Here is a 57,671-nt window from a genome sequence, read left to right as displayed (position 1 = left end):
CTCTGTTTTTATTAGGGCTGGAACAGGCGCTATTTCCATTGGGTCGCTTAATGGCTGATCAGCTTACAAATCCATCTTTTATATATGGTGAGCTGGCAAATGTTCAACATGCCATACATTGGGCGGATTATTATTGGGTTTATATATTTGCATTTGCGATTGGTTTTAGTACAACCATTGCTGAGCCGTCATTAATTGCTGTGGCCATAAAAGCCAATGAAGTTTCCGCCGGAGCAATAGGTGTGCAGGGGTTACGTATATCCGTGGCTATAGGTGTTGCAGTTGGAATTTCATTAGGCAGTTATCGTATTGTTACCGGATATCCAATTCATTATTTTATAATCACAGGGTATATAATTGTAGTTATACAGACCTTTTTTGCGCCAAAAATGATTGTACCCCTGGCTTATGATTCAGGCGGTGTAACAACATCAACAGTTACGGTTCCACTGGTTGCCGCGTTAGGTTTAGGTTTGGCAGAAACAGTACCCGGTAGAAATGTATTAATCGATGGTTTTGGCTTGATTGCTTTTGCCAGTTTATTTCCAATTATGTCGGTTATGGCTTATGCACAGATCTCTGAGTATATTGCTAATCGTTCGGATTAATTTTTAAGAGGGATAGTTATGCACTTTAAATTAATTATTGCATTTGTTGAAGACTCGAAAACAGATAAGGTAATGGATGCGGCTCGTAGTGCCGGTGCTACTGGTGCGACTATTATTAGTAATGCCAGAGGTGAAGGTCTGAAGCAGACGAAAACATTTTTAGGCCTCTCATTTGAAACTCAGCGTGATGTATTGCTGTTTCTGGTAGAAGAGCATTTATGTCGTCATATATTAGAAGAAATTTCTGAAGTGGGTGAATTTGATACGGGGCCGGGTAGCGGTATAGCTATTCAGATTGATGTTGAGGATGCGGTGGGTGTGGCGCATCAAATTGAAAGTTTAGTGCACGTTGTAGAGGAAGAACTGTAATGAGTAAAAAAATCATAACTGTAAGAGATGTCATGAAAACAGACTTCGATATTGTCGATGGAAAAATGACAGTAATGGAAGCACTTGAAAAAATGAAACATATCGGTACAAAATCATTTATCGTACAGAAACGAAATGATGAGGATGAGTATGGAATTGTTCTTTTATCGGATATAGCTAAATATGTATTAGCGAAAGATCGTTCACCTAACCGGGTTAATATTTTTGAAATCATGTCAAAACCGGTTATTAATGTTGATCCACATATGGATATTCGATATTGCGCCAGATTATTTGATCGATTTGGCCTGGCCAGAGCGCCGGTGGTTGAAAATAGAAATATAATTGGACTGGTTAGTTTTACGGATATGGTAATGAAAGGACTGGTTGAGTTTGATTGACGACATAGTCGTAAGTCGTTTGTTATTAGTTTTAAGTTAAAGCTGTCATACTGAATGAAAGCGAAGGATCTGTTGTGGTAATAAACCAGATAGAACATGGTGCTAAATTCTTTGCTAACCCCAGAATAAAAAATCTAATATTGTAGACTAAAGACTTTACTTCGTATCCTGTATTTCAAAATCGGGTACATACTGGCTAACTTTGCTGCCCGATAAAATCCCAAAAACAATATGTCTCGTTTTATACCAGTAAGTACCAAAAAATATCACGAACATACCTAGTGCCATTAATACATATATCATTACATTCTGTGAACCAATAAAGTCACTTTGTAATAACTGGGTAAGTGCGTATATGGCATATAGTTGAGTTGATACCAGCATGGCTCTACGATCGACAAACAGCGCGATAAGAAAAAAACAGGCAAAAAAGATTATCATTAAAATGTCATTACTAAATGATTGCACCCACACCTGTTCGCTGGAGATCATAGATAACATTGCACCATGAACAATGAGAGGTGCGGCTAGCAGGTGTAACCAGAAAGCACTGTCACTAAGGTGTGATTGCCTTTTGGTATCTCGTGAATCAAACCACATGGCAATGCTAAAAGTAATTAAACCTAGCAGCATAAATATGACTGGATTTTTTAATGCATCCATCCCTATTTGAATAATTGTCATACTTACCAGGCTGCCTGCAAGGGGCAGTAGACTGAAAGGCATTTTGTATCGTAAATAGAACAACAGGCTGCTTAGGCTTATTACACTCAGGCCAAGAACGGTTGCATTTTCGTTGTCGAATGAAAAAGCCTTGTTTATGAAAAATAAAATGGAAAGTAATATAACCATGCCGGGCAGAGCAAGACGACGAACACGCACCAGCCATTCAGCTATAACAATAAAACCGGCAGCCGGTAACAGATAATAATAACCGGATAGTGATGTCATGTTAATAGATACAACTAATAATATAATGCCGAGAGCGATAAATACATCGCCAAAACTACGAATAAATTTTAATGGCTCTTCTTTGTTTTCAGAATAATCTTTAGATTGTTCGTTTACAATGAACTGGTAGAGTGGTTCTATCTGGTCTTTGTTAATAATGTTTTTATCAGAGGCTTTCTGAAGTGTGCTTTTTGAAATCATATAAATTATTTTCTAATGTGTGATTTTTTAATTAATGTAACTGAAAGTAAGGAGTGAAGGTTTAGTTAGCCATTTAATAAATAACCTTCAATATGCTCTAAATCCTCAGGTGTGCCAAATAAAACCAGCACATCCCCCTGCTTTAATTCTTTATCAGAGTTTGGCGGAACAACAGTAGAGTCATCTTTACGGTTTTTATGTAATGTAATGCCTTTTGACTGAAGCTGTAAATCATGTATTGTTTTACCAATGGCAAATGCACCCTGTTCGAGGGTGTAACTACTTAATCGTTTGCGTACATCATTCGGTAGTTCCAGACTGTCCACTTCATCACTATGAAAAAATTCACGCATAGTTGCATATTTATTATTACGCATTTCCTGAACACGACGAACAATTTTAGAAACCGGAATGCCGAGTATTGATAATACATGAGAAGCCATCATTAAGCTGGACTCCAGACTTTCCGGTATGACTTCAGTTGCACCCGCTTCGTTTAATTTTTCGTAATAAGTATCATCTTTTGTTCTGACTAATATTGGAACTTCATCATTGATTGCTTTTGCCTGCCTTAATGTTTTTTCTGCAGAGCCAACATTATCATGACAAATTACTAGAATAGCGGCACGTTCAATTCCTGCAGCTTTTAGAATCTCACGGTGAGTTGAGTCACCAAAAGACACTTTGTAACCAGCTTTTGCCGCATGCGTAATCAGTTCGACATTGTAATCAAGTGCAAAATACTTAAAACCTTCGGCATCGAGTATTTTTGCTATGTTTTGTCCTATTCGACCAAAACCACAAATAATGACATGTTTGTCCATATTACTCGTGTCTGAGGATATGGCATTTTTTAATTCTTCTCGGCTTTGTATATAACTACCGGTAAATTTTTTCGCAATTAAACCATTATATTTTACTAAAAATGGAGTGGCAATCATGGTAAGTATGATAGACGTTAACAATATCTGTGATTCTGTTTCGGGTAATAAATTAAAACTCACGGCCAGAGCCATGATAGCGAAACCAAATTCACCACATTGACTGAGTACGACACCGGTTCTCAGAGCTACTCCCGTAGAAGTGCCGACGATACGTTTACTTAACACTACAATAAGCAGTGTTTTACCAACGATAATGGCAATCGCAACCAGTATGGCCCAGTGAATAATTTCCATCAGGCTATTTAAATCTAACATCATGCCGACAGTGATGAAAAACAGACCGAGAAAAATATCACGGAAGGGGCGTATATCATTTTCTATTTGATGTTTGAATTCAGTTTCACTTAACATCATGCCCGCAAGAAATGCTCCCAGTGCCATAGATAAGCCAGCAAGTTCGGTAGCCCACGCAGAAAGTAAAGCAATCAGTAAAACAGTCAGGGTGAATAATTCAGCCGAATGTGCAGAGGCAACTTCGTGAAATAATGGGCGTAGTAACCAGCGACCGATTGCAAGCATAACAATCGTTACGCCAACACCTGTGGCAAAACTATAAAAAAGCTCAACCAGGAATGGAGTTTCATGTTCGCCGGCAATGGCTGGGATGATAACGAGCATCGGAACGACAGCAATATCCTGAAATAATAATATGGAAATTGAAGTGACGCCATGGCGTGAATCAGTTTCTAATTGTTCGCCGAGTTGTTTGATAACAATTGCAGTAGAGGAGAGGGCGATGACGCAGCCAATCACAAAAGCGGTCTCTCTGCTTGAACCCAGTAACCAGGCACTTAAACCGGCGATAAGTAAGGTAAGGGTTACCTGAGCGCTGCCAAGCCCGGCGACGGAGCGGCGATTGGCTATCAGTTTATTTAATGAAAATTCAAGCCCAAGGCTGAATAGCAGAAAAGCAATTCCTACTTCAGCGAGAAAATGCAGGGTATCAGAGCTTTGTACAAGGTTAGCTGCGTGTGGCCCCAGACAGATGCCTACGGTTAGATAAGCTAGAATAGCAGGGAGTTTTATACGCCTGAAGAAGGCAACGGCAACAACAGAAATAGCCAGTAATATTATTGTATCGCTGAGGGCGTCATGCATAAGTATTTAAAGAGAACGGCTTGGTTATTTTATTGTTATAAAGTGTAGCATACCCATCGCCAGCTGAAGTTAACCCCTATAAATGGTAGAAATTTGCTTTAGTTGGTGATCAGAAGTGCTAAAAATACAAATTGGTGTGAAGCCTGGTAAAATTAGCTATCAAGGTTATCAGCAGCATCCAGCGTATTGAGTAATAATACTGCAACAGTCATTGGCCCCACCCCACCGGGTACCGGGGTAATCCATGCGGCATGTTTTGATGCTGTATCAAAGTCAACATCACCACAAAGTGTGTTGTCTTCTTTACGGTTAATACCGACATCAATGACGGTAGCACCATCTTTAATCCATTCGCCTTTAACCAGACCCGGTTTACCTACTGCAACAATAACAATATCAGCGCGCCGAACATGGTCTTCTAAGTCGGCGGTGAAACGGTGTGTAATAGTGACCGTAGCACCGGCAAGTAACATCTCAAGCATAGCCGGACGGCCAACATGGTTTGAGGCGCCCACAATAACAGCATTACGGCCTTTATAAATCTCGCCTGCTGAATCCAGTAAAAGTTTTACACCGTAGGGAGTGCAGGGTCGTAAGCCCGGGTCACGTTGTGCCAGTTGACCCAGATTAAAGGGGTGAAAACCATCAACGTCTTTTTTAACGTTTATGCGTTCAATAACCGCTGCTTCATTCAGGCCTTCTGGTAATGGAAACTGAACGAGGATGCCGTGGATATCATCATCGACATTGAGTTTATCGATCAGATCATCCAGTTCTTGCTGAGTGGTGGTAGCAGGTAAATCATAAGCACGGGATATAATGCCGGCTTTTTCGCAGGCAAGGCGTTTATTGCGTACATAAACCTGAGAAGCCGGATCTTCACCAATCAATACAACAGCCAGCCCCGGTGCCTTTTTACCTGCACTTAAACGTTTATCAACGCGTTGCTTAATCATTGCATGTAGATCGGCAGCAACCTGTTTTCCATCTATTATTTGTGCAGACATGCTTATAAAATATCCAGTAAATGGTTTGAGAAAAATTGTGAGGCGGATTTTCTCATGCAATGCCTATCCCCTACAAGCGGTGTTGACATAAAAAAGATAAGTATTTTAATAAATTACAGTATGTAGGAGTTGACCTGAATCGAGTAAATGCGTAACATCCGCATCCTCGTTTGTTGCTACTTGTATGTAACATTCGAATACGGGTAATAGCTTAATTGCAACTCGGTACACAGGAGTGTTGAAAAGTTCGGGGTATAGCGCAGTCAAGCGAAGCCTGCTTCTTAATTTATTAAGTGCAGGTGCTTACAGCATATCGCCAAACAGGGATTAAGTTGAAAAATATCGGGGTATAGCGCAGTCTGGTAGCGCGCCTGCTTTGGGAGCAGGATGTCGGGAGTTCGAATCTCTCTACCCCGACCAAATTAAAAGTGTGAGGTTTTATCGGCTATTCGATATTGCTTTGCATGGTCCAGTAGAGAGATTTGAACGATAAGAGTTCGATAAAATCGCCTGGAGCGATTTTAAACATGCGAAGCATGGCCCTGAAAGGGCAAAACACAGGACGTGTTTTGTAATCTCTCTACCCCGACCAAATTAAAAGTGTGAAGTTTTATCGGCTATTTGATATTGCTTTACATGGTTGAAGTAGAATTAATAATCGTTCAACCAAAGTCCTGCTAGAATCGGACAGATCTGTTTATGCGCCTGTAGCTCATCTGGATAGAGCATCGGCCTTCTAAGCCGAGGGTAACAGGTTCGAGTCCTGTCAGGCGTACCATTTTATGGTGGGTGTAGCTCAGTTGGTAGAGCCCCGGATTGTGATTCCGGATGTCGTGGGTTCGAGTCCCATCATTCACCCCATATAAATCAAGCACTTACAGAAATGTAGGTGCTTTTTTTTGCCTGTAATTCGTGATTAGGTCACTCTATGGGTCACTTTGGGGTGCTGGTAGTAATACCTGTTGATAGAATCACAGTCAGTGAAACAACCGGTCATGAATATCAGGCTTTTCTGACGGGTTAGTTTTAATAAACGTATTTTTAGATTATCCATTTATTATTAATAATTAATGCATAGGCTAAAAAGAGCTTAATACGCGCCATTTATTATTTGATATGTGCTAAATGACACATATATAGACAGTAGTATCTCTTTATTTGCTATTGATTTATTTCAGATTTGTACCACTATATAACTATTAGAAATGTTGTTTGAGGGCTTAAGAGTTGTTACGAAAGCTGTTTAGTTATTTTGTTGTATTAAGTGTGCTGGTGAGCATGCAGCTTTCAAGCGCTGTTAATTCTTATCATTATGTTGGCGCTTATGAAATAGCTTTGCATGAAGCATTCCTGTATATAGAAAATGATAGCTCTGATACGCAATATGAAGATTTCTCGCTGGAATATGAGCTTGATGCTTATAACGATCAGTACGATGAAAAGAGCAAAATATTTCAGCTCGCAATATTAGTTGATTTTTCAATACAGGCTATCCAGTCTGCCCCTTATCAGATTAAATCTGTTCCTTTCATATCAAAACCGGATGAATTGCACCCGCCTGAACCTTCACCTGCATAGAGCAATCCCCTTTTTAAATTATTATTTTTAATCAAGTGCTGTTTAGTGCGCTTAAATAAAAGGGTTAATATGCAAAACAAATTCGTAAGCATTCAAGATGAGCAGCCTGAGAATAATCAGTCTGTTATAGCGTATAAGCTAAAAGTGGTTTTAGGTGAGCCGATATTTACAAACCAGAACTGTGTACAGACTTTTTATATTGATGGTGATTTCTTCTGTGGATTTAAGCCAACGCACTGGGCTGAAATGCCAGCGTTAAAAATTGAATAGATCTTATTTGGTTATAAATAGAGGGTATTTTATGTCCGATTTTAACTGATAAAATGATATGTCATACCATATTGCCAGGTTTGGACATAATACCGGTGTTTCATCATGTGGCTTACTCATTGAAGGTATAGCGAAAGCTATTATTTTTAGCGTGTGATATTTTAAAAAAGTGTAAAGTTAACTTAAATCTAGAGTGGTAATTCGATGTTCGAGTTAACAGGGATGCAAGCTTAATGGAGGTGCATCATTTTGGAGTGCTTTCTGATGGTGAGCATATCTATATTGGGTCGAAAGAAGTCCGTACTTTTATTATCACATAGATACAGTATGAAAATTGTTAGTATTGTGTCTTCTGGTTCTGGCCATACCAAATTATGTTGAGGGTTATATTATTCAGCTGGACTCTTGGAGCAGATGGTAGTTCTGGTGGTGATATGTAATGATTTTGGTACTACTCTGATTTTAGTCTATTGTGGTTTCAGACTGATTCAGAAATAGTTAGAGAATAAAAAAGGGCCGGTTAACTGAGTTAACCGGCCCTTTTTAGAATTTGGCTCCCCGACCTGGACTCGAACCAGGGACAAACGGATTAACAGTCCGTTGCTCTACCAACTGAGCTATCAGGGAATGGTAAAGATTTTGCAATGTTATTGCTGTTCAAAACATGTCGTTTCGAGGGGCGCTATATTACTGACTCACCCCTTGTCGGTCAACACTAATTTACTGATTATCCAACAAATTTCTTAATTCTTTCAAGGGCTTTCTCTAAACTGCCCATATCAGTAGCAAAAGAGATGCGCATATGCCCCGGGCTTCCAAATGCAGAACCAGGAACGAGAGCGACTTCAGCTTCTGCAAGTATTCTTTCAGCCAGCTTTACATCGTCTTCTATGCCCATTTTTTCTATGACTTTGCTGAAGTCAGGAAATATATAAAAAGTGCCATCACTGGCGATGCTTTCAACACCGTCTATTTTATTGAGTTCACCCAGAACAAAGTCATGACGCTCTTTAAATGCGGTATTCATTTCAGTTAAACGCGACTGGTCGCCTTCAAGTGCGGCCTGAGCGGCTACCTGAGAGATTGATGTCGGGTTTGATGTGCTCTGTGACTGAATCTTCTTCATGTTCTTGATCAGGTCAGCAGGGCCTGCTGCGTAACCTATACGCCAGCCAGTCATAGCATAAGCCTTAGACACGCCATTTAGTACGACAGTACGGTCATAGAGCTCAGGGCAGGCATTCACGATGTTGCAGAAAGCTTCATCTGTCCAGAGGATCTTTTCATACATATCATCGGTTGCAATGATGATGTCTGGATGTTGCAGTAATACGCCGCCTAGTGCTTTTAACTCATCCATTGAATATGACTTACCGGATGGGTTAGAGGGGCTATTGATTACAAACAGGCGTGTTTTATCTGTGATAGCTGCTTTTAGTTGTTCAGGGGTGATTTTAAATCCCTGAGACTGGTCACCCTGTACGATGATGGGTTCGGCATCTGCCAGTAAAACCATATCAGGGTATGAAACCCAGTAGGGTGCGGGAATAATAACTTCATCGCCCGGGTTTAACAGAGCCTGAGCCATATTGAAGAAACTTTGTTTACCACCACAGGACACCAGTACCTGATCTGCTTTGTAGTTTAAACCGTTATCTTCTGAAAATTTGTTTATAATGGCCTGCTTGAGGCTGGGCATGCCATCAACTGCCGTATATTTGGTCTGGTTGTTGTTAATGGCTTCTATTGCGGCCTGTTTTACATGATCAGGTGTAGAGAAATCAGGTTCACCTGCAGCAAGGCCAATAACATCTTTGCCTTCTGCTCGTAATTGTTGAGCCAGTGCTGTTACGGCTAGAGTAGGTGAAGGTTTAACTTTTTGTATTCGGTTGGATGCTTGTGCCAAAGCGGGTTACCCTGTTTGATTGGTTATTTTTATTAATAACAGGAGTATAAACAATGTTGCTTGTGTTTGTCCTATCCCAAAGGGTAGGAATACGCATTTTTTTTAGTTTTTTTTAGTTTTTTTTAAGTTTTTTATCATGTCAAAAGAATTTCAATTAGAAACAGACAAAATACCTGCTGGAGATCAGCCAACCGCGATTAAAAAGTTGTTGTCTGGTCTGGATGATGGATTGTTAAATCAAACCCTTTTAGGGGTGACGGGTTCAGGTAAAACGTTCACCATCGCGAATGTTATTCAGCAGTCTCAACGTCCCGCGATGATTCTCGCCCCTAATAAAACATTAGCGGCCCAATTATATGGAGAGATGAAAGAGCTGTTTCCCCATAATTCGGTGGAATATTTTGTTTCTTATTATGATTACTATCAGCCTGAAGCTTATGTGGTTGCCAGTGATACGTTCATTGAAAAAGATGCATCGATAAACGAGCATATTGAACAAATGCGTCTTTCAGCAACTAAGGCTTTGCTGGAACGTCAGGACACAATTATTATCGCCTCGGTATCATCTATTTATGGCCTGGGAGATCCGGAATCTTACCTGTCGATGATGTTGCACCTTGTGAAAGGTGACATGATTAATCAGCGGGATATTTTGCGTCGTCTGGCGGAAATGCAATATACCCGTAATGATATGGAACTGGGGCGTGCTAATTACAGGGTGCGAGGTGAGGTCATTGATATTCATCCGGCTGAATCCGAGTATGAAGCGGTGCGTATTGAAATGTTCGATGATGAAGTTGAACAACTGAGTTTCTTTGATCCGTTAACCGGTGAAGTGTTACGTAAAGTTTCACGATTAACGATATACCCTAAATCTCACTATGTAACTCCCAAGCATGTTATTCATGAAGCGATTGATCATATTAAAGTCGAGTTAAAAGAGCGCCTTGAGCAGCTTCGAGATAATAATAAACTGGTGGAAGCCCAGCGCCTTGAGCAGCGCACTATGTTTGATCTGGAAATGATGCGGGAGCTGGGTTATTGCAATGGTATAGAAAACTACTCACGTTATTTGTCCGGGCGAAATCCGGGACAGGCTCCCCCGTGTTTATATGATTATTTGCAGGATAACGCTTTATTGATTGTGGATGAAAGCCATGTGACCATCCCACAGTTAGGTGCAATGTATAAAGGTGATAGATCGCGTAAGGAGAACCTGGTTAATTTTGGTTTTCGTTTACCCTCGGCGTTAGATAATCGCCCTATGAAATTTGAAGAGTTTGAGGCGATTCGTCCACAGACTGTTTATGTTTCAGCTACTCCTGGCCCTTATGAAACAGAGCATTCAGATCAGGTGGCGGAGCAGGTGGTAAGACCTACCGGCCTGCTTGATCCCAAAGTTGAAATTCGACCGGTTGCAACGCAGGTTGATGATGTGTTGTCTGAAATTAATATTCGTGCGCCTAAAAATGAAAGAGTTTTAATTACAACATTAACTAAACGCATGTCAGAAGACTTAACTGATTATCTGACTGAACATGGCGTAAGGGTAAGGTACCTGCATTCTGATGTAGACACGGTTGAACGTATGGAAATTATTCGTGATTTACGGTTAGGTGAGTTTGATGTTTTAGTGGGTATTAACCTGTTACGAGAAGGCCTGGATATACCGGAAGTTTCACTGGTAGCAATACTTGATGCGGATAAGGAAGGTTTTCTACGTTCGGATAGATCATTAATTCAAACCATGGGGCGTGCGGCCAGAAATTTGAATGGTCGGGCGATTTTATATGCGGACAGAATTACCGGCTCAATGGAAAGGGCGATAGGTGAAACAGAGCGTCGTCGGGTAAAACAGAAAGCGCATAATAAAAAACATGGTATTACGCCTACGGGTATTAAAAAGACAATCCTCGATGTGATGGGTGTTGGTTATGATCAGCGTCACCAGAAGGAAATGTTAAAAGTGGCGGAGCAGCAGGAAAATTATGCGCATATGTCGATGAAAGATATTAGTAAAGAAATGGACAGTCTGGAAAAGCAGATGTTCAAACATGCGCAGGATCTGGAGTTTGAAGAGGCCGCCGCTGTGAGAGATAAAATAAACCAGTTGAAGGTATTATCACTTGAAGCTTAATGAGTTAAGTAAAAGCTAAAAGGGGACGGAGGGATTAAAAAATAATCCCTCCGTCCCCTTTTAGCTAGAAAGTTAGATGTTATTGGAATAAGAGTAATCCCATTTAAAACCAGTGTCTTTCTCTAAAATATTTAAAAGTTGATCGGTTGGCACAGCCTCGTGAGGGTAAATATTGTTCACCTCAAATCCACAACGTCCAAATGCACATTCATGTTTCCAGTTGAGTTCAGCATAAGGCGTGCTGGTTTGGCACTTATCACAAATGCAGTTTTTTTCAGGTATTTGCCAGCTTGATGTTTTCCAGTCAGCAATACGTTTTTTACAATCAGGGCATTTAGGATTAACCGTGTTGGTGTAACCAAAACAATTCACCTCGGTTGTTATTTCATATAAAGAAATTGAGCAATGTTTTTCACCTTCATCAGGGTGCAAGTTGATGTTGGGTGAGCAGCCTAAAAATGTAAGCAAGCTTAAAAAATTTTCACCGGGTAAAAAATGATTGTCTGAATAGGCAGTATCATGAACGAATTCTGATTTAATTAATGCAGATAGTAATATTTCAGTGCTTATTATTTGATTAGCGTTGGCAGGGAAAAAGATTAATCTGGGTGTGCACATTGGTGTAACAGTTTATTTAAATAAAGCGTATCATAGCATATACCAGCCCCCAGAAATTAGCACTATGAATCTATTCGACTTTTCGATTGCCCGTTTGCCTCGCATTATTTTCTCCAGAGGTTCAGTTAATCAACTACCTGAACTGTGTTCTCAATATGGTAAACATATTTTATTAGTTACAGGTGCACGATCATTTAAATCAAGTCTGGCTTATTCTCGATTGCTCGATGACTGTAAAAAACGATCATTACAAATATCAGAATGCTCAATACCTGGAGAACCATCCCCTCAAATGGTTGATGACATTGTGAATGAATTTAGAGCTTCATCAATTGATGTAGTGTTAGGCATTGGTGGTGGTAGTGTACTGGATGCGGCTAAAGCAATTGCCGGATTATTAAAGTTATCTGATTCAGTGCTGGATTACCTTGAGGGTGTTGGACATGAGTTGACTTATAAGGGCCCCGCTATACCTTTTATTGCTGCGCCAACCACTGCGGGTACGGGATCTGAAGCAACTAAAAACGCGGTTCTTAGTGTGCAGGGTGAAAATGGTTTTAAAAAATCATTCAGAGATGACAAGCTGGTTGCAGAGTATGCGGTGATAGACCCAGAGTTACTCTCGACCTGTCCAAAAGATATTATTGCCGCTAATGGTATGGATGCTTTAACTCAGTTAATAGAGTCTTATGTTTCAACGCGCTCTAATAATATGACGGATGCGCTGGCTTTAAGTGGTATTCGCTCTGTTAGAGATAGCATTCTGGCTTTGTATGGTCATGAAGTGAATGACGATGCTCAGGATAAAATGGCTTATGCTTCATTAATGTCGGGTATCTGCCTGGCACAAACAGGATTAGGTTCTGTGCATGGACTGGCTTCGCCACTAGGGGCTTTTTATCCTATGCCGCATGGCGTTGTATGTGGAACCCTGGTTGCAGAAGCAGCGGATATGAATATTCATATTATGTTGCAAAGAGAGCCAAGAAATCCGGCATTAGACAAATATGCAGTATTAGGTGACATACTTACTCAGGAGCGTTATAAAAATAAACATTTATCATGGGAAGCGTTATGTGGAACGCTTCTGGGCTGGACTAAAGTAATGCAATTACCCAGACTGAGCAAGTTTGGTGTGACCGAAGACGGGCTGGATAAAGTTGTTGCTCATAGTCGTGGTAGTAGCATGCAAACCAATCCGGTTGTAATGACAGATGCTGAGATTAGGGAGCTATTATTAAGACGTTTGTGATGTCTGGGTATTTGGGGTCGGAGTCAAATTAAATCTGTTATAAATAAGCCTAATCTTTAGGTCATGAGTTTAATTTAATTTCGACCCTGAAAATTTACGAGCCTGTAAATTATTGTTACATTACAGAAGGCATAATAGAAAATGCATCATGACCTGCACCTTTCTCTTCTTCCTCATCCTGAGGGGCAAACTGGTATTGAAGCAGGTCATAATAACGACGAATATTGGTTACATATTTAACCGGTTCCCAGCCTCTGGCATATCCATATTTGGTTTTTTTATACCATTTCTTTCTGGCTAATAAAGGCAGGGTGGTTTGCAGGTCTACCCATTTATTCGGATCTTTGCCCTGTTGTTTTGCTATTATCTGAGCATCAATTACATGGTAGTAACCTACGTTATAAGCAGCCATGGCATACCAGGTTCTATCTGGTTCTTTCAATTCATCCGGGAATCGTCGACGGATTTGATCCAGATATTTAGCGCCTCCAAAAATACTGCTTTTAGGGTCCAGCCTGTTTTTTACACCCAGTAAACCAGCGGTGTGTTGAGTTAACATCATAATGCCTCTAACACCAGTGGGTGATACTGCTTTCGGGTTCCAGTGAGATTCCTGATAACCCATGGCAGCTAATAATTTCCAGTCCAGATTATATTTATCTGCTGACTCATGATACATATCCAGATATTTACTTAACCGGGTTGCAATATGGCGTGTAAAAATTCGGTTGCCTACATAGTCAAATTTGGTTACATGGCCATAATGTTTTTCAATTAAATGTGTAATTTCACCATCATTTAAATTGCGCCAGAAAAAACTCATCGCTTTATCATACAAAGTGGTGTCTTTTGCTTTAGGAAAAGCCCAGGCTAATTTTTTGGGTTCAGAAATATCAAATGCAACACGTAGCTCAAGTAAAAAACGCTGGTTCAGAGAAACTTCATTCGAGTCTGCTACGGTGTAATCAATTAACTGGTTCTCAACCAGATAAAGTAACTGTTCGCTATCAATGTCTGAATGAGTGTTCCAGCTTAGTTCAGGATTTTTTGTTTTTAGTTCATTTAAACTTTCTACATGGCTGGAACCATCAATAACTTCTAGTATGCCGTTTTCAAGATCAGGGACTTTTCTGGGTCGATAAGACTGGTTGTTATAAATAAGTTGTTCAGTTATATCCATATAACTGGCTGCAAAACGAACAAATTCCTTACGTGAATCGGTAATAGTTAAACCGGCAGCTGCAAAATGAGCCTTACCCGTGTTCAGCATATCAAAAATTTCATGCAGGTTATCGCTGGTAATAACTTTAAGTGTTACACCAAGTGAATCTGCAAAACGTTTGGCTAATTCATACTCAAATCCGGTTTTGCCGTTTGGTCCCTCATAGTAAGTAGTTGAGCTATTGCGAGTGACAATGATCAGTTCGCCGGATTCCAGTACCTGATTAAGTGTATTGGGTTTAAAAAGCAGCGGCACAACTTTAAACATCATAAGAATCACACTGATTAAAAGAATCAGTGAGAGTCCCAGTAGTCTGCAGCGTGAGCTTTGTAGAGGGTTAGCCATTAATAATTGTTACTATCGTGTTTTATAATTATATTTGTTAACTATATTTATAGTTCAAATTGAGCCCAGATGGGGCAATGATCTGATGGTTTTAACATGCCTCGAACTTCGTAGTCTATACCTGCATCGATACACTGATCACTCAGCTTTTTAGTAGCCAGTATTAGATCAATCCGTAAACCACGTCTGGGTTCCTTATCAAACCCTTTACTACGGTAGTCAAACCAGCTAAAGCGATCATTTACCTGTGGGTGTAATTGACGATAAGTGTCACTCAGTCCCCAGTCATATAAGGTTTGTATCCATTCTCTTTCTTCAGGTAAAAAACTGCATTTACCTGTTTTTAACCAGCGTTTGGCATTGTCTTCACCAATGCCTATGTCCAGATCAAGTGGCGCGATATTCATATCGCCCATCACGATTAGGTTGTCATCTGTTGAATATCCTGTTTTTATTAAACTGGTCAGATCTTCATAAAACTTCTTCTTGGCAGGAAATTTAGTGTGATGTTTATTGCTGTCACCCTGAGGAAAATAACCGTTCATAACAGTGACTGTTTTACCATTTATTTCAAATTTAGCGGTAATAAAGCGACGTTGAGAGTCTTCTGAGTCACTCGTAAACCCTTTCGTAATTTCCACAGGTGTCTGTTTAAATAGTAGAGCTACACCATAATGGGTTTTTTGACCATGAAAAGCAGACTGATAACCTAATGACTCAATCATTTCGACAGGAAAATCACAATCTTGTGCTTTGGTCTCCTGTATGCCGATGACATCTGGGTTATGAGTCTCTATTAGTTTCTCCAGCTGATGCTGGCGCATGCGAATACTATTGGTGTTAAAAGAAATGACTTTCATTATGTGGCTTTTTATTTAAGGCTAAAATGAGTAGCATACACTATCATTATTTGCCGTTGAGAAACATATGTTAAATATCACACTAATCCATGCATTATCTGATAATTATATCTGGGTTTTGCAACGTGATAACGCCCCTATGGTCGTGATAGTTGACCCCGGGGAAGCTGACCCGGTTATTGAATATATTGAAGATAATAACTTACAGCTTGTTACTATTTTGATTACGCATCAACATTATGATCATACGGGGGGGGTGGCAGACTTATTAAAGAGGTATCCGGAAACACGATTAATCGGGCCAGATAGAACGCCATCAGATATCCCGCTAGCTATCGACCTGCCCGTTACAGACCTGTTTACAACTACAGTCAAAGAAGATTCAGAAGTGAAAATACCCGAACTTGATATCTGTTTTAAGGTAAAGCAGATACCAGGTCATACACTGGATCACCTTGCTTATATTGGAGAAGGTGTCGTGTTTTGTGGTGATACATTATTCGCAGCAGGTTGTGGCCGAATCTTTAGCGGCACACCTAAAATGTTTGCAGATTCGCTGGCCGTTTTAATGGGTTTGCCAGAAGAGACTAAAATGTACTGTGCACATGAATATACAGTGGATAATCTGGGTTTTGCAAAATGGGTAGAACCTGAGAGTGACGTAATTAATCAACGGGATGATGTGGAGATGGCCAAACAGGAAGAGGGCATAGCAACGGTTCCAACTACGGTTGGTCTTGAGCTAAAAACAAATCCATTTGTGCGTTTGCAACAACCCATAGTTAAACAGGCAGCGGAAAAATTTGCCGGTCGTGAGCTATTAGAAGATTGGGAAGTTTTTGCTGCATTACGTGAGTGGAAGGATACTAAGTACGATTAGTAAAAAGCACTAACTTCTACAAGGTATGACAAGAAATATGAATAATTAACCAGAAAGAATTGCCAGAGCCGAAATGCTCTTTATTTATTTTATGGGTGGGTTTGCATTATTTTTCTGTTTGAGCGAATTTATTTTTTAATGTTTTCATTATAGGATAATTCATTTAGTTAAGATAATTTATATCCGAAATTTTCAGAATTCCCTTGTGTATCTGGTTCAAAATAAGAAATTGCAATGAGTTTAACCTATTGATTGAAGGTACTCTTTTCTGGTTTTTTTATCTTCACTTATTAAGTCTTTAACCTCGGATAGCATACTTTCAATGTTAAATTTACCAGTATGTTCGAATAGTTTATTGCTAGAGCTAAATGTAGGGTTGCTTATTTTATTGTTATCCTGAGTTAATTTAGAAAATATAGACTGCACGCGAGATTCCAGTACTATAAAATCATAATCGTCAGAGTTTATACCCAGGAAACAAAATTCATCTCCATCTAATCGTGCGATTATATCTTCCTCACGAATCGATTGTGATAATGCATCTGAAAATAATTTTATTAATAAGTCTCCAGTTTCATTGTCATAGGTATTATTGATTGTTTTTAAGTTATTAATATCAAAATACATAAGAGCGAGTGAGAGCTTATGTCGTTGAGCCAGGTTAATTAAACCTTTAGATTCTTCAAAAAAACCCTGAATGTTATTAATGCCCGTTAATTTATCAATCATGCTTTGTTTTTTTAGTTTAGCCATAAATTGTCCCCTGTAAATTTTATTCATCACCTTTAATAACGGTAAGTCCTAGTGATTGCCATGCCTGCATACCACCTCGATAATAATATATCTTGTCTGCGGGATAACCTAACGCTAGCATTCCTCTTATTGCTCGAGGTGATTGCCCGCACCACATGCCATTACACCAGAGTAATACTTTTTTAGCTCGGCTAAAATCCCATTTATTACTTGTTTCAGGGGTATCATCTTTCATAAGTCCCATCATCTGATCAATAAGGGATTCACTGTTATCTGTTTGATCAGATTTTACAGTAACACCTAATTTGGCCAATGCTGATGCTTTTACAAGATCGCTACTGTCTTTATCAAATGTATTGAATGGAATGTTGATGGAGCCAGGTATGGTCGCTTTTTCAAACCAGCTTTTAGTTCTGGCATCAATAAGAACACCCGTTCCTTTATTTACTATGTTTTTTATAAAATTTAATACCTCCAGTTCAGCAACTGTTTTTACGTTTGCTGCAACATTGATTGGTTGAATGCAAAAAGGAGGGCACTGTCTGGATGTTTTCGTGTAACCACCTGTGAGTACATTTTTCTGATCCTGATTTCTTTGGATTCTAATTACCTTGCCATTATGTGCCGTATTTATTCCGGAAAGTGTTTTTGTAATATTGACATCAAGTGCAAATGCCGGTGTCGTTAGCATGCATAAACTGAAAATAAAGGTGTAAATTGAATGTTGTTTATAGTGCATTTTAGATATACCTAAATAAGATTAATGAAACTATTTAAAGATTTATTTAACTTTAAAATATAAATTGAATAAAGCACGTGTGGCAACAGGCATATTTTGATTACTATCAAAATAAGTTGTAATAACAACCTGTTTGTTATCTTCTGAAAGCATTCTATAAGTTTTAAAAGATGCGGGTAATTCTTTTGATAAGCGAGATTCAAATTCTATTTTTTGCTTGTTCTTAGTGATTTTTTCTAGTTCAAATTTTTTATTTACCTGTTTAGTGCTTTGAATGTCATTACTGGATTCAGCCTCTGCTTCTAGTGCATCAAGGTAAGCATCATCTGAAGCTATGGCAATATTGACCCATGCTATGGAGATGAGAATAATTATTGACTTCAGGTTAATAAAATTGTGTTTTGTAAAAAGCATTTTTCAGTACCGTATATATTTATGACCCCATTATAGTAGATGTATGGAGGATATTTTTAATGTTGGTAATAAAACTCGTGTCAAAGATTAAGGCCATTATCTAAAAAATAGATGAGAACTTCCTGATTCGGGAAAGCCTTGATGTTTATAATTTTAATTTGTGAGAGGAGAATAGCACACAAAAATTGTCTTACAAGGAAATGCATGGGATATTTCTATGTATTTGTTTTTTCTATAATATAGTTTAATTAAGGTGTTTTATTCTCTGTAAATAAATTGTGATCAAATTCATGGTTTTCTTTATTGCTGTCAAAATGTCATGATGTAAATATTGTGATTTCTGGGAAATGGCATTAATTTAATCAAAAAAAAGCCCTGAAAATCAGGGCTTTTTTAAAAACAAATAAAGGTATTATTTATTTGTTTTTATCAAGTTCCTGATAGTAACTAATCAGAATATCGGCCACTTCAGGGCGTGAGAACTCTTTAGGTGGAGCGATGCCCTGACCTAACATTTCACGTACTTTAGTACCTGATAATAATACAAAATCATCTTTTTCATGATCTGGTGCTTCACACATCATAACAACTTTATCTAATTTCTTAGAGTATGCAGTATGGTCAGCTTCGAAGATTTCAATTTCTAAAGCACCTTCTGGCACTTCATTTTTGAAGATAGTCTGTGCATCGAATGCACCGTAGTGATCGCCAACACCCGCGTGGTCACGACCGATGATGAAGTGAGTCGCACCCATGTTCTGACGGAATAGAGCGTGTAATACACCTTCACGAGGACCAGCATAAAGCATATCGAAACCGTAACCGGTTACCATAGCGCTGTTTGCTGGGAAGTAAAGATCAACCATTTTACGAATAGCCGCATCACGAACAGGAGCAGGGATATCGCCAGGCTTAAGTTTACCTAGAAGCATGTGAATTACTAAACCGTCACAACCTAAACGATCCATTGCCATGTGGCAAAGTTCTTCGTGAGCAAGGTGCATTGGGTTACGAGTCTGGAATGCTACAACTTTTTTCCAGCCACGTTCTTTTATTTCGTTACGAATTTCAACTGCAGTACGGAACGTATCTGGGAATTCTGTCTGGAAGTAAGAGAAGTTTAATACTTTAATCGGGCCTGAAATACATACTTTGCCCTGTGCATTGAAAGCTTCAACACCCGGGTGAGCTTCGCCATCTGCAGGAGCGTATACTTTCTGGCTCATCATCGCCATGTCTTCGTCTGAGAATTCTTCAACTGCTTCAACATCCATAACAGCTAGAACAGGGTTGCCGTCTACATTGGGATCTTTAAGTGCGATACGGTCGCCAGCTTTAATGCTACCTGCATCTTCAACAAGGTTTAAAACAGGAGTAGGGAAGAAAAGACCTGAAGCTGTTTTCATTTCTTTAGCAACGGATAAAGCATCAGCTTTAGTCATGTAACCTTTTAACGGGTTGAAGTAACCAGCGCCCATCATTACAGCATTAGCAGCAGAAGCAGAGCTAACCAGGATTGAAGCCAGGCCTTCAGCTTCTTTTTGTAAGGCTTCGTTTTCAGCCGTGTCATAGACAAATAGTGGGTTCAATTCGATAGAACCATGTGGCTTGATCATCATTATATTCTCCTCAACTTGGCCTTATTCAGACGCAAGGGTTATAAGATCGGTTTTAATCTGGCCGCAGATTAACGGGTTTTTATATGTAAATGATTGATATTCATCATGTTTCATTTAAACAACCGCGAATCAAACAGCTCAACTAAGAAAATTGGTTTGAACATGATAAAGGGGAATAGGAGATTAGCTAATTCATATCACTTTGGGAAGGATGAGTTTTACTTATTATTAACTTAATTTGAGTGGGGTTGAGTGAAATTCTACTATGTTGTAGAGGAGCAATCAGTTTCATTAACCCGTTTTTTCGGATACTGCTGTGGCTCATCTCCATCGGGGAAAATCGTGCCCTTATTGGGGACACGAGAGTTTTGCGGAATCAGTTATCTACACTATCGGCTCATGATGGCTTTAGTAAGAGGGGAGCTCAAAAAATGAGATCCCCGGTCTTTTATAGGAGACATGATTACAGCACCGTTAGTCCTCATGTTGGTTATACCTGTGCTGTTTTATTTATGTGAAGAGAAAAATTAAGGTAGCACTATTTTTAGAGTGTTTGTAAATATTGAGTAGTTGCTTTTTATTTAATGATGTAAATGACAGATTTTGACATAGAGCATGTATTAATCTATAACTTTTGGATATCTGTTTTGTACTGAATTATACACGGAAATTTCCTTACAAAAAATTAAGGCTTCCGCTGTATATAAAACGTTATTCTCTGCGTTATATTGGCAGAATTAATATCTGAAATATTGTTATTTTGGGTATATGTAAATAATAAATACCCGTTTAATCGGTATAGTGATTGTATTTTATTTCGTTAAAACAGTAACTTGTATATTAAAATATAATATATAAGAAAATGCTAATAACTCAATAAATACGTCAAGGGAAATGACTAATGAAAATTGTTATGGCAGTTCTATTCGTTACAGCACTATTATATTCACATGTCTCCAGTGCTGAATTAATAGAAGTCCCCTGGGAAGCTAACTCAAATATCAATAACACCATGCTCACCCTAGATACGTCATCCGGTTTAGAGTGGCTCGATTTGTCTTATACCGACGGAATATCATGGGAGCAGGTTAATAAATTAATTGTTGATGGTGCTTTAAAGGGGTTTAGATTGGCGACATTCCATGAATTAATGAGTTTTTTTAAACAGGCAGGCATTACAAAATCAGGTTTTAACCCGGACGATGTGGGCGAGTGGGGTAATATGCGCCTGTTAATTGATCTAATTGGGTCGACTGAGGGTTCTGGAGTAGTAATTGGTAGATATGATGACCCTAAATTGGCGGGTTTAAATATACATAATAGATGGAGGTTACGTGCTTTATCTACAAAGGGTTACACATCTTCATTTCAATACGGGAAACTTAGTGATAAAGCTAAATGGGCATACAGTACTGGCTCTTTTTTAGTGCGTTAACGATTACTTTATTATTTTAGGAAGAATTAAAATAATCTATTAATCTATCCCGGCGAAGGTAGAGGCTCATTAGCTTTGACAGTCGTTAGATTTTCCCCACATGGTATACCAGGTTATAACCCACTGAATTGAATACATTTAATTGGTGAAAGACCATTTCTGATAATATTTGATAACTATAATTAATAACTTTGTCAGATGATTTAACAGATCGAAAAAAACCATGTCAATATGTCATGACATTATGGCACGAAAATAACCTGTATTTTGTCCATTCCTGCACTATCATAAAACTTGATGACAGTTTTAGCTTTTGAGTCTGTAGTGAGTATTAAAACTGTCCTGAAATATTATCTAATGTTTGTATTAAATATATAAATATCAATAAGTTAATCGAAATATATTATTTACGCTGTGTTCTTGATATCAAATGAGATTGATATTATTTAATTGTAAATAATACTGACAGATTAATCTAAAATAATACTGATTTTATACCTCTCATCTTTATTGTGTTATAAAGGGATTGTTTAGCATGGGTTTTTTGTCATAAACTCTTTTATAATTGGTTTCTATAGGGTAAAAAATATAAAACAGAGCAAAACTAAGTAATAAAATAATAATTAGGCTGTAAATATACTATTTAAGAAGGATGTCATAACATAATTGATTGAATTTATTTACTTTATTAATTGTTTTATACGACAGTTAATATTTATTAGGTAGTTTTAAATGAATAATACCCCCCCAGGTAAAGCACCGATTGAATTACAATCGTTGATAGATGCTCAAGATCATGCATTTGTTGTTATAGATGCCCATTATAATGTTGTTGCTGCGAATAAAGCTTATTCTTCCGCATATGGTATCCCTCAAGACGAAATAGTCGGCTGTAAATGCCATAAAGTCTCTCATCATTCTGATACCCCCTGCTGGCAAAATGGTGAGGATTGTCCGCACCGTGAAGTTTTTGATACAGGTGAACCGTTTCACGTATTACACGTACATTATGATGGTGATGGTAATGAAGAACATGTGCGAATTAAAGGCTCGCCGTTAAGAAGTGCGAGTGGTGAGCTCTTTCTGGGTGAAGCGATTTACCCGGTTGCTACACAAGATGAGTTAAGTTGTCATGAACAACGTTTAATTGGCAGCTCACATGCCTTTCTTGAGTGTGTGGAAGGTTTAAAAACAGCAGCTGAGAATGATGCTCCTTTATTGCTTCATGGTGAAAGTGGTTCAGGTAAAAGTCTTGCTGCAAGATTTATTCATCAGCATTCAAAACGTAATGGCCGCTCTTTCGTCACGATGGATTGCAGCGCTATTAGTGAAAAAGTATTTGAAAGTGAATTGTTTGGTCATGAACGTGGTGCTTTCACGGGTTGTGTTGGCAGGCGTCATGGTTTAATGGAAACGGCTGATGGAGGTGTTCTATTTCTGGATGAAATTGGTGATATGTCATTAAACTTGCAGGGGCGTTTACTTAATGCACTGGAAACCGGTGAATTTAGACGTGTTGGCGGACGCCATGTTTTAAAGTCTGATGTACGTATTATCTGTGCTACGCAATATGATCTACAGGAAAGAATAGAAGAGGGTGCTTTTCGTGCTGATCTTTATTATCGCATTGCTGGTATTGTACACCGTGTGCCTTCATTAAGAGATCGAAAAGAAGATATACCTGCTCTGGCTAAAGCAATGGTCGCTTTAATGGAAGACAGTAAAAAAATTAAATGTCGTTTATCTGGTAAAGCGATTGATGTATTGCAGGAGTATTCTTTCCCTGGAAATATACGTGAACTTAAAAATATATTACAACAGGCTGTTTTATCCTGTACTGATGGTTTTATCACAGTTGAAGCACTGCAGTTGAAAGAGCACACAGATGTGCCGGTGCAGGCTGCCGGGTCGGTGAAAGCCAGAACAAATATAAAATGTAGTCGTGAAGATAACGAGCGAGCTCATATCAAAGCTTTGTTAACCAGATATAAAGGCCATCGGGCTAATGTTGCAAAAGTGCTGGAAATTAGTGAGAGAACCCTTTATCGAAAACTGAAATCATTTGATTTGACTGAAACAGGTAAAGCCTAGAATAATAAACCTGAGAAGAAAATCCGGGGTAGATAATTCTACCTCGGTCTCTCTCTTTCTACTGATCAAAATAGAAGTCATCTCCAAACTGAATAATAAATGAATCAAGGTCCGGAATGTATTATTATTCTGTACCTGAGTAATGAATTTAGCACGCACACTAAACTCACTGACTTTGTATGCTTAAGGCCGAAAGCATTGGTTACAAATTCAGATAGACGATAGTCGGCACTCGCGTAAGTGGAGCTGTATGTAGCTACCATTGTTCAGCTCATAGCGATAGTGGAAGTCTATTGTATGTGAATCAATTCCCCAGTCATCTGGTTGATCAGTTAATTAGGTCTTGTACGACTTGACCTTTTGGCAATGTGTGCAACTCAGGAAATGATATCTGTTAATTTACATGAGTCGTGCGTTAATCAGGTTGCTGAAATTCATCATATGCAATTAAAGCTTTCAGATTCATTGCTGTTGGGCAGTTTATGTGTGCATCTAAATATGGATGAGAGAAATTAAAAGATTAATTATGAAATTAACTAAATTGTTATTTGTTCCTGTTTTTTTTGTCATGGCATCCTGTAATTACAATGTACATGATAATGAAGGGGGCGAATTAGAAAAAAAGTCAGAAGTTTTACAGGATAATGAAAGTGTTGTTTCTCAACAAAATGTAGTTCAAGTAGATTACAAGCTATTTGAAACGGTAATTAATTCCTTATCAGATGAAACTATGCGTGATGACGTGAAACACGGAATGAATGCTTTGCGTCAGAAATTTAATAGTTCGGATATTATACCTCTTCCATCAATTTCAAATTTATTTACTTCTTTGATTGATCGATATCCATTGCAAAAGCATGATCTACTGCTTTTAAAATTATCTGAAATATACGAAGTGATAGGTGCTGACTCAGTAGCTCTATCGGCATTGAATGAACTGGTTGTTAGTTATCCGGATATTAGTTACTACGATAAGGTTCAGTATCGACGTGCCAATATATTATTTAATAATAACTATTTCTATCAGGCGGAAGAAGCCTTTCAGCATGTTGTTGATTACAGAAAAGGAGGGACTCGGTCTATTCATTATCAGCAATCTGTGTTTAGGAAGGGTATGTCCCAGTTTAAACAGTCTCATTATTCTTCGGCGATAAATTCATTTATGCACTTGCTTGATTTGCATACGATTGATGATGATCTGGATTTGTCAGTTATGGGTGAGTCAGATCGTAAATTTATTGAAGAAATAATGCAGGCTGTCAATCTCAGTTTTTCATATCAGGCCGGACCAATAAGTGCGTATGATTACTTCAAAAACAAACCGAGGCGTATATATGAATATCGTATTTTTTCTTCTTTGGCGAAGTTTTATTTGCGCAAAGAACAGTATTTAGATGCAATAAAAACATACCGTTTGTTTGCCTCGTTTAATGCGCTGCATGTTGAATCTCCGGGTTTTTTACTTGAAGTAATTAATGTTTTAAAACAGGGCGGTCTTTCTGATTTGTTATTAGATGCGAGAAAAGACTTCGTTCTTCGCTATAACATTGAAAATGCTTACTGGCGTTTATATAAAACCAGTGAGGTGGACGGGTTGTTATTGGCATTAAAGTCTAATCTGAAAGAGTTATCGTATCACTATAAAAAACTAGCCGAAAAAACGAGAACACGAGAAAATTCACTTGAGCATCTTCGATGGCATCGAATGGTTTTGAACTCTTTTCCAGATAATATTAAAAAGAAAGAGCTTGATCCATTATCAGTTGAAATTTTAAATCAGAAGAAGCAGTTTAAATATATTAAAAATTTATTAGTAAAACGAGACTGGAAAAAAGCATCAGTTGAGCTGAATAATATCAGGAATAATAACTCTCAGAAGAACTTTCAGGTTGAAGTCACTCAGGCGTTGGCTGTTGCTTATCTTGAAAGTGGAGATTTAGTTAATGCATCGTTAGAATTTGAACGCGTATCCAATGAGGCTGGGAAAACAGCCTATCAAATGGTTATGTTATGGCAGTCTGCAGAGTTGGCTGAACTTGCAAATGATACTAAACGAGCGAAGAAAATATATACGGATTTTGTAACCCGTTTTTCATTTTCATTAGAGTCAGTTCTTGAAGCAATTCAGCGTTTAGCTGAGCTGTATGATAGAGATGAAGAAAAACTGGAAGCAACTAAATGGCGAGTTCAGTTAATTAACGGTGATGCGAAGGGTGGAGATCAGCGGACAGAAAGAACCCGCTATATGGCCGCTAAAGCTAATTATGATCTGGCGGATTCTGTTCTTGATGAGTACAGAAAAGCTCGATTGTTCGTACCGTTAGATGATAGTTTGAATGAAAAGCATCATTTAATGAATGAGGCGTTGAAATATTATAAACGGGCAGCTTCATACAGGGTGCCTGAAGTTTTATCAATTTCGACTTATCGCATGGCAGAAATATATCAGGATATGGTGTTATCCATTAGTAACTCAGAAAAACCTGTGAGTCTGGATACAACTGATCTTGAAAATTATGAAGTTATGTTGGAAGGAAAAGCTAAACCTTTTAATGAAAAAACGATTCAATATCATGAGTTAAATTTTTCACGGTTAAATGATGGTCGGAATGATGTGTGGGCGTGGAAAAGTTTTGAACGATTAAAAGCGCTGTTGCCGGAACGGTATAACAAGGAAGAAAAATTTTAAGTTTGAATTAGAGTCTGATTTTTGTAGGAGTCAGCTAAGGCCAACTTCTATCATTGTTTGTAAAAAGCCCGAATTTACATGGATGGGCTTTGTTTGTATTTAAAGGAATCGGTTGGGGGGAATTGATGGCACACGTCCGTGTGTGCTATCTCTTCGAGGCGCGAATGCTTCTTATCAAATACTTCCTCTCTGCCATATAAAAAAAGCCCACCTAATAAGGCGGGCTTTTTTTATATGGCAGAGAGGAAGGGATTCGAACCCTCGATACCGTGAGGTATACACGCTTTCCAGGCGAGCTCTTTCAACCACTCAGACACCTCTCTAGAAGGTGCGCAAGACTAGCTTACACTGGCATTCAGGTCAATAATTTTGATGTGTAAAATTTGTAAAAATTAGTCTATATATAAGTGTAGTCCCCCTTTTGAATAGTTGATTGCTAATTTTATGAAAGTATTACTCGTTGATGATACTAAAACAGAACGTCTAATAATCTCATCTTATCTGGAAAAGATGGGGCACAGTGTTGTTGTCGCTGAAAATGGTAAACAGGCAGTTAGTTTATATCATTCGGAGAAGCCGGACCTTGTTTTAATGGATGTGATTATGCCTGAAATGGATGGGCATGAAGCTGCACGACAGATGCGTCATGATGAAAATCTCTGGGTGCCTATTATCTTTTTGAGTGGGCGCGTTGAACCAGATGACATATTTGCAGGTATAGAGGCGGGTGGTGATGACTACCTTACAAAACCGGTTGATTTTCGTATTTTAGAAGCAAAAATGATCTCTATGACACGTATTGCAAAGATGCGTCGTCGATTAATCAATGTCTCTACAGAGCTTGAAGTTGTAAATTCAGAACTTAAAAAACTGGCAAATGTTGATGGTTTGACGGGGCTCGCAAACCGGCGTTATCTGGATAAGTACTTACGTGTAGAAATTGCCCGCAGCATACGTAATGGTCATCAACTTGCGGTGATTTTATGTGATGTTGATCATTTCAAAAAATATAATGATTCATTCGGCCATCTTAAGGGTGATGACTGCCTTAAGGTGGTGGCAAAAGGATTGCAGAGTGTGTGCAAGCGTGCACCTGATCTGGTTGCTCGATATGGTGGTGAAGAATTTGCTGTTGTATTACCGGATACCAGTCTTGAGGATGCCGGCCAGCTTGCACAGGCAATGTGTGATGCTGTTTCTGCTTTAAAGTTTGAGCATCCGGAGTCAGAGCACAAAGTTGTGACTATCAGTATGGGGGTTTACTCGGATGAGCCTGAAAAGAGTCATGATTCAGAATTCATGCTAAAAATGGCAGATGATGCTTTATATATTGCGAAAGATACGGGTCGTAACAAAATTCATCTAAGCTGATTTAGTCCCATCTTACTACCTCCCTCTTAACTTCAATCCAAGTTAATTTAAATATAAGTTGAAAGCTGATAGCAAAATCCGGATAATCCCGCCGGTAACTTGTATTGGTCCCCTCGCGACGATTAACTGCGAACTCCGCCAGGTCCGGAAGGAAGCAACGGTAGTAGTGACATCGGGCGCCGGGGTGTGGCTGATGCAGGTTACACTTTTTTTAATTTCCCATTTTACCTCTGTGAGGTCCCAGCTCTTCGTTAGAAAATGGGTACTTACATGTGTAAGCTTACATTTTCCGCCTCGATCTGAAACCTCACAGAGGCAAACTGGAAAATTAAAAGCTCCATTTAGGCTCAGTCTACTGTCCGCTATCGCTCGTTTTTGTAAAAGATGAAAAACAATAAACAGATAAAGTAAACATCGTCATCCCAGTATACTTGTGGCTCGGATCCAGTGACTAAGTGGTTTTATTCGTTCGGGCTCTGGCCCCGATTCATAAGACTCCGACCCCTGTTGTAATTTCGATCAAATTGTCAGAGCTGTATTTGATATTCACTAACAATTTTTTATCACACCATGTTAAACTCGGTTTCTATTTTTCATAACCCAAAATATAAATAATTCATGAGCTATCAGGTACTTGCACGCAAATGGCGGCCCGGCAACTTTACTGAAATGGTGGGTCAGGAGCATATACTCCGCGCCCTGATTAATGCTCTGGATGAAGATCGTTTGCATCATGCATACTTGTTTACAGGTACGCGGGGTGTGGGTAAAACAACGATTGCTCGAATTTTTGCCAAATCGCTGAATTGCGAAACCGGCATTACTTCAAAACCTTGCGGTGAGTGTGGTGCCTGTAAAGCGATTGCTGAAGGTCGATTTATTGACCTGATTGAAGTGGATGCGGCTTCTCGTACCAAAGTAGAAGACACCCGTGAGTTACTTGATAATGTGCAATATGCGCCGACTCATGGTCGTTTTAAAGTTTACCTGATAGATGAAGTACATATGTTATCAGGGCACAGTTTTAATGCGTTGTTGAAAACACTGGAAGAGCCACCGCCACATGTTAAATTTTTGCTGGCGACGACTGATCCACAGAAACTACCGGTTACTATTTTATCCCGCTGCCTGCAGTTCAATCTTAAGCGTATGCCAATCTCACTGATTGACGGGCATCTCAAGTTTATATTGCAGCAGGAGTCGGTGGCATTTGATGATGCTTCGGTTCGTCTTCTGGCACATGGTGCAGATGGTTCAATGCGTGATGCTCTGAGTTTGCTAGATCAAGCGATTGCTTTTGGTGGCGGCAAACTTGAGCAGGCTGAAGTGCAGGCTATGCTGGGAACGGTTTCACGTGACCGGGTTATGCATATTCTGAAAGCACTGGTTGCTAATGACGCGGCTTTAGTAATGAAGCATGTTGAAGAATTATCAGATTTAAGTCCGGATTATGCCAATGTGTTAGCTGAGTTATTAGCGATGTTGCATCAGATGGCGCTGGCACAGAAAGTACCTGAAGCGGTTGATGAAAATCTGGTTGATAGGGAAGCTTTGCAGCAGCTGGCAACACAGGTGAGTTCAGAAGATATACAGCTTTTTTATCAGGTTGGTTTAATCGGGCGTAGAGATTTACCACTGGCGCCCGATCCACGGGGTGGGCTGGAAATGGCATTGTTAAGAATGCTGGCCTTCAAGCCTACTCTGGAAGGACGTGCTAGTCAGTCAGCTTCTGTTGCGGCCGCTGTATCACAAACTGCAGCGCCTCAATCGTCAGCACCTGCTGCTTCGACAGCAGCACAACAGGTAGTGTCTCCTGTTAGTGCGCCTGAAGTTATTCAGCAAGCCGCTCCATCTGCACCTGCCGTCAGTGCACCGACTTTGGTTGCTCAATTTGATGGCAACTGGGCGGGTCTGGTTGAGGCGCTTAATCTACGTGGAATGGTGAAGCAGCTAGCGGTAAACTGTACGTTACGTGAGAAAACATCTACGGAGGTGAATCTTACGTTAAATAAGGAAAATGAGCAGTTACTCAATCCGGTAATGCTGAAAAAGCTGGAGGAGGCTCTTTGTGCAAGTCTTCAGCAAAAGCTAAAATTACATATAGAACTAGGCGCTCAGCAGGTTGAATCACCGGCTAAAACAACCGCGCGAAATACCGCTGAGCGACAGCAGTCTGCAGAGGATACGATACAGCAGGATCCAATGGTGCAGGCACTGAAAGAGAATTTTAATGCCGAGGTTGTTCCAAACTCGGTGAAACCCATAAACAATAGTTAATACGAGAGAGAAGAGAGATGAAAGGTGGCTTAGGCAACATGATGAAGCAGGCGCAAAAAATGCAGGCTGACATGCAAAAAGCGCAGGAAGAAATCGCCAATATGGAAGTGGAAGGACAGTCTGGTGGTGGCATGGTTAAAGTAACCATGAATGGTCGCCATGAAGTGCGTCGTGTTGAGCTGGATGACAGCCTGATGGAAGACGATAAAGACATGATAGAAGATTTATTAGCAGCGGCAGTGAATGATGCGGTTCGAAAAATCGAAGCAACATCATCTGAAAAAATGTCGGGTGTGACATCAGGCATGAATCTGCCTGGTGGAATGAAACTTCCATTTTAAGCAGACTTTTGTTTGTTTGAAATTGCCAGCTAAAGCTAATTTCTACAGGTTGTAGGAGAGAGCTTTAGCTCGCGATTTACGTTCGGTTAATCATATTCTAAAACAATATTAAAATGAGCCAGTCCCCCTTACTCTTACAACTTATTGAAGCACTACGCTGTCTGCCCGGTGTAGGTCCAAAATCGGCACAGCGAATGGCGTTCCATTTACTGGAGCGTGATCGAAAAGGTGCTTCTATTTTGTCGGACTCACTTCAACAGGCTGTTGATCATATCGGTCACTGCTCTCAATGTCGTACTTTATCTGAAACTGAAATATGCGGTTACTGCAGTGATAGCCGTCGCAATGATGAATTACTTTGTATTGTAGAAACCCCTTCTGATGTTCTGGCGATCAATCAGGCGGCCGATTTTAACGGAAAATATTTCGTTTTGATGGGGCATCTTTCACCATTAGATGGAATTGGCCCAGCTGAGCTTGGTTTGGGTTTGCTGGAAGAACGGCTTAAAGAAGGTGGAGTTAAAGAGTTAATTCTGGCGACCAACCCAACAGTGGAAGGTGAGACCACAGCGCATTATATCTCCGAAATGGCTGCAGAATATCAGGTGGTATCAACTCGTCTGGCCCACGGCATACCGCTAGGTGGTGAGCTGGAGTATATCGATGGTGGAACGTTGGCGCATGCATTTAGTGGGCGTCAGAAATTATTATAATACCTTTGTAGCGGCATAAAACTTCCGACTTGTGGTTCATTATTGCCGCATTTGCTTGCTATACTTATGTGATTCCCAAATGAAGATCGATAAATGGAAATCGCACTATCCGGTTTAACTCAACGGTTTGATTCAACAGCCTCTGTCGAATCTGCCAGACAACGCCAGCAGCAAGAGTCGCAGCAACAGTCGTCTGCTGGAAATAACCGTGCCCGTGAAAATTCCTCTGCGGAGAATCAACGTAATCAGGATCAGGCGCGCTCTGAAAATACCCAGAGAACACGCCCCAACGCAGAAACATCAAGAGTTATAAATGGTGAAGTGCTTTCATCTGAGACTCGACGAGTTGAAAGCAGAGAATCGACTTCTAACCTTTTTACACCTTCTTCAAATCAGCAGCCATCGGGCCAGCCTGATAACCGTAGAGTTACTGCACAACAGGCTATTCAAACCTTTCAGGAAAATGAAGATATTGTGCCTGCTAATAATCAGCAGCGTCAGGTATCTGGAATTATAGATACGTTTGTTTAAATAATGAGCTGATTTGAAATCTTATCAATGCATCTTTGATGTTATTACATTCAATACTCCTAATTACTTTCCTATATAATTACTAAATTCTTTTAAAACAGGATAGAAATAATGAGCGACTGCATTTTCTGTAAAATTGTAAGTGGTGATATTCCGGGTGATATTGTTTATCAGGACGATGATGTGCTGGCATTTAGAGATTTAAGTCCGCAAGCGCCTGTGCATTTTCTGGTTATACCTAAAAAGCATATTTCTACCATTAATGATTTTCAGCCTGAAGATGCATCATTGGTTGGTAAGTTGTTTCTTGCCGCTAAAACAATCGCAAAACAGGAAGGCATGGATGAGTCAGGTTACCGCTGTGTTATGAACTGTAATGATGATGGTGGTCAGACGGTGCACCATATTCATTTACATGTAATGGGTAAACGTCAGATGACCTGGCCACCGGGGTAGAGTGTTTGTTGTTATTTTCTGTAGGGGTGAGCTTTAACTCATGTCCGTTAGCTGAATTATGTCGGTGTGAGTGAAACTTGCATTCTGTGTAACATTCAGTAATATTCACGCCTCTTCAGGCAGTATAAAACCTGATATGCACCCTTAACTCAGTTGGTAGAGTGCTTCCATGACATGGAAGAAGTCGTTGGTTCAAGTCCAACAGGGTGCACCAAATTTTTTTATGGCTTCATCATTAAGTACGTTTGTGGCTATGAACAGGCGAATAAATCACGTGGTATAACCCGTCATATGTGATTTATAGCTCAATACCAAACTTCACATTTTCAATTCCTCTCACTTTATTGTAAATTAGACATTAAAATTTAACATTGAAACTCGCGAAATGAAGAAACAGCTATATATATCTATACTATCTATCTACGTATTATTTTCAGTTACAACACTATCGGCTACTACCATACAGTATGTAAGTGATGAACTTACTATTCCTATGCGCTCAGGTGTTACTACCGGACACAAAATTCTCAAGTTTTTAAACAGTGGCGTAGCGCTTGAAATTGTCGAATTTACCGATGATAAAAAACACGCTCTGGTTGTGCCTGTTAATGACAGCTCTAAAACAGGCTGGGTAGAAACACGGTTATTGATGACAAATAAAAGTGCTCGTGAGCAGATGGTAAGTGCTAAAAAGAAAATTCAGTCTATTAAAGCAAAGCAGGGCGAGATAAAAAAACAGCTAACTGAAAGCCAGCGTCATAACAGCGAGTTAGAAAATATTCAAACACAGTTAGAAAATAAAATAAAAAATCTGCAGAATACTTTGGCCAGCTTACGTAAAAATGCATCTGACCCTATTCGTATAGCGGATGAAAATGAGCAGTTAAAGCAGGAGTTGGTGAGTGCTGAGTCTAAAGTAGAAGATCTCACTCAGGAGAACCTTATTCTTGGTGATCATAATATAAAGCAATGGTTTATGATTGGTGCGGCTGTTTCTATCGGTAGCCTGGTCTTTGGAATTATACTGACTCGTATTCGCTGGAAGAAAAAGGAAAGCTGGGGTGGTAATTACTAATTTTTAAGGTCTTATTTATACTGAACAGGGCCTTGAAAACTATATTGTTTATCTATTCAAATCAGGTTGTTTGCTTTCTTCGGATAGCATCGGCTTAAATCACTGAAAATTCAATTGTAATCTATAGTCAGTCTGGCTAGAATCTGCGCATCAAATTACTTATTAACCCTGTTTAATCAGCCTCTAGTATGGGTGATTAAATAAAACATGTGGCCTTACGTATGGGTCACCTCTGAAACCAGGAGCACACAATGCCTGTTATTACTTTGCCTGACGGTAGTCAGCGTACTTTCTCATCCCCTGTTTCCGTATATGATGTCGCGGCTGAAATTGGCCCGGGTTTAGCTAAAGCTACTTTAGCTGGAAAGGTGAATGATGAGCTGGTCGATGCATCATATGTGATGAATGATGATTCCAGTCTGGCAATTATCACTGACAAAAATGAAGAAGGGCTGGATATTATTCGCCATTCCACGGCTCATTTATTATCTCAGGCAGTTAAAGTGCTTTACCCCAGCGCGCAGATTACGATTGGTCCAGTTATTGATGATGGTTTCTTTTACGACATCGATTATGAAGAAAATTTTGGCCCGGACGACCTGATTAAAATTGAAAAGAAAATGAGCGAGCTGGTGAAAGAAAATTTCACCATTACGCGTTCGACTATGGCACGTGATGAAGCGGTTAAATATTTTCGAGATCTGGGCGAAGAGTATAAAGCGGAAATTGTTCAGGATCTGCCCGGTGATGATGACCTGTCATTATATACGCAGGGTGAATTTACTGACTTATGCCGTGGCCCTCATGTTCCCAGTACTGGAAAAATTAAAGCCTTTAAATTAACTAAGCTTGCAGGTGCGTACTGGCGTGGTGATTCAAAAAACAAAATGCTGCAGCGTATTTATGGCACGGCATGGCCTGATAAAAAACAGCTTAAAGCGTATTTAAAGCGTATTGAAGAAGCGGAAAAACGTGATCACCGTAAAATTGGTAAAGCGCTTAATATGTTTCATATGCAGGAAGAAGCGCCAGGTATGGTTTTCTGGCATAAGGATGGCTGGGATTTAAATTTAACGATTCAGGATTATATTCGTGACCGATTGCGTGACCATGATTATCAGGAAATAAATACACCTCAGTTAGTTGATCGTACATTATGGGAAAAATCAGGGCACTGGGATAAATTCAGTGACATGATGTTTACCACTCACTCTGAAAACAGAGATTATGCAGTTAAACCAATGAACTGCCCTTGTCATATTCAGGTGTTTAACCAGGGTTTGAAATCTTATCGTGACCTTCCTTTGCGTTTAGCTGAATTTGGTTCGTGCCATCGTAATGAGCCCTCAGGTACATTGCATGGTTTGATGCGGGTTAGAAACTTTGTGCAGGATGATGCGCATATCTTCTGTACAGTTGATCAGGTTCAAAGTGAGGTATCAGACTTTATTGACCTGACTTATGACGTATATAAAGATTTCGGTTTTGACAATATTGTTATTGCCCTGTCTACACGCCCTGAAGAACGAGTTGGTTCCGATGAAGTATGGGATCAGGCGGAAAAGGCATTAAAAGAAGCCTTAGAAGCAAAAGGTATTGAATATATATTGCAGCCGGGTGAGGGAGCCTTTTATGGGCCGAAAATTGAATTCACTTTGAAAGATTGTCTGGAACGTGGCTGGCAGTGTGGTACTTTGCAGGTTGATTTCTCAATGCCGGGTAGATTAGATGCTCAATATGTGGCTGAAGACGGAAATCGTGAAGTGCCGGTGATGTTACATCGAGCAATTCTGGGTTCGGTTGAGCGATTTATCGGTATTTTGATCGAACATTATGAAGGCAAATTTCCGCTCTGGTTGAGCCCTCAACATGCCGTAATTATGAACATTACGGACAAACAGGCCGATTTTGCCCAAAAAGTTGAAGAAATATTGCATAAACGTGGATTTAAGGTCAAGTCGGACTTGAGAAATGAGAAGGTAGGCTTTAAAATCCGCGAGCATACTTTAGCGCGTGTTCCCTACATGTTGGTAATTGGGGACCGTGAATTAGAAACAGAAAGTGTAGCCGTGCGTTCTCGAAGTGGTGAGGATCTGGGCAGTATGGGCGTAGAAGCTTTTGCTGACCATCTTGCTAATGAAATTGCTAATCGCAATTGATAGATGCTTTTGAGAATCACGACACGCTATTTCGGAGGAATAAAACATCGCAGCTGATAAGAAAAAAACTCTCATAAATGACAAGATTGACTACCCTCAAGTTCGGGTAATTGATGATGAAGGAGAGCAGCTCGGCATTATGACACCTGCAGATGCAATAGCAAAAGCAAGTGCCTCAGGCCTGGATTTGGTTGAAGTATCACCAAATGCGAAACCTCCCGTTTGCCGAATCATGGATTACGGCAAATTTAAGTTTGAAGCGAAGAAGCAGAAAAACGCGAATAAGAAGAAAACCAAGCAGGTGCAGGTGAAGGAAATTAAATTCCGTCCCCGTACTGAAGAAGGTGATTATCAGACTAAGGTCAGAAAATTACGTGAGTTCATGGAAAAGGGCGATAAGATCAAAGTAACACTGCGTTACCGTGGTCGTGAGTTTGCACACCAGGAGCTGGGTTTAGATTTATTAAAGCGCGTTGCTGGCGACCTTGATGAAATTGGTGTTGTAGATCAGATGCCAAAAATGGAAGGTCGACAGATGGTGATGATGATGTCACCTAAGAAGGCCAAGGCTTAATTTAGTCAGAGCTTAAAAGATTTTATTGTCATAGAGGTACGAAGAACTCAGATATTATTTTGTTATCAGGCATAGTCAGATAGCAAAAATAAAACTCTGTAATCTTTGTGTCTCTGTGGTGACAAAAGTGTTTACCAGGTTACACACTACGAAGTAGTAAAAACCGGAAATAATCACCCTCAAGCCGTTAAGCATTAATGCTTAGTTGGTACTGGGTACTTTTTAAGAATTATTTTGGAGCAAATAATGCCTAAGATGAAAACAAATCGCGGTGCTGCAAAGCGTTTCCGCAAAAACGGTTCAGGCGGCTACAAACGTGGCAAGTCTTTCCGTCGTCATATCTTGACCAAAAAATCGACTAAACGTAAGCGTCATTTACGTGAACCTTCACAAGTAGCTAAGTGCGATGCTCGCATGGTTAGCCGCATGTTACCTTACGTATAGGAGTCTGAATAATGGCAAGAGTTAAACGTGGAGTTCAGGCTAGAGCCGCTCACAAGAAAGTAATGAAGAAGGCTAAAGGTTATTACGGAGCACGTAGTCGTGTTTATCGTGTAGCCCATCAGGCTGTTATTAAAGCGGGTCAATATGCATACCGTGACCGTCGTGTTAAAAAACGTGAATTCCGTAAATTATGGATCACACGTATTAATGCAGCAGCGCGTATGTTTGATATGTCTTACAGCCGTTTCATTAACGGTTTAAGCAAGGCTGAAATTAGTCTTGACCGTAAGGTATTAGCTGACATGGCAGTTCACGATATTGAAGCATTTGGTCAATTGGTTGAAGCAGCAAAAGCTGGCCTGGCAAAAGAAGCCTAAAATTAGAATTATTTAGTTTTTAAACTAAATTAAATCTAATCTAAAAAAGGGAAAGGCCGTGGTCTTTCCCTTTTTTTTTATTGATACATTATGCCCAGTTTAAAGTTGAAGATTATTCCTGTTGTAGGAGTTGGCTTTAGCTGACGAGCGGTGTAATAAAAAGATTAAACAAAATAAACCCAAACGGTAAATAAAATCGTGGCAGATCTACAAGAAGTATTAAAGAAAGCACAACAGTCAGTTGCAGATTCAACTGACCTGCAAACATTAGATGAAGTTCGTGTTCAGTACCTGGGTAAAAAAGGCGAATTCACTGCGCAGTTAAAAGAGCTGGGTAAGTTACCCGGTAATGAACGAAAAGCAGCAGGCCAGTTAATTAATGATGCCAAGCGTGCTTTCCAGCAAACTCTGGAAGAAAAAAAGCAGCAGCTTGAAGCTGAAAAACTTGAAGCACAACTGAGCAGTGAAACGGTTGATGTTACTTTGCCGGGGCGTGGTCAGCAGGCGGGTGGTTTACATCCGGTTACTCGCACCATGAACCGAATTAAAGAGCTGTTTAGTGATTTAGGTTTTGATGTGGCAGAAGGCCCTGAAATTGAAGATGACTTTCATAACTTTGAAGCATTAAATATTCCTTCACATCATCCTGCGCGTGCTATGCACGATACATTTTATTTTGATGCAAATACCTTGTTACGAACTCATACCTCTCCTGTACAGGTTCGCACCATGGAAAAAACTGAGCCACCGCTGCGTTTAATCGCGCCGGGCAGAGTATACCGCTGTGATTCTGATTTAACCCATACACCGATGTTTCATCAGGTTGAAGGTTTAATGGTTGATAAGAATGTTAGTTTCGCTGATTTAATGGGTACGCTGGACCGCTTCTTACGTTTATTCTTTGAAAATGAAAAACTGGAAACCCGATTTCGTCCATCATATTTTCCTTTTACAGAACCCTCCTCTGAAGTCGATATTCAATGTGTTATGTGTGAAGGTGAAGGCTGTCGTGTGTGTAGCCATACGGGCTGGTTAGAAGTGCTGGGTTGCGGCATGGTGCACCCTGAAGTATTTAAACATGCGGGAATAGATAACGAAAAATTCACTGGTTACGCATTTGGAATGGGTGTTGAGCGTCTGGCGATGTTGCGTTACGGCGTAAACGATTTACGACTGTTTTTTGAAAATGATATTAAGTTTTTGAAACAGTTTAAGTAAATAGAAATAATGTTTCGTTATTCCTGCTAAGGCTGTAATCCAGTGTTTTAAATAATTTAAATACGTAGTAACGAAATAAAAATCAAAACAAACATTGTCCTCCTCGACAGAAGCATTCGGGAATGACGAAGTAAAAATATAATTAATAGGCTTAATAGATGAAAATCTCACAAAACTGGTTACACGAGTGGGTTAATCCTCAGACAGATTTAGAGGAATTTTGCGCAACAATCACCATGGCAGGTCTGGAAGTTGATTCCATAGAACCGGCTGCTGGTGAATTTACTAATATTGTTGTGGCACGTGTGACATCGGTAGAAAAACACCCGGATGCTGACAAGTTAAATATTTGTAAAGTTGATGCGGGAAGTGAAGAGCTGCAAATTGTTTGTGGTGCATCTAATGTGCGTGAAGGTCTGGTTGTTGCCTGTGCAACGATTGGTGCTGTTCTGCCAGGTGATTTTAAAATTAAAAAATCAAAATTACGCGGTGTTGAATCATTTGGCATGCTTTGCTCTGAAAAAGAAATGGGTTTAGCTGATCAGGCTGATGGTTTAATGGAGTTACCGGATGATGCACCGATAGGCACAGATATTCGTGAGTATCTACAGTTAAATGATACGGTCATTGAAGTTGATTTAACGCCTAATCGCGCTGACTGTTTAAGTGTTGCAGGTGTCGCCCGCGAAGTAGCTACCTTATATAAAAGTGAAATAAATGAAGTAGACGTATCTAAAGTGGCTGTAGACATAGATGATACATTTGCAGTAAATGTAAGTGCTACTCAGGCTTGTCCACGTTACACCGGTCGTGTGGTTCGTGATGTTAATACTCAGGCTATTACGCCTTTATGGATGGTGGAAAAACTACGACGTGCAGGTATTCGTAGTTTGGGGCCCTGTGTTGATGTCACTAACTTTGTCATGCTTGAGCTAGGGCAGCCTATGCATGCATTCGATCTGGATGTATTGAAAGGTAGCATACAGGTTCGCATGGCAAATATCGGTGAAAAAGTAACACTGCTTGATGGTAAGGAAATTGAAGCCACAGAAAATACGTTGTTAATTACAGATGAAAATCAGGCATTAGCATTAGCAGGAATTATGGGCGGTGAAAAAAGTGGTGTAACGGATAGCACCAGAAATGTATTTCTTGAATCAGCGCATTTCAATCCCCTGGCCATCGCTGGCAAAGCACGTGAATACGGCATGCATACAGACTCATCTCATCGATTTGAACGAGGTGTGGACCCAGAATTACCAATAATCGCACTTGAGCGTGCTACGCAGCTGTTAATTGATATCTGTGGTGGTCAGGCAGGCCCTGTAGTTGATCAATCCTGTGAAGCCGACTTACCTGCACGGGAAGCTATTCAATTACGTCTGGATCGAATTAATCGTATGTTAGGTATCGAGTTTGATGCTGCTGAGGTTGAGTCGATATTAAACAGACTGGGTATGCAGTTAGAAAAGAATGCTGATGGCTGGATGGTAACCGCACCTAGCTTCCGCTTTGATATTGCTATTGAGGCCGATTTAATCGAAGAGATTATTCGTATTCACGGTTATAACAATATCCCTAGAAAGCTACCTACTTACCAGCCAGCAATGAAACCACTGGTAGAAGCCGAAATTAAGTTGCAAAGAGTTAAAGATGTGCTGGTTGAGCGTGGTTACTACGAAGCCATTAGTTATAGTTTTGTAGACCCTAAGTGGCAGGCAGCGATTGATCCTGATCTGGCACCTGTAAAGCTGGCTAACCCGATATCATCAGACCTGTCTGTAATGCGAACCAGTATCTGGCCCGGTTTATTAAAAGCGGTATCACATAACCTGAATCGCCAGCAGCCAAGAGTGCGTTTATTTGAAACGGGCCTGACCTTTGTTAAACAGGGTGATGATCTGATTCAAAATGCAAAAATATCCGGTGCAATAACCGGTACTATTGTTTCAGAACAGTGGTCTGCAGAAGAGCGAAAAATTGACTTTTTTGACGCTAAATCGGATGTTGAAGCCATTTTATCAATGGGAGGGCTAAATGAAGTTCTTTTCGAAAAAGCACAGCATTCAGCGCTGCATCCGGGGCAATCTGCACAAATATTTAAGAAAAATAAAGCCATTGGATGGATAGGTGCTTTACACCCAAATACCCAGAAAACACTTGATATTGACCCAATAGTCTATGTTTTCGAGGTTGATCAGGAATCTCTCTTAGAGGGCTCTGTGCCGGCATTTGAGCCGCTTTCTAAATTCCCTGAAGTACGTCGTGATCTGGCAGTATTAGTAAAACAGGAAATAGCGGTTGAAGATCTAGTTAAGTCAATTAAATCAGTCACTTCTGAAATATTCCAAGAAATTTTGTTATTTGACGTCTATACTGGTACTAATATAGAAGATGGTCTAAAAAGTGTCGCTTTAGGCTTGATTTTACAGGGATTTTCCAGCACTCTTACGGAAGAGGACGTGGAAAAAGAAATTAACCAGATTATCACCGTCTTAAATGACAAATATGGTGCTACACTACGGGAGTAGAAATGGCGTTAACCAAAGCCGATATGGCAGAGCGATTGTTTGATGAGTTAGGTCTCAACAAGCGAGAAGCCAAAGAGTTGGTTGAACTGTTTTTTGAAGAAGTACGAGAAGCTTTGGAAGATACATACAATGTAAAACTTTCAGGTTTTGGTAACTTTACATTAAGAGATAAAACTCAGCGTCCGGGCCGAAATCCTAAAACAGGGCAGGAAATACCTATTTGTGCCCGCAGAGTTGTAACGTTCCGACCTGGACAAAAACTAAAACAAAGAGTTGAGGCCTATGCTGGAAGCCAGCAATAATAACGAATTACCCGTAATTCCAAGTAAACGTTATTTCACTATCGGTGAAGTAAGTGATTTATGTGGTGTTAAGCCTCATGTGCTCCGTTATTGGGAGCAAGAGTTTACCCAGTTAAAACCTGTTAAACGTCGTGGAAACCGTCGTTATTATCAGCGTCACGATGTGATATTAATTCGTCAGATTCGTAGCTTATTATATGATCAGGGTTTCACTATTGGTGGAGCTCGCCAGCAGCTGACTGGTGAAACTGCAAAAGAAGATACTTCTCAGAGTAATCAGTTGGTTAAACAGATCAGAAATGAGCTGGAAGATATCTTACAAACGTTAAAGAAATAAATCCCCTTGTTGCTGATTAAGTCAAATCAGCAACAATCTAAGTGACCGATTCTACTGCTTACGCTCAAAGATTGTTGTTTGGTTTGTAATGAGCTTAAAATAAAAGGACTGAATGTGATCAAAAAAATAATTGTTCTACTCTCTTTTTTCATGTTTTCTGGTGCTGCTTTTAGTAATAACCTGGTTAGAGCTTATGAGAGTAATGAGGAATATTTTGTCTTCCCAACCTCATCAATTATTTCAATTGAGTACCAAAAAGACGATATGGAGTTATATGTTTTTCTTAAAGTGGCTCAAAAAGGTAAAACTCCCTGGAAACTATCAATTGAAAATATCCCCCAACAAACTGCAGATGATTTAATTCATAAAATGTTCGATTCAACTCGCAGTAAAATATTAAATATAAAAGTAGATGAAATCGAATAGCTTAAATTAGGCTGTAGTGTAAAAAGTAGAAATGTGTAAAAAATAAGAATAACCCATATATCCAATTCAATTTATGTATCTGGTATGTGTTTTTTCTCAATCCGTGTGCAAATCTCCTAATATCTAGCTTTAGAGCACATAACTGGCAGACTGTATTTATCGTGATTTTACTGTTTTACAGCAGTTTATGAATCAACCTAATTTATTGATAACTAAGAAAATACTTTAATCAGCCCCCCACTCAGTGTAAAATCCACCGCCTAACGGGGCGTAGCGCAGTTTGGTAGCGCACCACACTGGGGGTGTGGTGGTCACAGGTTCAAATCCTGTCGTCCCGACCAATTAAATCAATAGCTTAGGGTCTTATTCCGGACTCTGTAGCATCTCTTGAATACCCTGTAAGTCCGCATTAAGTCCAAGATATTTAATTTATATCGTTAAATTTCCAGTCGAAAAAGCATATTACTAATACCCCCCGTACCCCCTTATGAGCATATGGATAATTGGTATGTAACTCATTTTTACATGGGGTGGAAAATCTAGCTTAGGAAGTTGGAACTTTCAAACGATACAAATGTGAATGTTCTGTTTTCTGAATACCAAATAAGTTTTCCGACATCGTTAGTGATAAATGTGCCAAATGTTAAATAACCCTTAACATAATATGTTTATAGGAGTAATTTATATATAAATGTACGGCTATGTACATTTATAAAAATGATAATAAAAAGTAAGGGGTGGGGTTAATGGATAGAGGTAAGTTTTTAGCAGTAACGGTTCTGTGTGCTGCTCTCTCAATACCAACAATAATAAATGCTGCTGTTATTAATTTTAACGATGCACCAACTCACATTTCTGGTGGTGAAAGTATAGGCCCTATTTATTCGGAGAGTGGTTTTAACGTTTCAACTAAAGAGAATGCTGGAGTCTTTTCTTTGTGGGATGGTTGGCAATCTAATAGAGGTAGTAGTAACGGAACAACTACAGGATTTGTATATAACGACTTGTATGATTATGAAGTGCATTTCCGTGTTTCAAGTAATGATGATTCAGCATTTAGTATTCAGTCTATTGACCTTGGCGAAGTATTTAATGAGAACGATTCAAGCTATTACAGAAATGGAATGAATGGAATCATAACTGGTGTTAGAACGGATGGAAGTATCGTCGGTATGAGTTTGCAGCTTGATGGTGTATCTGATGGTATTGGTGGTGTCGAAGATTTTGAAACATTTTCATTTGATTCAGATTGGACAAATCTTTCGTATGTTGATTTTGATTTCACACGAGATGCTATTGGTTACGCCACTTACATAAATTTCGATAATATTGTTGTAAGTTCTGTGCCTATCCCTCCTTCTTTATTTTTATTTGGTAGTGGATTTATTGGATTGATTGGATTCGCAAGAAGAAAACACAATGCGTAAATTATTATTATCTACTCTATTGCTTTTACCTCTTACATCTCACTCTGCATTGGTAGGTAGATTAGCTGCTACTGAAGGTGGCATTGACTATCAAGCTTATTATGATACTGAAGCTGATCTTACTTGGTTAGCTGATGCTAATTATGCTCAAACTAATAATTATAGCGCTGCCAATAGTCTTGGGCAGATGACTTGGGGTCGAGCAAATGAATGGGCGGCGCAGTTAACTGTTGGGGGGTATGAAGGGTGGAGATTGCCAGAAACACTACAACCAGACCCAACATGTACTACCCAAGTTGGAGACAACTATTCAAGTGGCTTAGGTTGCATAGGGAGTGAGATGGGAAATATGTTTTATAATGTGCTTGGAGGTGAGGCGACTATAGGAATTACAGCTATCCATAATGAAAACTATTATTTATTTAGTAATATTTTGACTTCTTATTATTGGTCTTCAACACCAGCTGAAGCTCCTAATTCGCCGGACAATGGCTTCAATAATGCTTTCGCATATTCATTTGGTGGTGGCGCATTGACAGGAGCATACACTGATACCAATAGATTATATGCATGGGCTGTTCAAACTGGAGATGTTAGTGCAGTACCTATACCAGCTGCAGTATGGTTATTCGGTTCAGGACTTTTAGCTTTAACAGGATTTGCTAGACGTAAAGTATAAAGTTAAATTGTCATAATTTAAGGGCAGTTTTTTAGTCGCTTTTTTTATTGTCGTTAAGTTCTGCTTTAGGGTGTTATCGGAACTCTGTAAACCATTCCACAAACTACTAGTTATAGCCATAAGCAGCATTTAACGATTCTTGATATTCAAGCTACATTTTCAAAAGCAGTCTCTCACCCAATTTGTGCTAAGTGAGGTGAGTTACATACAAATCAAATCCAACCTGTTATTTTCTTATATTACAAAAAGAATATAAAATGAAATTCAGGAAATTAGCATCAGCTACTACGGCTTAAGTTTTATCAACAAAAGATGCTGCTGGCAAACAATAATAAAAGTGTAAAGGAAAATGACATTGAATAACGCTGCGATACGGAGTTTATTATTTTTTATAATATTAAGCTCTATTGTGAGCTCTGCCGGTGCTTCAATAATTAACCAGTATACATCTTTGGATGAATTTGAGCCGTCACTAGATGTTCATCGAGAAATTAATTTTACAGGGATGTATACAGGTACAATTGTTACAACAAACTTCTCTTACTTGGGTATAAGGTTTTGGTCTGATCCAGTCATAACCTATAGTTCTCGATTTACTACAGATGGTATGGGGTTAAGTAGTCGAAGAGCTATTCAGATGGATTTTTCATCTCCAATAAACGCCATTGGTTTTGATAGTCCTGGAAATCAACAAATATATCTCTATCTTGGCTCTAATTTAGTGGGGTTTACAGATTATACAAGTCCGGCGGCTAATCCATTTCAGGGGGTAATAGCCACTTCATTTGATAGAGTTCTGTTGAGAAATTTGAGTGGAGGGATAGTAGAGTTTGACAACATACACTTTGGTACAGCGGCTGCAGTGCCTATACCAGCTGCAGTATGGCTATTCGGTTCAGGTCTTATGGGTTTAGTAGGGCTTGCTAGACGTAAGAAAACATAAAAACTAATTCGATATTGATTATAAAAAAGGCGGCTTTAAGTCGCCTTTTTTATTTGTTATGAGTGTCTGCTTCTGGCCGTACTGAGAAGTTAATCTAAATACTTCGAAGTTCTGCTTAAGGGTGTAAGCGGTTATTGAGTTTATAAATATTTTAGTTATAAATAGCTTCCCCCGACCCCTTGTAGGGGTATAAGTAGATGGAGATGTAGCCCGTTCCCACATGAGAGGGAAAATCGGGTTTAATCTAAAAAAACAGCCAAAAATACTACCCCCTTTAAAATTTGTTTAAGGTAGTTGTAGGTATCTACCTAGTGACTATTGAGCCCCACATAGCAACATGTCGATAGAATGCAGCCGGAATAAAATATTAACAAGGGCGGGGGGAGGTCACATGCAATTACTTTTCATAAATCCAAATCAAGCTATTAGTTAATTTATTCAGTTATGTCTATATATACTTGTTCATTAAAGTTCATTCCTGTAGTGTCATTTAATAAATATATAAATGATCAGGGTGTGGTAATGGGCGGTTCTTCAGGCAAGTTTTTTTTCAAAGTATTTCTAATCCCAATTCTTTCAGTTCCAATAATTTCTAATGCAGCTTTAATCGAGCGTTTGGGTGGGTTGGCTTATTATGATACTGAAGCGGACTTAACTTGGTTGGCTGATGCCAGTGCAGGTGGCGGGATGGATTGGTGGGATGCTAATGCCTGGGCAGCGGATTTAGATGTAGCGGGTATAACAGGTTGGCGTTTACCAGATACGCTGCAGCCGGATACGAGTTGTGAGAGGCAGTCAAGTGGCGGGAATGCATATGTAGGCTACAACTGTACTGGCAGTGAAATGGGTAACCTGTTTTACAACGTGTTGGGCAATACAGCAGGTTTGCCTAGCAACGCGAGTCCATTCAGTAACGTTCAGTCAGGCTGGTATTGGTCTGCCACAGAGACCGAGTTTAGTACATTCAGCTCGTGGGCCTTCCGTATGGACGATGGCAGTCAAGACTACTTAAGTAGGGCTACTTATCTCAATACATGGGCAATTCACGATGGTGATGTAAGCGCTGTACCAATACCAGCAGCAGTCTGGTTGTTCGGTAGTGGTTTAATTGGATTGATAGGTTTTGCTAGGAGGGAATAAATGTTTCATAAATTAACGTTGCTCATACTAATTTTATGTATTAGTGCTCCGATATATGCAGGTTGGTTTAATAAAGATGGCACAGAGTTATATCTTTTAAGACGAGGAATGGAAACACATAGAGCGATCTTTGATGAGGCATCAGATTGTGAATTAATTGCAAAAACAATGAACAAAGCAGAGCCTAAAGTAAAATGGTTTTGTAAATAGTATGTGAGAATCATGCGCTTAATCATCTTCCTTCTTTGCTTATTATCCTTCAGTGTTTACGCTAAAGATTATGGCTCAGTTGTCGTTTCAGAAGTAACTAGTATTTATGACGCTGATACCTTTCGAGTAAATATTAAAGGCTGTCCTCCCATAATCGGTGAGCGCATACCTATTCGTGTATTGGGTGTGGATGCACCTGAAATTAGAGGTCGGAGCAAGTCTGAAAAGTTAGCAGCTAGAAAAGCTAAGAAATTCACTGTCCAGGTTTTACGTTCTGCAAAGAAGATTGAATTACGAGATATTAAACGTGGTAAGTATTTTTGAATACTGGCTAATGTCTATGTGGATGGTAAGAACTTATCTAAGCAGTTAATTAAAGAAGGTCATGCTAGGGTTTATGATGGTGGTAAAAGGTTGGATTGGTGTAAATGATCCAATTATCATTTTCCTGAGTCTTTCTCATCTAAAGTGTTTTCTTATTTATTAAATAGTGAATTAATATTATGTATATTAGATTTATATTATTTGTTCTGATGTTATTGAGTTTTTCTGTATCACATGCAGGGGCGGGAAAAATATTTTCTGAATTACTAGAGCCGATAGTAAGAAAAGGAGCTAAGTATTTTGATGAGGCTCCTATAGGTGTAGGCCCAGTAGAGGTAGTGGGTTCAGTGCAGGGTCAGAAGTACCTATACAAGGATTTGTTAAGCAGGCTGACGAAAGATAAGAATTCGGTTGAGTATAAGGTTGCTAGTCTTGTTATTGAAGAAGTAAAGAAATGTAATGTAGGAGTGAACGATTATTTGGAGTTCCTGAAAATAAATGTTCATAATGAATCTCCAATTAAGAATGCTTTGTTTGATGAAGAAAGCATAAAATACATGAATCGTTATAAAGTTGTCTGTGATGTGAAAGATATTAAGTTTCTGGGGTCTGGTGAAAGTGTGGATGAAATTAATGAATTTGCATATGCAGAAGTAACAGGGGTTATCACAGTGCCTGGGTTGTTTGAGATTCAATCTAGAAGTATCGATTCCTTTAAATTGTTAGTGGATAATTGGAAGGTTTGGGATGTTGTAGCATTAGAGTTGGATGCTGAAATGACCACAAAAGACTGGTGGATGTACGATCGTGAAGCAAAGAAGTGTTCGATTCTTGATGATAAAGAAGATGTGCATCCATTAGCTCTCCTAGAACAAAATGATGAATTAAAGTGTTCTACAAAAGGAGTGATTAACGATTCACTATTGGTGAGATGTAATAGTGAAGAGCTTAGATCGAAACATAATATTGCGTATTTCACTAATAGAAAAGCATGTGAGAAATTTGGAAATAGTATAAGAGAGTATAAAAGTCTAGATATGGATAAGTACTAGATAGAATCGAGTTATGTGTGTATATATGGTAAATATATAAAGGTTACCGGTTTGCGGTTTAAAGAAATAAGGAAAATAGCTCAGGCTATACCGATATGCGGTTTAATAGATTTGGTGTGTTTCAGAGGCTGTACCGGAATGCGGTTTAACTTGCACCGGAATACGGTATAGAGATTTTAATTTTCTGGATTAATTCCTTTCTTCCAGTAAGCGAGAGCTGTTTTTGTAGCTGACCTATCTAGCTTGCCATGGCATTCATCAATAGACCAGATTGTAAGTGCATATAAGTTGCATTTATTTCTACCTCCTTGTCTGGTTAATACTAACCAGCCTTTGAGAAGTAATTCATTCTTGGCTTTCAGGATAGTGTCATTTGAGTTCCACCCCCATTTCCTCATGTTTTTATAGGAATAATCAAAATCTCCATTGTTGCTTCCGTTATATCTTGCAATAGTGTCTATTAATAACTTTACAGCTTTAGCGCTGAGGCTTCTATAGTTTTCAGAATTAGTTACAGTGTGAGGTATTAATGAAAAACTACCGCTCTCCTTGCGGTTTTTAGCTTTAATTTTATTTTTCGCCATTTTCTAAGTACTCAGCTTGCTGAATTGCTGCTGTAGTCGTTGGTGTTGGCCTAAAATCATACAATTCACAGGATTTCATGTGACATAGATAAACCTGCTGCCTCCAAGTGCCTAAACCGTTGGATTGGTCATAAATACAGTCTTTACAATGATTATCTACAGCTTTACGTAAGCCTGTTTTTTGCGGGTTTTTAGGTGGATTTTGAGGGTTATTTAATTGAGGCATACCTATATACCCCCTTGCTCTGGTTTTGGTGTTTTCTGTTGTGTATTTGTCTCGTTTTGAGGGTTTGGTGAGGACTTTGGAAATGATTCAAGCCATGTATCTAAGTCTTCTATTAAGTAACGGATTGAGCGACTACCTAATTTAATCCAGGCTGGCCCAGATAATCTATTTTCACGTTCACCATTCATTCGTGATTGGCGTAGTAGTGATCGACTTACAGATAAATATTCTGCGGCTTGTGATTCGGTTAAAGCTCTTTGATGATTCATAGTGTGCACCTGTGTTATTCAATGTGTCTGTGCAAACTATGACTTAAAGTGATTGGTGTAACTATGTCATGAATTTATAGCTTTCTTTAAAACTCGTGACATTTTTGTGATGAGGTGAGTAGGTAGTGTTATTTACAGTGGTACTTTTCCTTGGGTTTGTCTTTTATATGTTTCTAATCGATCAATATATTGTCGATGGTCTTTTAAGTGTCGTTTGATTTGCCTATCTTCAATATTTAAACCGTAAAGTGAGCATAAGTGGATAATTGCAGTTGTCGAAGCTTTGTTAAAGTTAGAAATTAGAAGGTCATATAGTTGAGTTATAACCTCCTTATCTATTAAAGAGCCTTTGTTTTCTTTTGGGTATGATGTCGGTGCTTCATCAGTTAGTTCGTCTTTGAGTCGTTCTAATAACTGACGTAATTTAATACCGTCCATCAAGTTTTCCATCTGTAGGTCATTACTAAGTAGTTCAATTAGTTGGATTGTTGGTTTGAGTGCTGCTTTTTGTATGGATTTTTTTGTTATTTTAGGCGTGAGTTGATGGTCTATACCGTGTAATAATATTTGAAACACGGAGCTGCATACATTCGAAAGGTATATGGCATCATGACTGTCCAAATCGGGAGTAGAGATAATGCTTGCTCGAGAAAGTGTTTTAAGAGCTGATTTAAACCCTTCTTGGTTCTGAATCCAAATAAATACAGGTTCATCAAGAAAACTAAGCCATTCTATTTTAATTTTTTCCTCGTTTATAAATAGTGTTTGAGTAGATTTTATAAATGTATAAAACCTATCAGAATAGGATTTGAAGTCATCTCTCGTTGGATGATTCATTTTTCACCTTTGCTGGTTGTTTTGCATAGAGAGTCTTTCTACTGCATCTGCCTTATGGTCAGGTGCTAAATGCGCATACCTAAGTGTTGTCTTTAAATCAGTGTGGCCTAATAATTCTCTAACAGTGTTTAGTGGTACGCCTGCCATTACTAATTTAGATGCAAAGTCGTGACGTAAATCATGCCATCTAAAACCTGTTATACCTGCGCTTTTAATAATACTTGCCCATGATCTTTTAATAGTGTGAAAACGGTTACCTTTTTTATTAGGGAAAATTAACTCATTATCTGATGCATGGATTTTCCACTGAGTGAGAGTCTTTATGACTTCGTGATTTAAGGGAATATGACGGGTTTGACCTGATTTAGCAGTTTTACCGTGTATGGTCAGTGTTTTTGTATCTAAGTTGATATCAGTCCATTTAAGATCAAACATCTCGCCACGTCTTAATCCTGTATTGATTGTGAGTAGTGTCATTGGGGTAAGATGGTCAGCATAAGAGTAATTTGTTATGTCTGGGTATAGGTCATAGCCTCTTTTCTCACGCCATCGATTTGCATTCTCTCGTTCATTGATTATCTTGTTATCACGGTCAATTAGAGCTTTTCTTAAAGATGCTGTTTCATGATCTGATAGGTATCTTACATTTACCTTTCCATCTGTTTTAAATGGTTTTAATGCTGAAAGAGGGTGTGTATCTATTATTCTCCATTCGACTGCCTTAGAAAGTGCTGATTTCAATGATGCTATATCTCGATTGATGGTACTGGCAGATATGCCTGCTTTCTTTCTATCAGAACGCCATTTATCAATTATCCAAGGGTTAATCTCAGAAAGAGGTTTTTGATAAAACTGATTAAAGTGTCTTTTTATAGTTTTTATCGTTTCTACACCAGACTTGCGGTGAGTGGTAACCCATTCTTCGTATCTATTATTTATAAAACCTTCGAGTGTTTTAAGTTTTTCTTGCATACCTTTAGCTCGGTCAGACTTTCTATTGGTTTGAATGTCTTCATTGTTAGCTATTTTTCCAGCCAATTTTTCAGCAATATCACGAGCTTGAGTTGGTGATAGGCTGTTTGTACCGATTTTATATCTAGAGCGTTTGTTTGCCTTATTTCTATAGGATAGGTAATAGGTCATTGAGCCTGATGGTTGGACTCGTAATAGAAAGCCCTTAATTTCAGTGTCCAGGACTTCATATGGTTTAGTAGAGGGTGTTAGAGTCTTTACTGATGTAATAGTCAGTTTCATTTTCATATGAATCTCGTAAGTCCACTGTAAGTCCAAATGTATTGTACAAGTATGATATCTAAGTGTACAACAAAATGCATGTGAAATGATATAGGCGTTATTGTGTGGTCTTATTAGAGGTGTATTGTGGTTTATGGCTGTTCAGCGTGAAGTATTGATTTTACTAAGGGAAACCCACTGGGGGTGTGGTGGTCACAGGTTCAAATCCTGTCGTCCCGACCAATAAAATCAAATGCTTGAACTTCATGGTTGGGGTTTAAGCTTCTTAAGGCTCAGTTTGGGCTGCTTTAAGTCTTTCCGCTCAATTCAGTTATTAGCAAGAGAGTTGATGTGTGTTATCACACAGACATCAATGAACAAAACCGTCTATTATCTTTTTGTCGTTATCTAAGATTCTAATGTTCCATAGAATAAGGACATACTGTGTCCTTATTAGTAGTTTCTTATTATTCAGGCTAGTTTAAATGCTATAAGATTAATATTAACATCTTAGAAGATGAAGTAGGTGTATAGGGTGTACGGTAATGCTTAATTATAAGTTTTTTATGCGGCAACATTTCTGCGTGCTGTTCTTTTAGTTCTAACAACAATAAGCTCTCTACTAATGGGTGGTGATGTAGAGAGTGTACGATTATAAAGTTTTAATTTTTTAAAATGTGTTGATATCTAATATTTTATTAATATAAAAATATTAATAAATAAGTGTATTGTTGATGAATAAATATTGTGAGATTTGTATGCGTTTGAAGATTTTTTATTTAATTAAATTTAATATTTTTTTAATTCTTATTTCAGTAAGTTCTTTTGTCAATTCAGCAGAGAAAAATCTGGTTCTAGTAGATGCTGTGATTAATGGCGATATTAAGCAGGTTAAAGCATTATTAGAATCGGGTAGTAAGCCTGACGTATTTAATGTTGATGGTATAACGCCACTTCATATGGCAGTTTATAATGAAAATTCTGAAATCGTTAAAGATCTATTAAAGAAAGGCGCTAATCCAAATCTAATAGGTAAAGGTGAAATTGAGGGCTTGAGCCCATTAATGTTAGCCGTAGATGTTAAATCAGAAGAAATAATTTCTAATTTGTTGGGTTTCGGCGCTAACCCTCTTCTACAGAGTAGCGATTTAAACACACCACTACACTTTGTAATAAGAGTAGAAAATAATCAGGCTGCAATTGCCATGATTAATAGCCTGAAAGAATATAAAGATATGCCGTTAAATGAAGATGGTATGTCACCATTTTTATTAGCGATAGATAACGGTAATTATGAAATTGTTAAAGTGTTTCTAGATAAATTTGGCAATGAAATAATTAATAATACAAAATCAGATTACCCACCTGTGTTAGTTATGGCTTCAGCTAGTGGAAACCATGAGTTGTTTGAATTAATTCTAAATGCCGGTGCAGATATTAATGTTTTTTCAAAAGGCATTGATGGAACAGGTGTCCCTTATTTTCATTATGCAGTATATGGTAATAATAAATCAATAATAGATAACCTTCTTAAAGTTGTTGTTGATATTGATATTGCTACGGAGCAGGGTGAAACGGCTTTATATGCTTTGTTCTATGATTATGAGGCTGGGTATGATGATGTGATATTAACTCTGCTAAATTCAAACGCAAGCTTGCTTAAGCTTACAGCAGAGGGGACTTCGCCCTTGGGTCTGCTAATGGAACTAGATGATGAAGAACTTTTCAATAAAGTTAAGTCTTATTTTAGTGAAGCAGAATACTCTCAATTACATGATTTTGATTTATTAAGAGCGGTTGAAAATGACGAAGTTAAGAAAGTCAAAGCTTTATTAGGTAAAGGCGCGAATCCAAACTTTATTACAAACGGTGGCCAAAGCCTCCTATATGTGGCCATAGATCAAGGGAGTGAAGATATATCTCGTTTATTAATTGATCATGGTGCGAACGTTAATCTATTGAAAGATTCCGAAAGCCCGCTTGTTTTGCTGGCTCTAGAAATGGAAATGGCTGATGACTTCATTGTGTTATTAATAGAAAAAGGATCAGATGTTAACGGGGTTAATGAAGATGGTGATAGTCTGCTGCATTTGGCATCAAAAAATGGCAACGCTAAACTAACTGAATTATTGATAGATAAAGGAGTGGCTCCTGATGCTTCAGGAAATAATAAATATACTGCTTTACACTACGCTGTAATATCAGATGATAAAGAGGTATTTAAAATGCTTCTTGAGGCGGGAGCAAATGTAAATATCAAAGATGAGTATTCTGAAACGCCCGTTACCTTAAGTCTTAATAAAGACAGAATGGAGTTTGTTCATTTGCTAATTAAACATGGAGCAGACTTAAAAGTTAAAGATATTGAGGGGTTCACCTTAGCTCAACGCGTTATTTTATCTGATGATATAGAAGCATTGTCATCGCTGATGGATTACAAAAAAGAGTTGTTTGCTGATAAAGCGAATCATTCATTAATTCATTTTTCATTACAGCATATAAAAAATAAAGCAGTTAAACAACTTGTACGCTCTAAAGCGTTGATTAATGGTGTTGATAAAGATGGGAATACGCCATTACATATGGCGTCCAGATTAGCCAATATTGGAGTTGCAAAACTGTTACTAGATAATGGTGCGAGTGTTAATGCTACTAATAAGTCTGGTCGTAGTGCACTCCATCTGGCTGCTAAAACAGGTGATGAAGAATTACTGGAATTATTACTGGATGAAGAAGCTGATCCTTTAATAAAAGATAATAAGGGCTATCTTGCCTGGCAGCTGGCGTTTCAGCACGGTTGGCAACCATTGGTTAAAAAACTTGTTTCTGTATTGCCTGTACCAGATAAAAGAACTAATGACTCAAGGCTGTTTGAAGATCAGCGTATAGCTTACTGGAGTGCGCTTTATCTTTCTGGTCAACGAGATGAAGCATTGGCACGCATAGAGGAAGACCTTTTATCTGATAATCCACATCCATATGCTTCAAGAGCATGGACAGGTGTACATAGCTTTTTAGAGAATACTGAAGAGGCTTATAATCAGTCAGATGAAGAACTAAAGCTTGCATTGGGTATAACGCCGGTTGTAGAAATAATAAAAGAAAGCTCTGGTAATGAAGCAGTGTTAAAACGTTTTACACCAGATATGGATTACAAAACAGGTGATTTATTTGGTTTAATTAGCCTGGCTTATTCAGCCGATGCACTTGACAGGGTTACTGATAAATATCGATTTTTATCTATTGCTACACGTTTGCATCCCGATTTTTTTCAAACTGCCTGGATGTCTGAATCAGCAACTGAACTCAATCAACCTGAAGTTTCCTCAATTGTCAGTTCATTATTAAAATCTGCAGAAATGCAAAAAACATTATGGAGTGATTATGTTTCAACGCCATTTACTCAACATCGTTTGTCCTCTACAGATAAACAGTTAGCCGTTAAAAAATGGCTGGTGGAGCGTCCGAATGATGTTCGAGCCTGGACTGCTTTAGGTTATTTGTTGAATGGTAATGAACGTTTTGATTTATCTCTTGATGCACATTTTAAAGCATTTATCTTTTATCCCTTTTATGCAAATTATGACAATGCTCTGGAGCAGTTAATAAAACTTGATAAGTATGAGCAGGCTGAGCGCTATGCAATGCAGTTGGCTCAAGTTTTAAAATCACAATCATCTAATGAGACTTATGAGAGTATCGGTAAACGATATTTTGCAGATGCGCTTAAAGAGACTGGAGATAAAGGCGCAGCCAGAAAAGTTGTTGAAAAGGCCCTTAAGCAATGGCCCGATTCATATAAGTGGAAAAAATTAATAGGAAAAATTGAACGCAATACAGATAGAAACCATCAGGCATTGGAATATATTCAATCTTCGATTTCTTTAAACCCAGATAAAAAAGAAAATCAGGTTTTATTAATTAAGTTACTTCGAGATACAGGGCAAGTAACAGAAGCTTTGTTGCAGTGGAATAAAGCAAAGGAAATTATTATTAATAAAGATGCTGATTTCTATCTATTGGCTCTGAATATGCTGGAACAGAGAAAAGAGTTAGATAAGTTAGATGTTCTCTTAAAAGAGGCTTTAACGCATACGCCTGAGTCATCGAAATTATTGAGAAAAAAAGCCTCATTACTCTGGCAAGCGGATAATAAATCTGCTGCGTTGAAAATAATGAGAAAAGAGGTTATCCGTTTACCTGGCGACTCAACCACAGTTGATCTTTACGGTGAATACCTTAAACAGGGCAATAAAACAAATACAGTTGATGAGGAATGGTCTAAATTGCTTCAGCAATATCCCTGGTCTGAGGCATTGTGGAGTTGGAAAGCTGAAAATTTATTATCGTCTGATAAAGCGAAATTAGATAACTGGGCTAAGGCTAAAGTTGTAAATCCAGGTGTTGTCTGGCCGTACTATAAAACGCTGGATTACTATATTGATAAAAAAGACTGGGATAGCTGCTTTGCTGAGATTAAAGATTTTGATCAACGCACTAAAGAATTGCAGGTTAGCCAGTCTGATTTAATGCAGCGACATCGCCTCAAAACACTGATAATTAGTAGAGTCATTAAATACAGGTATCTATCCGGAGACGTGCTATCACAGGCCTTTAAAGATCTGGAGACTTATCGAGATCTCTTCGGTGATCTGACTACCTATTACTCTTATTTATCTGACTTAAAACTGGCAACAAAAGATGAGGCGGGAGCAGCACAGGCATTGTATCAGTGGTCACGTTTAGATAAAGACAATCGTTCACTCTTTCACGATCTTGTGAAGTACGGGAGTGAATTACCCAGAGATCATACATTTGGATATGGTTATAGAATGGTTGAAAGGTCTCCATATGATGAAAGTGTTCATAATAGCTTTCTTCATAAGCATGTTTTATGGGGTGGGAGTCCAGTTGTGGCATTAATGTACATAGAAAAAATGAAATTAAAAGGATTACCTGTACCCACCAGTTATGAAAAAAGAGCAAGGGGGCAGCTAGGTGATTCTGTTTCAAGGTTTAAAGAATATATAAATAATACCAGTGTAGGTGAGGGGCATCGCTATATTGACTGGTTTCATGATGCTCGTAAAAAAGCACTATCTGATAGTGCGCAGGAAATCATTTATCATTTTGATAAATCTAAAGCTGAATTAAGCATTATTCAACCTGATGGTCAGGTATTGGTTAGAAGGGACAGTCAAAAACTCGGAAAAATTGAATACCTTGGTCAGGGGGCAACTTTTATAGAAGCGCTATATTCTTCTGACACAGGCAGCTTGATTGCGCTAAAAGCATCGTCAGGAAAAACAGTTCACCTTAATTATAATGACGCAAATCAGATTACGGTTATGACTGGTGTTAATGGTGAGACGCTTACGTTTAAATATAATAAATTGAATAAACCTATTCGAATTGCCATTAAGGATCTTGGTGAAATTAAGGTAACGTATGATCAACAGGGTGAAATTAATAAAATAAGTTCTGATTCAGGGCATAAAATGGCCCTGAAAGTGACTCAGAGTTTTCAGGATTTATTAGGCTTGTCGACTTTGTTTAAACGATATTCACGTACTGGAAAAATGCCAGTAATATCTGCCAATGATGAACACCTCGAAGCGCTTGAAGGTGAATATCAGCAAGCTTTAAGTATACGTGCTGATAACCTGTCAGTATTACAAAATACATATGTAGAATATCTGGTTAAACATGTTAGAGATCATCAGGATAATTACCATAATGCCAGAGAAATTTTAGATGAAACACTCGATGAAGTTATTCATTTATGGAGTAATGGTCAGGCAGATCCAACCAAAGAGGATATGCTTACAGCTGCTCGTTATGCCGAGCTCTGGCATCAGTTAATTATTACGGTTAAACCCAGAGGGTTACCTCAGGATGACTTTGCTCGCTGGTCAAAACATAAAGCATGGCTGCATGATATGTGGCTTAAGAGTGGTAAGGATAAATATAAAACTGCGCTAAATACAATTAACCAGAATAAGGCAAAACTATTAAGAGACGCTCAGTGGTTGAGTCGATCCAGATTATCAAACTCAGGCTACTGGAATCGATATAGTAATAAGGAAATATTATCTGATAAGAGTATTAAAGCAGAAAAAAAAGCGATACTGGTACGTAAGAATGGAGATGTCGTTGTAGGAACCAGTCAGGGCATACAGGTATTACGTAGAGGGTTCTGGGAGTGGTTTGGATACAGTGAAAGTGATCAACGTTTTTCACATAACATTAATCGTCTTGGCCTGAATGAAACATCTTCTGTACTTGCGCTTGCTGAAACATCGGATGGTGTTTTGTGGGTGGGTACTGAAAATGGATTGATTGCTATAACAGGTAAATATAGTGGAGAAACGAAACGTTGGATAACAAAAGGTCAGGGGCTTCCATCACCTAGAATAGAGCACCTTGTTGCAAGAGGTAAAGATATTTTAGCAGGTACTACAGCAGGTCTCGTACGGGGCGACATCAATGCCTTCAGTGTTTTTGATGAATCATTAGGGCATAAAAGTATTCAGTTTATATCTGCGGGTAGCAGTGTTAATGAAGTGTTTTTAGTGGGTACAGCCGATGGTTTATGGGGCGTCTCTAGTGATGGTAAAGCGATTTTACTGGAATCGAACAAAGTTAAACATGCGATATATCACAGCGAATTAAAACAGGTATTTATACTTAAAGGGTTTGATGTTTTTCAGTTGTCCTGGGATGGAAGTCATAAAGTTTCGAGTAAACCGGTTTATTTATCAGGAAAGGAAGACTTGATTGTATCAAAAGAAATTAACGGACTTGCACTTTTGGAAGTACCTGAAAAGGGAATTAAGCCAGCTGTACTAAGTGACCTTGGCATAAATATATATCATGATGGCCATTTTCAGTATATGGACTTGCCATTTACAGAATTAAGAAACGGTATTCGTCAGGGTGCCGTGAATGTTTCTTTAAATGAGGAGGGGGATGCGTGGTACCTGACTCAGGATGGGGTGTACTCATTTAGACAAGGTCAGTCGAGACACATACGACTCGGTAGAGTGTTAGATATGGTTAATGATGGCGAGCTAGACTTTACGTACATTGCTACCGGAAAGGAAATTTATTATGTTAATGCAGATGACAATAAGCCAGAACCTGAACATTTTTCCAGTGTCAATGCAGAGCATTTAGCACTGTCGAAACAGGGTGTTCTGTTTGCTAATGATTACAATAAAATAGTACG

The 57,671-nt window shown here is 38.9% G+C and carries 49 protein-coding genes, 7 tRNA genes, 1 other RNA gene and 3 pseudogenes (2 of these 60 running past the window's edge); 41 read left to right on the top strand and 19 right to left on the bottom strand.

Annotated elements, in window-relative coordinates; all coding sequences use genetic code 11:
* The 3 genes in view from DIZ80_03510 to DIZ80_03500 are tightly spaced (at most 18 nt apart) and all read left to right on the top strand, a layout consistent with a single transcriptional unit that may run on beyond the window.
* Positions 1 to 608, top strand: the 3' portion of a protein-coding gene (locus DIZ80_03510; GenBank protein ID RDH84548.1) for a DUF1538 domain-containing protein. Its footprint begins 163 nt before the window's first position; 608 of the gene's 771 nt are visible here — the last part of the coding sequence; the start codon falls outside the window, past its left edge; it ends in the stop codon at positions 606 to 608.
* 18 nt (positions 609 to 626) lie between these two features.
* Positions 627 to 977 carry a transcriptional regulator gene (locus tag DIZ80_03505; GenBank protein RDH84547.1) on the top strand — a complete coding sequence of 117 codons (351 nt, stop codon included), beginning with the start codon at positions 627 to 629 and terminating at the stop codon, positions 975 to 977.
* Entirely contained in the window at positions 977 to 1,378 is a 402-nt protein-coding gene (locus tag DIZ80_03500) for a hypothetical protein (GenBank protein ID RDH84546.1), read from the top strand. Before DIZ80_03505 ends, DIZ80_03500 begins: the two co-directional genes overlap by 1 nt.
* 156 nt (positions 1,379 to 1,534) lie before the next feature.
* Here the strand turns inward: DIZ80_03500 and DIZ80_03495 are convergent, their stop codons facing one another.
* The 3 genes from DIZ80_03495 to DIZ80_03485 all read right to left on the bottom strand — a co-directional run bounded on the left by DIZ80_03495 (position 1,535) and on the right by DIZ80_03485 (position 5,579).
* Positions 1,535 to 2,530: a hypothetical protein gene (locus tag DIZ80_03495; protein ID RDH84545.1), complete on the bottom strand. Its 996-nt coding sequence runs from the start codon at positions 2,528 to 2,530 to the stop codon at positions 1,535 to 1,537.
* 65 nt (positions 2,531 to 2,595) lie between these two features.
* On the bottom strand, positions 2,596 to 4,572 hold the full coding sequence (locus tag DIZ80_03490; protein ID RDH84544.1) for a potassium transporter: 1,977 nt from the start codon (positions 4,570 to 4,572) through the stop codon (positions 2,596 to 2,598).
* 152 nt (positions 4,573 to 4,724) lie between these two features.
* The gene (locus DIZ80_03485) at positions 4,725 to 5,579 is read right to left on the bottom strand and encodes a bifunctional methylenetetrahydrofolate dehydrogenase/methenyltetrahydrofolate cyclohydrolase FolD (protein RDH84543.1); all 855 of its coding nucleotides are present in this window, start codon (positions 5,577 to 5,579) and stop codon (positions 4,725 to 4,727) included.
* A 343-nt stretch (positions 5,580 to 5,922) separates the two neighbouring features.
* On the opposite strand from DIZ80_03485, the gene DIZ80_03480 reads away from it, so the two are divergent.
* The 5 genes from DIZ80_03480 to DIZ80_03460 all read left to right on the top strand — a co-directional run bounded on the left by DIZ80_03480 (position 5,923) and on the right by DIZ80_03460 (position 7,427).
* Positions 5,923 to 5,999: transfer RNA gene (locus DIZ80_03480), tRNA-Pro, on the top strand.
* A 281-nt stretch (positions 6,000 to 6,280) separates the two neighbouring features.
* Positions 6,281 to 6,357, top strand: a tRNA-Arg gene (locus DIZ80_03475).
* Between the two features lie 7 nt (positions 6,358 to 6,364).
* Positions 6,365 to 6,440: transfer RNA gene (locus DIZ80_03470), tRNA-His, on the top strand.
* 366 nt (positions 6,441 to 6,806) lie between these two features.
* The gene (locus DIZ80_03465) at positions 6,807 to 7,157 is read left to right on the top strand and encodes a hypothetical protein (GenBank protein RDH84542.1); all 351 of its coding nucleotides are present in this window, start codon (positions 6,807 to 6,809) and stop codon (positions 7,155 to 7,157) included.
* Between the two features lie 69 nt (positions 7,158 to 7,226).
* Positions 7,227 to 7,427 (top strand): hypothetical protein, encoded by a 201-nt coding sequence (locus DIZ80_03460; GenBank protein ID RDH84541.1) that lies wholly within the window; start codon positions 7,227 to 7,229, stop codon positions 7,425 to 7,427.
* Positions 7,428 to 7,978: 551 nt separating this feature from the next.
* Here the strand turns inward: DIZ80_03460 and DIZ80_03455 are convergent.
* Positions 7,979 to 8,054: transfer RNA gene (locus DIZ80_03455), tRNA-Asn, on the bottom strand.
* Positions 8,055 to 8,154: 100 nt separating this feature from the next.
* Positions 8,155 to 9,333, bottom strand: a complete 1,179-nt coding sequence (locus DIZ80_03450; GenBank protein ID RDH84540.1) for an aspartate transaminase — start codon at positions 9,331 to 9,333, stop codon at positions 8,155 to 8,157.
* A 136-nt stretch (positions 9,334 to 9,469) separates the two neighbouring features.
* On the opposite strand from DIZ80_03450, the gene DIZ80_03445 reads away from it, so the two are divergent.
* Positions 9,470 to 11,470: an excinuclease ABC subunit B gene (locus DIZ80_03445; GenBank protein ID RDH84539.1), complete on the top strand. Its 2,001-nt coding sequence runs from the start codon at positions 9,470 to 9,472 to the stop codon at positions 11,468 to 11,470.
* 72 nt (positions 11,471 to 11,542) lie between these two features.
* On the opposite strand, the gene DIZ80_03440 is transcribed toward DIZ80_03445, so the two are convergent.
* Entirely contained in the window at positions 11,543 to 12,088 is a 546-nt protein-coding gene (locus DIZ80_03440; GenBank protein ID RDH84538.1) for a hypothetical protein, read from the bottom strand.
* A 64-nt stretch (positions 12,089 to 12,152) separates the two neighbouring features.
* On the opposite strand from DIZ80_03440, the gene DIZ80_03435 reads away from it, so the two are divergent.
* Entirely contained in the window at positions 12,153 to 13,340 is a 1,188-nt protein-coding gene (locus tag DIZ80_03435; protein RDH85026.1) for an alcohol dehydrogenase, read from the top strand.
* Positions 13,341 to 13,455: 115 nt separating this feature from the next.
* On the opposite strand, the gene DIZ80_03430 is transcribed toward DIZ80_03435, so the two are convergent.
* Entirely contained in the window at positions 13,456 to 14,907 is a 1,452-nt protein-coding gene (locus tag DIZ80_03430; GenBank protein RDH84537.1) for a membrane-bound lytic murein transglycosylase MltF, read from the bottom strand.
* 47 nt (positions 14,908 to 14,954) lie between these two features.
* On the bottom strand, positions 14,955 to 15,767 hold the full coding sequence (locus DIZ80_03425) for an exodeoxyribonuclease III (protein RDH84536.1): 813 nt from the start codon (positions 15,765 to 15,767) through the stop codon (positions 14,955 to 14,957).
* Positions 15,768 to 15,834: 67 nt separating this feature from the next.
* On the opposite strand from DIZ80_03425, the gene gloB reads away from it, so the two are divergent.
* Positions 15,835 to 16,647, top strand: coding sequence for a hydroxyacylglutathione hydrolase (gene gloB, locus DIZ80_03420; protein RDH84535.1), 813 nt, complete (start codon positions 15,835 to 15,837; stop codon positions 16,645 to 16,647).
* Between the two features lie 240 nt (positions 16,648 to 16,887).
* On the opposite strand, the gene DIZ80_03415 is transcribed toward gloB, so the two are convergent.
* From DIZ80_03415 to sat, 4 genes are all read right to left on the bottom strand, one after another.
* The gene (locus tag DIZ80_03415) at positions 16,888 to 17,427 is read right to left on the bottom strand and encodes a hypothetical protein (GenBank protein RDH84534.1); all 540 of its coding nucleotides are present in this window, start codon (positions 17,425 to 17,427) and stop codon (positions 16,888 to 16,890) included.
* Entirely contained in the window at positions 17,420 to 18,139 is a 720-nt protein-coding gene (locus tag DIZ80_03410; protein RDH84533.1) for a rhodanese-like domain-containing protein, read from the bottom strand. The genes DIZ80_03415 and DIZ80_03410 overlap by 8 nt, the downstream gene beginning before the upstream one ends.
* Before the next feature lie 42 nt (positions 18,140 to 18,181).
* Positions 18,182 to 18,553 (bottom strand): hypothetical protein, encoded by a 372-nt coding sequence (locus tag DIZ80_03405; GenBank protein RDH84532.1) that lies wholly within the window; start codon positions 18,551 to 18,553, stop codon positions 18,182 to 18,184.
* Positions 18,554 to 18,969: 416 nt separating this feature from the next.
* On the bottom strand, positions 18,970 to 20,169 hold the full coding sequence (gene sat, locus DIZ80_03400; protein RDH85025.1) for a sulfate adenylyltransferase: 1,200 nt from the start codon (positions 20,167 to 20,169) through the stop codon (positions 18,970 to 18,972).
* 904 nt (positions 20,170 to 21,073) lie between these two features.
* Between sat and DIZ80_03395 the strand changes: the two genes are divergently transcribed.
* Positions 21,074 to 21,607, top strand: coding sequence for a hypothetical protein (locus DIZ80_03395; GenBank protein RDH84531.1), 534 nt, complete (start codon positions 21,074 to 21,076; stop codon positions 21,605 to 21,607).
* Between the two features lie 732 nt (positions 21,608 to 22,339).
* Positions 22,340 to 23,698, top strand: coding sequence for a Fis family transcriptional regulator (locus DIZ80_03390; GenBank protein RDH84530.1), 1,359 nt, complete (start codon positions 22,340 to 22,342; stop codon positions 23,696 to 23,698).
* Positions 23,699 to 23,908: 210 nt separating this feature from the next.
* Here DIZ80_03390 and DIZ80_03385 read toward each other — a convergent pair whose 3' ends face one another.
* A complete protein-coding gene (locus DIZ80_03385; protein RDH85024.1) occupies positions 23,909 to 24,007 on the bottom strand; it encodes a hypothetical protein in 99 nt (32 codons plus the stop codon).
* A gap of 193 nt (positions 24,008 to 24,200) precedes the next feature.
* On the opposite strand from DIZ80_03385, the gene DIZ80_03380 reads away from it, so the two are divergent.
* Positions 24,201 to 26,387, top strand: coding sequence for a hypothetical protein (locus DIZ80_03380; protein RDH84529.1), 2,187 nt, complete (start codon positions 24,201 to 24,203; stop codon positions 26,385 to 26,387).
* A 235-nt stretch (positions 26,388 to 26,622) separates the two neighbouring features.
* Here DIZ80_03380 and DIZ80_03375 read toward each other — a convergent pair.
* Positions 26,623 to 26,710 (bottom strand) — tRNA-Ser (locus DIZ80_03375).
* A gap of 121 nt (positions 26,711 to 26,831) precedes the next feature.
* Here DIZ80_03375 and DIZ80_03370 point away from each other — a divergent pair.
* The 26 genes and pseudogenes from DIZ80_03370 (at position 26,832) to DIZ80_03245 (ending at position 47,294) form a co-directional block, all read left to right on the top strand.
* Positions 26,832 to 27,758 (top strand): diguanylate cyclase response regulator, encoded by a 927-nt coding sequence (locus DIZ80_03370; protein RDH84528.1) that lies wholly within the window; start codon positions 26,832 to 26,834, stop codon positions 27,756 to 27,758.
* A gap of 102 nt (positions 27,759 to 27,860) precedes the next feature.
* Positions 27,861 to 27,957, top strand: an RNA gene (gene ffs / locus DIZ80_03365) — signal recognition particle sRNA small type.
* 419 nt (positions 27,958 to 28,376) lie between these two features.
* Positions 28,377 to 30,035: a DNA polymerase III subunit gamma/tau gene (locus tag DIZ80_03360; protein ID RDH84527.1), complete on the top strand. Its 1,659-nt coding sequence runs from the start codon at positions 28,377 to 28,379 to the stop codon at positions 30,033 to 30,035.
* 17 nt (positions 30,036 to 30,052) lie between these two features.
* Positions 30,053 to 30,376, top strand: coding sequence for a YbaB/EbfC family nucleoid-associated protein (locus DIZ80_03355; protein RDH84526.1), 324 nt, complete (start codon positions 30,053 to 30,055; stop codon positions 30,374 to 30,376).
* Positions 30,377 to 30,489: 113 nt separating this feature from the next.
* Entirely contained in the window at positions 30,490 to 31,089 is a 600-nt protein-coding gene (locus DIZ80_03350; GenBank protein RDH84525.1) for a recombination protein RecR, read from the top strand.
* Positions 31,090 to 31,182: 93 nt separating this feature from the next.
* Positions 31,183 to 31,620 carry a hypothetical protein gene (locus DIZ80_03345; protein RDH84524.1) on the top strand — a complete coding sequence of 146 codons (438 nt, stop codon included), beginning with the start codon at positions 31,183 to 31,185 and terminating at the stop codon, positions 31,618 to 31,620.
* Between the two features lie 111 nt (positions 31,621 to 31,731).
* On the top strand, positions 31,732 to 32,076 hold the full coding sequence (locus tag DIZ80_03340; GenBank protein RDH84523.1) for a histidine triad nucleotide-binding protein: 345 nt from the start codon (positions 31,732 to 31,734) through the stop codon (positions 32,074 to 32,076).
* Between the two features lie 138 nt (positions 32,077 to 32,214).
* A tRNA-Val gene (locus DIZ80_03335) sits at positions 32,215 to 32,290 on the top strand.
* Positions 32,291 to 32,461: 171 nt separating this feature from the next.
* The gene (locus tag DIZ80_03330) at positions 32,462 to 33,151 is read left to right on the top strand and encodes a TIGR04211 family SH3 domain-containing protein (GenBank protein ID RDH84522.1); all 690 of its coding nucleotides are present in this window, start codon (positions 32,462 to 32,464) and stop codon (positions 33,149 to 33,151) included.
* Between the two features lie 251 nt (positions 33,152 to 33,402).
* Positions 33,403 to 35,310 (top strand): threonine--tRNA ligase, encoded by a 1,908-nt coding sequence (locus tag DIZ80_03325; protein RDH84521.1) that lies wholly within the window; start codon positions 33,403 to 33,405, stop codon positions 35,308 to 35,310.
* A 46-nt stretch (positions 35,311 to 35,356) separates the two neighbouring features.
* Positions 35,357 to 35,884, top strand: coding sequence for a translation initiation factor IF-3 (locus DIZ80_03320; protein ID RDH84520.1), 528 nt, complete (start codon positions 35,357 to 35,359; stop codon positions 35,882 to 35,884).
* A 246-nt stretch (positions 35,885 to 36,130) separates the two neighbouring features.
* On the top strand, positions 36,131 to 36,328 hold the full coding sequence (locus tag DIZ80_03315) for a 50S ribosomal protein L35 (GenBank protein ID RDH84519.1): 198 nt from the start codon (positions 36,131 to 36,133) through the stop codon (positions 36,326 to 36,328).
* Between the two features lie 11 nt (positions 36,329 to 36,339).
* Positions 36,340 to 36,705, top strand: a complete 366-nt coding sequence (locus DIZ80_03310) for a 50S ribosomal protein L20 (GenBank protein RDH84518.1) — start codon at positions 36,340 to 36,342, stop codon at positions 36,703 to 36,705.
* A 195-nt stretch (positions 36,706 to 36,900) separates the two neighbouring features.
* A complete protein-coding gene (locus tag DIZ80_03305; protein ID RDH84517.1) occupies positions 36,901 to 37,923 on the top strand; it encodes a phenylalanine--tRNA ligase subunit alpha in 1,023 nt (340 codons plus the stop codon).
* Positions 37,924 to 38,081: 158 nt separating this feature from the next.
* Complete coding sequence (locus tag DIZ80_03300) at positions 38,082 to 40,454, top strand: phenylalanine--tRNA ligase subunit beta (GenBank protein RDH84516.1); 2,373 nt, start codon at positions 38,082 to 38,084, stop codon at positions 40,452 to 40,454.
* A 2-nt stretch (positions 40,455 to 40,456) separates the two neighbouring features.
* Positions 40,457 to 40,756 carry an integration host factor subunit alpha gene (gene ihfA, locus DIZ80_03295; GenBank protein RDH84515.1) on the top strand — a complete coding sequence of 100 codons (300 nt, stop codon included), beginning with the start codon at positions 40,457 to 40,459 and terminating at the stop codon, positions 40,754 to 40,756.
* The gene (locus tag DIZ80_03290; GenBank protein ID RDH84514.1) at positions 40,737 to 41,093 is read left to right on the top strand and encodes a MerR family transcriptional regulator; all 357 of its coding nucleotides are present in this window, start codon (positions 40,737 to 40,739) and stop codon (positions 41,091 to 41,093) included. Before ihfA ends, DIZ80_03290 begins: the two co-directional genes overlap by 20 nt.
* Before the next feature lie 114 nt (positions 41,094 to 41,207).
* Positions 41,208 to 41,519 (top strand): hypothetical protein, encoded by a 312-nt coding sequence (locus DIZ80_03285; protein ID RDH84513.1) that lies wholly within the window; start codon positions 41,208 to 41,210, stop codon positions 41,517 to 41,519.
* A 264-nt stretch (positions 41,520 to 41,783) separates the two neighbouring features.
* Positions 41,784 to 41,860: transfer RNA gene (locus tag DIZ80_03280), tRNA-Pro, on the top strand.
* Positions 41,861 to 42,265: 405 nt separating this feature from the next.
* A complete protein-coding gene (locus tag DIZ80_03275) occupies positions 42,266 to 42,946 on the top strand; it encodes a hypothetical protein (GenBank protein ID RDH84512.1) in 681 nt (226 codons plus the stop codon).
* Positions 42,947 to 43,541: 595 nt separating this feature from the next.
* Positions 43,542 to 43,625: pseudogene (locus DIZ80_03270) on the top strand (hypothetical protein).
* A gap of 349 nt (positions 43,626 to 43,974) precedes the next feature.
* On the top strand, positions 43,975 to 44,568 hold the full coding sequence (locus tag DIZ80_03265; GenBank protein RDH84511.1) for a hypothetical protein: 594 nt from the start codon (positions 43,975 to 43,977) through the stop codon (positions 44,566 to 44,568).
* Between the two features lie 1,059 nt (positions 44,569 to 45,627).
* Positions 45,628 to 45,708, top strand: a pseudogene (locus tag DIZ80_03260) (VPLPA-CTERM sorting domain-containing protein).
* On the top strand, positions 45,709 to 45,918 hold the full coding sequence (locus tag DIZ80_03255; GenBank protein RDH84510.1) for a hypothetical protein: 210 nt from the start codon (positions 45,709 to 45,711) through the stop codon (positions 45,916 to 45,918).
* A gap of 12 nt (positions 45,919 to 45,930) precedes the next feature.
* Positions 45,931 to 46,350 (top strand): annotated as a pseudogene (locus tag DIZ80_03250) (nuclease).
* Positions 46,351 to 46,421: 71 nt separating this feature from the next.
* Complete coding sequence (locus tag DIZ80_03245; GenBank protein RDH84509.1) at positions 46,422 to 47,294, top strand: hypothetical protein; 873 nt, start codon at positions 46,422 to 46,424, stop codon at positions 47,292 to 47,294.
* A 176-nt stretch (positions 47,295 to 47,470) separates the two neighbouring features.
* On the opposite strand, the gene DIZ80_03240 is transcribed toward DIZ80_03245, so the two are convergent.
* The 5 genes from DIZ80_03240 to DIZ80_03220 all read right to left on the bottom strand — a co-directional run bounded on the left by DIZ80_03240 (position 47,471) and on the right by DIZ80_03220 (position 50,470).
* A complete protein-coding gene (locus DIZ80_03240) occupies positions 47,471 to 47,878 on the bottom strand; it encodes a hypothetical protein (protein ID RDH84508.1) in 408 nt (135 codons plus the stop codon).
* Positions 47,865 to 48,104: a hypothetical protein gene (locus DIZ80_03235; GenBank protein ID RDH84507.1), complete on the bottom strand. Its 240-nt coding sequence runs from the start codon at positions 48,102 to 48,104 to the stop codon at positions 47,865 to 47,867. The genes DIZ80_03240 and DIZ80_03235 overlap by 14 nt, the downstream gene beginning before the upstream one ends.
* Positions 48,105 to 48,106: 2 nt before the next feature.
* The gene (locus tag DIZ80_03230; protein RDH84506.1) at positions 48,107 to 48,373 is read right to left on the bottom strand and encodes a DNA-binding protein; all 267 of its coding nucleotides are present in this window, start codon (positions 48,371 to 48,373) and stop codon (positions 48,107 to 48,109) included.
* Between the two features lie 132 nt (positions 48,374 to 48,505).
* Positions 48,506 to 49,210 carry a hypothetical protein gene (locus DIZ80_03225; GenBank protein RDH84505.1) on the bottom strand — a complete coding sequence of 235 codons (705 nt, stop codon included), beginning with the start codon at positions 49,208 to 49,210 and terminating at the stop codon, positions 48,506 to 48,508.
* Positions 49,211 to 49,213: 3 nt separating this feature from the next.
* Entirely contained in the window at positions 49,214 to 50,470 is a 1,257-nt protein-coding gene (locus DIZ80_03220; GenBank protein ID RDH84504.1) for a hypothetical protein, read from the bottom strand.
* A 707-nt stretch (positions 50,471 to 51,177) separates the two neighbouring features.
* On the opposite strand from DIZ80_03220, the gene DIZ80_03215 reads away from it, so the two are divergent.
* Positions 51,178 to 57,671, top strand: the 5' portion of a protein-coding gene (locus DIZ80_03215) for a hypothetical protein (GenBank protein RDH84503.1). Its footprint extends 2,230 nt past the window's final position; only the first 6,494 of its 8,724 coding nucleotides appear in the window; the start codon lies at positions 51,178 to 51,180; its stop codon lies beyond the right edge, outside the window.

Origin of the sequence: endosymbiont of Galathealinum brachiosum, assembly GCA_003349885.1 — a bacterium.
Classification (GTDB): Bacteria; Pseudomonadota; Gammaproteobacteria; order SZUA-229; family SZUA-229; genus SZUA-229.
Note: the sequence above shows the minus strand (reverse complement) of the source record. Positions and strands in the feature narration are given on the sequence as shown.

What these genes read in the sequence shown, in the direction of transcription:
- DIZ80_03505 (RDH84547.1), top strand. Translation starts at nt 627, where the DNA reads ATGCACTTTAAATTAATTATTGCATTTGTTGAAGACTCGAAAACAGAT.
- DIZ80_03500 (RDH84546.1), top strand. Translation starts at nt 977, where the DNA reads ATGAGTAAAAAAATCATAACTGTAAGAGATGTCATGAAAACAGACTTC.
- DIZ80_03495 (RDH84545.1), bottom strand. Translation starts at nt 2,530, where the DNA reads ATGATTTCAAAAAGCACACTTCAGAAAGCCTCTGATAAAAACATTATT.
- DIZ80_03490 (RDH84544.1), bottom strand. Translation starts at nt 4,572, where the DNA reads ATGCATGACGCCCTCAGCGATACAATAATATTACTGGCTATTTCTGTT.
- DIZ80_03485 (RDH84543.1), bottom strand. Translation starts at nt 5,579, where the DNA reads ATGTCTGCACAAATAATAGATGGAAAACAGGTTGCTGCCGATCTACAT.
- DIZ80_03460 (RDH84541.1), top strand. Translation starts at nt 7,227, where the DNA reads ATGCAAAACAAATTCGTAAGCATTCAAGATGAGCAGCCTGAGAATAAT.
- DIZ80_03445 (RDH84539.1), top strand. Translation starts at nt 9,470, where the DNA reads ATGTCAAAAGAATTTCAATTAGAAACAGACAAAATACCTGCTGGAGAT.
- DIZ80_03440 (RDH84538.1), bottom strand. Translation starts at nt 12,088, where the DNA reads ATGTGCACACCCAGATTAATCTTTTTCCCTGCCAACGCTAATCAAATA.
- DIZ80_03435 (RDH85026.1), top strand. Translation starts at nt 12,153, where the DNA reads ATGAATCTATTCGACTTTTCGATTGCCCGTTTGCCTCGCATTATTTTC.
- DIZ80_03430 (RDH84537.1), bottom strand. Translation starts at nt 14,907, where the DNA reads ATGGCTAACCCTCTACAAAGCTCACGCTGCAGACTACTGGGACTCTCA.
- DIZ80_03425 (RDH84536.1), bottom strand. Translation starts at nt 15,767, where the DNA reads ATGAAAGTCATTTCTTTTAACACCAATAGTATTCGCATGCGCCAGCAT.
- gloB (RDH84535.1), top strand. Translation starts at nt 15,835, where the DNA reads ATGTTAAATATCACACTAATCCATGCATTATCTGATAATTATATCTGG.
- DIZ80_03415 (RDH84534.1), bottom strand. Translation starts at nt 17,427, where the DNA reads ATGAATAAAATTTACAGGGGACAATTTATGGCTAAACTAAAAAAACAA.
- DIZ80_03410 (RDH84533.1), bottom strand. Translation starts at nt 18,139, where the DNA reads ATGCACTATAAACAACATTCAATTTACACCTTTATTTTCAGTTTATGC.
- DIZ80_03405 (RDH84532.1), bottom strand. Translation starts at nt 18,553, where the DNA reads ATGCTTTTTACAAAACACAATTTTATTAACCTGAAGTCAATAATTATT.
- sat (RDH85025.1), bottom strand. Translation starts at nt 20,169, where the DNA reads ATGATCAAGCCACATGGTTCTATCGAATTGAACCCACTATTTGTCTAT.
- DIZ80_03395 (RDH84531.1), top strand. Translation starts at nt 21,074, where the DNA reads ATGAAAATTGTTATGGCAGTTCTATTCGTTACAGCACTATTATATTCA.
- DIZ80_03390 (RDH84530.1), top strand. Translation starts at nt 22,340, where the DNA reads ATGAATAATACCCCCCCAGGTAAAGCACCGATTGAATTACAATCGTTG.
- DIZ80_03380 (RDH84529.1), top strand. Translation starts at nt 24,201, where the DNA reads ATGAGAGAAATTAAAAGATTAATTATGAAATTAACTAAATTGTTATTT.
- DIZ80_03370 (RDH84528.1), top strand. Translation starts at nt 26,832, where the DNA reads ATGAAAGTATTACTCGTTGATGATACTAAAACAGAACGTCTAATAATC.
- DIZ80_03360 (RDH84527.1), top strand. Translation starts at nt 28,377, where the DNA reads ATGAGCTATCAGGTACTTGCACGCAAATGGCGGCCCGGCAACTTTACT.
- DIZ80_03355 (RDH84526.1), top strand. Translation starts at nt 30,053, where the DNA reads ATGAAAGGTGGCTTAGGCAACATGATGAAGCAGGCGCAAAAAATGCAG.
- DIZ80_03350 (RDH84525.1), top strand. Translation starts at nt 30,490, where the DNA reads ATGAGCCAGTCCCCCTTACTCTTACAACTTATTGAAGCACTACGCTGT.
- DIZ80_03345 (RDH84524.1), top strand. Translation starts at nt 31,183, where the DNA reads ATGGAAATCGCACTATCCGGTTTAACTCAACGGTTTGATTCAACAGCC.
- DIZ80_03340 (RDH84523.1), top strand. Translation starts at nt 31,732, where the DNA reads ATGAGCGACTGCATTTTCTGTAAAATTGTAAGTGGTGATATTCCGGGT.
- DIZ80_03330 (RDH84522.1), top strand. Translation starts at nt 32,462, where the DNA reads ATGAAGAAACAGCTATATATATCTATACTATCTATCTACGTATTATTT.
- DIZ80_03325 (RDH84521.1), top strand. Translation starts at nt 33,403, where the DNA reads ATGCCTGTTATTACTTTGCCTGACGGTAGTCAGCGTACTTTCTCATCC.
- DIZ80_03315 (RDH84519.1), top strand. Translation starts at nt 36,131, where the DNA reads ATGCCTAAGATGAAAACAAATCGCGGTGCTGCAAAGCGTTTCCGCAAA.
- DIZ80_03310 (RDH84518.1), top strand. Translation starts at nt 36,340, where the DNA reads ATGGCAAGAGTTAAACGTGGAGTTCAGGCTAGAGCCGCTCACAAGAAA.
- DIZ80_03300 (RDH84516.1), top strand. Translation starts at nt 38,082, where the DNA reads ATGAAAATCTCACAAAACTGGTTACACGAGTGGGTTAATCCTCAGACA.
- ihfA (RDH84515.1), top strand. Translation starts at nt 40,457, where the DNA reads ATGGCGTTAACCAAAGCCGATATGGCAGAGCGATTGTTTGATGAGTTA.
- DIZ80_03290 (RDH84514.1), top strand. Translation starts at nt 40,737, where the DNA reads ATGCTGGAAGCCAGCAATAATAACGAATTACCCGTAATTCCAAGTAAA.
- DIZ80_03275 (RDH84512.1), top strand. Translation starts at nt 42,266, where the DNA reads ATGGATAGAGGTAAGTTTTTAGCAGTAACGGTTCTGTGTGCTGCTCTC.
- DIZ80_03265 (RDH84511.1), top strand. Translation starts at nt 43,975, where the DNA reads ATGACATTGAATAACGCTGCGATACGGAGTTTATTATTTTTTATAATA.
- DIZ80_03255 (RDH84510.1), top strand. Translation starts at nt 45,709, where the DNA reads ATGTTTCATAAATTAACGTTGCTCATACTAATTTTATGTATTAGTGCT.
- DIZ80_03245 (RDH84509.1), top strand. Translation starts at nt 46,422, where the DNA reads ATGTATATTAGATTTATATTATTTGTTCTGATGTTATTGAGTTTTTCT.
- DIZ80_03240 (RDH84508.1), bottom strand. Translation starts at nt 47,878, where the DNA reads ATGGCGAAAAATAAAATTAAAGCTAAAAACCGCAAGGAGAGCGGTAGT.
- DIZ80_03235 (RDH84507.1), bottom strand. Translation starts at nt 48,104, where the DNA reads ATGCCTCAATTAAATAACCCTCAAAATCCACCTAAAAACCCGCAAAAA.
- DIZ80_03230 (RDH84506.1), bottom strand. Translation starts at nt 48,373, where the DNA reads ATGAATCATCAAAGAGCTTTAACCGAATCACAAGCCGCAGAATATTTA.
- DIZ80_03225 (RDH84505.1), bottom strand. Translation starts at nt 49,210, where the DNA reads ATGAATCATCCAACGAGAGATGACTTCAAATCCTATTCTGATAGGTTT.
- DIZ80_03220 (RDH84504.1), bottom strand. Translation starts at nt 50,470, where the DNA reads ATGAAAATGAAACTGACTATTACATCAGTAAAGACTCTAACACCCTCT.